Annotated in this window: 45 protein-coding genes and 1 other RNA gene (1 of these 46 running past the window's edge); 28 read left to right on the top strand and 18 right to left on the bottom strand. The window is 39.5% G+C overall.

Going from position 1 to position 47,601, the window contains the following annotated elements; genetic code table 11:
* Positions 1-259: 259 nt before the first annotated feature.
* The 3 genes from ODQ17_RS06360 to rimI all read left to right on the top strand — a co-directional run bounded on the left by ODQ17_RS06360 (position 260) and on the right by rimI (position 2,822).
* Positions 260-1,141: a metal-dependent hydrolase gene (locus ODQ17_RS06360; protein ID WP_322902475.1), complete on the top strand. Its 882-nt coding sequence runs from the start codon at positions 260-262 to the stop codon at positions 1,139-1,141.
* Positions 1,142-1,381: 240 nt separating this feature from the next.
* Positions 1,382-2,257 carry a metal-dependent hydrolase gene (locus ODQ17_RS06355; RefSeq protein ID WP_322902474.1) on the top strand — a complete coding sequence of 292 codons (876 nt, stop codon included), beginning with the start codon at positions 1,382-1,384 and terminating at the stop codon, positions 2,255-2,257.
* 109 nt (positions 2,258-2,366) lie between these two features.
* The gene (rimI, locus tag ODQ17_RS06350) at positions 2,367-2,822 is read left to right on the top strand and encodes a ribosomal protein S18-alanine N-acetyltransferase (RefSeq protein ID WP_013198774.1); all 456 of its coding nucleotides are present in this window, start codon (positions 2,367-2,369) and stop codon (positions 2,820-2,822) included.
* 41 nt (positions 2,823-2,863) lie between these two features.
* On the opposite strand, the gene ODQ17_RS06345 is transcribed toward rimI, so the two are convergent.
* Together ODQ17_RS06345 and aat are read right to left on the bottom strand one after the other, a co-directional pair.
* On the bottom strand, positions 2,864-3,679 hold the full coding sequence (locus ODQ17_RS06345; RefSeq protein WP_322902471.1) for an arginyltransferase: 816 nt from the start codon (positions 3,677-3,679) through the stop codon (positions 2,864-2,866).
* 18 nt (positions 3,680-3,697) lie between these two features.
* Entirely contained in the window at positions 3,698-4,429 is a 732-nt protein-coding gene (gene aat / locus ODQ17_RS06340; RefSeq protein WP_322902488.1) for a leucyl/phenylalanyl-tRNA--protein transferase, read from the bottom strand.
* Positions 4,430-4,537: 108 nt separating this feature from the next.
* On the opposite strand from aat, the gene ODQ17_RS06335 reads away from it, so the two are divergent.
* Positions 4,538-4,837 carry a putative quinol monooxygenase gene (locus ODQ17_RS06335; protein WP_322902469.1) on the top strand — a complete coding sequence of 100 codons (300 nt, stop codon included), beginning with the start codon at positions 4,538-4,540 and terminating at the stop codon, positions 4,835-4,837.
* A gap of 65 nt (positions 4,838-4,902) precedes the next feature.
* On the opposite strand, the gene trxB is transcribed toward ODQ17_RS06335, so the two are convergent.
* Positions 4,903-5,853, bottom strand: a complete 951-nt coding sequence (gene trxB / locus ODQ17_RS06330; protein ID WP_107881034.1) for a thioredoxin-disulfide reductase — start codon at positions 5,851-5,853, stop codon at positions 4,903-4,905.
* A 269-nt stretch (positions 5,854-6,122) separates the two neighbouring features.
* On the opposite strand from trxB, the gene ODQ17_RS06325 reads away from it, so the two are divergent.
* Together ODQ17_RS06325 and rhtC are read left to right on the top strand one after the other, a co-directional pair.
* On the top strand, positions 6,123-9,164 hold the full coding sequence (locus ODQ17_RS06325) for a DNA translocase FtsK (protein WP_322902468.1): 3,042 nt from the start codon (positions 6,123-6,125) through the stop codon (positions 9,162-9,164).
* Between the two features lie 156 nt (positions 9,165-9,320).
* Entirely contained in the window at positions 9,321-9,941 is a 621-nt protein-coding gene (rhtC, locus tag ODQ17_RS06320) for a threonine export protein RhtC (RefSeq protein ID WP_322902466.1), read from the top strand.
* A gap of 102 nt (positions 9,942-10,043) precedes the next feature.
* Here the strand turns inward: rhtC and ODQ17_RS06315 are convergent, their stop codons facing one another.
* The 7 genes from ODQ17_RS06315 to ODQ17_RS06285 form a co-directional block, all read right to left on the bottom strand.
* Positions 10,044-10,568, bottom strand: a complete 525-nt coding sequence (locus tag ODQ17_RS06315) for a hypothetical protein (protein WP_322902464.1) — start codon at positions 10,566-10,568, stop codon at positions 10,044-10,046.
* Positions 10,569-10,715: 147 nt separating this feature from the next.
* Entirely contained in the window at positions 10,716-11,003 is a 288-nt protein-coding gene (locus tag ODQ17_RS06310; protein ID WP_003653274.1) for a PA4642 family protein, read from the bottom strand.
* A gap of 84 nt (positions 11,004-11,087) precedes the next feature.
* Positions 11,088-11,360 (bottom strand): cell division topological specificity factor MinE, encoded by a 273-nt coding sequence (minE, locus tag ODQ17_RS06305; protein ID WP_003653273.1) that lies wholly within the window; start codon positions 11,358-11,360, stop codon positions 11,088-11,090.
* Positions 11,361-11,362: 2 nt separating this feature from the next.
* Positions 11,363-12,175 (bottom strand): septum site-determining protein MinD, encoded by an 813-nt coding sequence (minD, locus tag ODQ17_RS06300; protein WP_004794144.1) that lies wholly within the window; start codon positions 12,173-12,175, stop codon positions 11,363-11,365.
* A 66-nt stretch (positions 12,176-12,241) separates the two neighbouring features.
* Positions 12,242-12,970 carry a septum site-determining protein MinC gene (minC, locus tag ODQ17_RS06295; protein ID WP_004641649.1) on the bottom strand — a complete coding sequence of 243 codons (729 nt, stop codon included), beginning with the start codon at positions 12,968-12,970 and terminating at the stop codon, positions 12,242-12,244.
* Positions 12,971-13,091: 121 nt separating this feature from the next.
* Entirely contained in the window at positions 13,092-14,138 is a 1,047-nt protein-coding gene (locus ODQ17_RS06290; RefSeq protein WP_322902460.1) for a preprotein translocase subunit SecA, read from the bottom strand.
* Positions 14,139-14,154: 16 nt separating this feature from the next.
* Positions 14,155-15,081: an acyltransferase gene (locus ODQ17_RS06285; RefSeq protein WP_322902458.1), complete on the bottom strand. Its 927-nt coding sequence runs from the start codon at positions 15,079-15,081 to the stop codon at positions 14,155-14,157.
* 245 nt (positions 15,082-15,326) lie between these two features.
* On the opposite strand from ODQ17_RS06285, the gene ODQ17_RS06280 reads away from it, so the two are divergent.
* The 10 genes from ODQ17_RS06280 to ODQ17_RS06235 all read left to right on the top strand — a co-directional run bounded on the left by ODQ17_RS06280 (position 15,327) and on the right by ODQ17_RS06235 (position 25,329).
* A complete protein-coding gene (locus ODQ17_RS06280) occupies positions 15,327-15,980 on the top strand; it encodes an OmpA family protein (protein WP_111856009.1) in 654 nt (217 codons plus the stop codon).
* A gap of 193 nt (positions 15,981-16,173) precedes the next feature.
* On the top strand, positions 16,174-18,213 hold the full coding sequence (locus ODQ17_RS06275) for a UvrD-helicase domain-containing protein (protein ID WP_004794135.1): 2,040 nt from the start codon (positions 16,174-16,176) through the stop codon (positions 18,211-18,213).
* A gap of 24 nt (positions 18,214-18,237) precedes the next feature.
* Positions 18,238-18,690, top strand: a complete 453-nt coding sequence (gene dut / locus ODQ17_RS06270) for a dUTP diphosphatase (RefSeq protein WP_003653255.1) — start codon at positions 18,238-18,240, stop codon at positions 18,688-18,690.
* Positions 18,691-18,888: 198 nt separating this feature from the next.
* Positions 18,889-20,307: a phosphomannomutase/phosphoglucomutase gene (locus ODQ17_RS06265; RefSeq protein ID WP_013198765.1), complete on the top strand. Its 1,419-nt coding sequence runs from the start codon at positions 18,889-18,891 to the stop codon at positions 20,305-20,307.
* Between the two features lie 15 nt (positions 20,308-20,322).
* Positions 20,323-21,228 (top strand): acetylglutamate kinase, encoded by a 906-nt coding sequence (gene argB / locus ODQ17_RS06260; RefSeq protein WP_004794131.1) that lies wholly within the window; start codon positions 20,323-20,325, stop codon positions 21,226-21,228.
* A 122-nt stretch (positions 21,229-21,350) separates the two neighbouring features.
* A complete protein-coding gene (locus tag ODQ17_RS06255; protein WP_004794129.1) occupies positions 21,351-22,133 on the top strand; it encodes a GNAT family N-acetyltransferase in 783 nt (260 codons plus the stop codon).
* A 107-nt stretch (positions 22,134-22,240) separates the two neighbouring features.
* Positions 22,241-23,089 carry a class II glutamine amidotransferase gene (locus tag ODQ17_RS06250; protein WP_151821698.1) on the top strand — a complete coding sequence of 283 codons (849 nt, stop codon included), beginning with the start codon at positions 22,241-22,243 and terminating at the stop codon, positions 23,087-23,089.
* Positions 23,090-23,340: 251 nt separating this feature from the next.
* Positions 23,341-23,796 (top strand): bacteriohemerythrin, encoded by a 456-nt coding sequence (locus ODQ17_RS06245; protein WP_151767741.1) that lies wholly within the window; start codon positions 23,341-23,343, stop codon positions 23,794-23,796.
* Between the two features lie 151 nt (positions 23,797-23,947).
* Positions 23,948-25,015, top strand: coding sequence for a hypothetical protein (locus ODQ17_RS06240; RefSeq protein ID WP_199942625.1), 1,068 nt, complete (start codon positions 23,948-23,950; stop codon positions 25,013-25,015).
* Positions 25,015-25,329: an RnfH family protein gene (locus tag ODQ17_RS06235; protein WP_322902450.1), complete on the top strand. Its 315-nt coding sequence runs from the start codon at positions 25,015-25,017 to the stop codon at positions 25,327-25,329. Before ODQ17_RS06240 ends, ODQ17_RS06235 begins: the two co-directional genes overlap by 1 nt.
* A 64-nt stretch (positions 25,330-25,393) precedes the next feature.
* Here the strand turns inward: ODQ17_RS06235 and ODQ17_RS06230 are convergent, their stop codons facing one another.
* Positions 25,394-25,792, bottom strand: a complete 399-nt coding sequence (locus ODQ17_RS06230) for an outer membrane protein assembly factor BamE (protein ID WP_003653245.1) — start codon at positions 25,790-25,792, stop codon at positions 25,394-25,396.
* Positions 25,793-25,903: 111 nt separating this feature from the next.
* Here ODQ17_RS06230 and fur point away from each other — a divergent pair, with 111 nt between their 5' ends.
* On the top strand, positions 25,904-26,341 hold the full coding sequence (gene fur, locus ODQ17_RS06225) for a ferric iron uptake transcriptional regulator (RefSeq protein WP_002121758.1): 438 nt from the start codon (positions 25,904-25,906) through the stop codon (positions 26,339-26,341).
* A 69-nt stretch (positions 26,342-26,410) separates the two neighbouring features.
* Here the strand turns inward: fur and ODQ17_RS06220 are convergent, their stop codons facing one another.
* A complete protein-coding gene (locus ODQ17_RS06220) occupies positions 26,411-27,529 on the bottom strand; it encodes a PilT/PilU family type 4a pilus ATPase (protein ID WP_013198760.1) in 1,119 nt (372 codons plus the stop codon).
* 19 nt (positions 27,530-27,548) lie between these two features.
* Positions 27,549-28,586, bottom strand: coding sequence for a type IV pilus twitching motility protein PilT (locus ODQ17_RS06215; protein WP_003653239.1), 1,038 nt, complete (start codon positions 28,584-28,586; stop codon positions 27,549-27,551).
* Positions 28,587-28,712: 126 nt separating this feature from the next.
* On the opposite strand from ODQ17_RS06215, the gene ODQ17_RS06210 reads away from it, so the two are divergent.
* Both ODQ17_RS06210 and ODQ17_RS06205 read left to right on the top strand, forming a co-directional pair.
* Complete coding sequence (locus ODQ17_RS06210; RefSeq protein ID WP_322902448.1) at positions 28,713-29,405, top strand: YggS family pyridoxal phosphate-dependent enzyme; 693 nt, start codon at positions 28,713-28,715, stop codon at positions 29,403-29,405.
* 107 nt (positions 29,406-29,512) lie between these two features.
* The gene (locus ODQ17_RS06205; protein WP_322902447.1) at positions 29,513-30,355 is read left to right on the top strand and encodes an undecaprenyl-diphosphate phosphatase; all 843 of its coding nucleotides are present in this window, start codon (positions 29,513-29,515) and stop codon (positions 30,353-30,355) included.
* A gap of 122 nt (positions 30,356-30,477) precedes the next feature.
* Here ODQ17_RS06205 and ODQ17_RS06200 read toward each other — a convergent pair whose 3' ends face one another.
* Positions 30,478-34,074 (bottom strand): AAA family ATPase, encoded by a 3,597-nt coding sequence (locus ODQ17_RS06200; protein ID WP_322902446.1) that lies wholly within the window; start codon positions 34,072-34,074, stop codon positions 30,478-30,480.
* Positions 34,075-34,083: 9 nt separating this feature from the next.
* Positions 34,084-35,352, bottom strand: a complete 1,269-nt coding sequence (locus ODQ17_RS06195) for an exonuclease SbcCD subunit D (RefSeq protein WP_322902486.1) — start codon at positions 35,350-35,352, stop codon at positions 34,084-34,086.
* Between the two features lie 165 nt (positions 35,353-35,517).
* Between ODQ17_RS06195 and ODQ17_RS06190 the strand changes: the two genes are divergently transcribed.
* Positions 35,518-35,991 carry an OsmC family protein gene (locus ODQ17_RS06190; RefSeq protein WP_322902443.1) on the top strand — a complete coding sequence of 158 codons (474 nt, stop codon included), beginning with the start codon at positions 35,518-35,520 and terminating at the stop codon, positions 35,989-35,991.
* A gap of 74 nt (positions 35,992-36,065) precedes the next feature.
* On the opposite strand, the gene ODQ17_RS06185 is transcribed toward ODQ17_RS06190, so the two are convergent.
* Positions 36,066-36,443, bottom strand: coding sequence for a VOC family protein (locus ODQ17_RS06185; protein WP_322902442.1), 378 nt, complete (start codon positions 36,441-36,443; stop codon positions 36,066-36,068).
* A 380-nt stretch (positions 36,444-36,823) separates the two neighbouring features.
* On the opposite strand from ODQ17_RS06185, the gene ODQ17_RS06180 reads away from it, so the two are divergent.
* Positions 36,824-37,276 (top strand): ABZJ_00895 family protein, encoded by a 453-nt coding sequence (locus ODQ17_RS06180; protein ID WP_322902440.1) that lies wholly within the window; start codon positions 36,824-36,826, stop codon positions 37,274-37,276.
* Between the two features lie 83 nt (positions 37,277-37,359).
* On the top strand, positions 37,360-38,265 hold the full coding sequence (locus ODQ17_RS06175; RefSeq protein ID WP_322902438.1) for a TIGR01777 family oxidoreductase: 906 nt from the start codon (positions 37,360-37,362) through the stop codon (positions 38,263-38,265).
* Here ODQ17_RS06175 and ODQ17_RS06170 read toward each other — a convergent pair.
* The gene (locus tag ODQ17_RS06170) at positions 38,257-39,372 is read right to left on the bottom strand and encodes an NAD(P)/FAD-dependent oxidoreductase (protein WP_322902436.1); all 1,116 of its coding nucleotides are present in this window, start codon (positions 39,370-39,372) and stop codon (positions 38,257-38,259) included. The two genes, ODQ17_RS06175 and ODQ17_RS06170, sit on opposite strands and share 9 nt — an antisense overlap.
* Before the next feature lie 25 nt (positions 39,373-39,397).
* Positions 39,398-40,411: a porphobilinogen synthase gene (hemB, locus tag ODQ17_RS06165; RefSeq protein WP_039254387.1), complete on the bottom strand. Its 1,014-nt coding sequence runs from the start codon at positions 40,409-40,411 to the stop codon at positions 39,398-39,400.
* 142 nt (positions 40,412-40,553) lie between these two features.
* On the opposite strand from hemB, the gene ODQ17_RS06160 reads away from it, so the two are divergent.
* The 6 genes from ODQ17_RS06160 to ODQ17_RS06135 all read left to right on the top strand — a co-directional run.
* Positions 40,554-41,051 (top strand): thioesterase family protein, encoded by a 498-nt coding sequence (locus ODQ17_RS06160; RefSeq protein ID WP_004703260.1) that lies wholly within the window; start codon positions 40,554-40,556, stop codon positions 41,049-41,051.
* 267 nt (positions 41,052-41,318) lie between these two features.
* On the top strand, positions 41,319-42,470 hold the full coding sequence (locus ODQ17_RS06155; RefSeq protein ID WP_322902434.1) for an EmrA/EmrK family multidrug efflux transporter periplasmic adaptor subunit: 1,152 nt from the start codon (positions 41,319-41,321) through the stop codon (positions 42,468-42,470).
* A gap of 6 nt (positions 42,471-42,476) precedes the next feature.
* Positions 42,477-44,003, top strand: a complete 1,527-nt coding sequence (locus ODQ17_RS06150; RefSeq protein ID WP_322902433.1) for a DHA2 family efflux MFS transporter permease subunit — start codon at positions 42,477-42,479, stop codon at positions 44,001-44,003.
* A 304-nt stretch (positions 44,004-44,307) separates the two neighbouring features.
* Positions 44,308-46,293, top strand: coding sequence for a gamma-glutamyltransferase (gene ggt, locus ODQ17_RS06145; protein ID WP_322902431.1), 1,986 nt, complete (start codon positions 44,308-44,310; stop codon positions 46,291-46,293).
* A gap of 158 nt (positions 46,294-46,451) precedes the next feature.
* Positions 46,452-46,810: a transfer-messenger RNA gene (ssrA, locus tag ODQ17_RS06140) on the top strand.
* Positions 46,811-47,236: 426 nt separating this feature from the next.
* A protein-coding gene (locus tag ODQ17_RS06135) for a type I restriction-modification system subunit M (RefSeq protein ID WP_322902429.1) crosses the window boundary here: on the top strand, positions 47,237-47,601 show its 5' end (the start). 2,392 nt of this gene lie beyond the right edge of the window; 365 of the gene's 2,757 nt are visible here — the first part of the coding sequence; it begins with the start codon at positions 47,237-47,239; the stop codon falls past the right edge of the window.

The raw sequence follows: 47,601 nt of genomic DNA, 5'->3' as shown, positions 1-47,601 counted from the left end.
CCGTGAAGGTGGTCGTACTGTAGGTGCTGGTGTTGTTGCGAAAGTAACTGCATAATCACTTTCAGTGAAAAAAAGCGCTCTTTTTAGAGCGCTTTTTTTATATTTAATTGTCTAACAATCACTATAAAAGCTGGCCTTAACTGATATTTCAATGTCCTTATTTACCCTTAATCCTTTTTATGAAATTTGTATGATAAGAATCAAGAAAACGAACAATAAAGTTTGAGTAATTTGGATTACTTAATAAGGAGCTTTGGGTATGAATGCTAAAGTGAATATTACTAATCGCGCAGGGGCGAGCTTTCCTGTACGTCGTATGAACTTTGACTTTAATGATGTACCAGAATATTGGATGAATGGTTCTGCTGGACTCACACACTTTATGACAGCATTGTCGGCTTTGTTTCCGGCAGGTGAGAAATTCTTCATAGATAGTGTACGTGCTGTACGTTATCACCCATCTATTAAAGATGATGAAGCATTACAAAAAGAGATTAGTGCCTTCATTGGGCAAGAAGCAATGCATACTCAAGAGCATGTAAATTTTAATGCTTCTGCTCAAAAGTTTGGTCACGATGTAGAAACATTAGAGAAGTTTACCGACACAGCGATTCAAACAGCAATTAAAACTTTTGTAAAAATTGTTAAACCTTTCGGTATGACCAAAGAAATGGTTGACCTGACAGCTACAACAGCACTTGAACATTTTACGGCTACTATCGCTTCACAGTTATTAGTTAATAACCATATTCAAGAGCTTATGACAGATGAAACAATGTCAACCATGTGGTATTGGCATGCTATCGAAGAAAATGAGCATAAAGCTGTAGCTTTTGACGTGTACGAAGGTGTATTTGGTAAGGGTGTAAAAGCTTATGCCTTACGAACCAGTTCACTAGTATTTGCTATGACTTTAATCTTTTTGATTCAATCATCTTTTGTACTTCGTTTATTAAAACAAGACAATAAGTTGAATTTAAATGAACTATCAGTAATTTATAAATATGGATATAGCCCATCTAAAGGTATTATTAGTGGTATGGCTAAAGAAATGTTAGCTTACTTTAAACTTGGTTTTCATCCAAATGACTTAGATACAGTTGGTCTATTGAAAACATGGAAAGCAAAGTTAGGTTTGTAATTTAAATCTATGTTGATTTGAAAGGGCTCATGAGTAGCCCTTTTTTCTTTTTAAGTATTATTTGCTAACAATAAGTATAAGTAAATCTATGCACCTTTATGCGGTTATTAATGACCTCATCTGATATTTCTCTGTCCTCATCTGCACTTAATTGGTACATCGAAAGACGTATGATTATAAATATTAAGAAAATAAATAAAGTTATATGTGAATTAGCTATTCACTTAAAAGGAGTCTGAGATGAATGCTAAGGTAAATATTTCCAATCGTGCTGGTGCTACTTTCCCCGTGCGTCGTATGGACTTTGAATTTGCTCAGGTCCCACGCTATTGGGCGAATTATGATGCGGCATTAACACATTTTATGACAGCATTATCGGCCCTTTTCCCAGAGGGTGAGCAGTTCTTTGTAAATAGTACTCGTGCTGTTCGAAATGATCCAAAGCTTGCCGATCCAGATCTTCAAAAAGAAATCAGTGCTTTTATTGGTCAAGAAGCAATGCATTCGAAAGAGCATTTAGCATTTAATGCTTCAGCGCAGGCTTATGGTTATGATGTCCGTCATATGGAAAAGCAAACAGGAAAAGTCATTAAGATGGGTACGGCTGTTGTAACCAAGTTAATGAAACCTTTTGGCTACACCAAAGAAATGATTGATTTGACTGGAACATGTGCGCTAGAACATTTTACGTCTACGATTGCGGCTGAGCTTTTACAAAACCCTGAAATTCAGGCGATGTTCCAAGACAACACGATGTATCATTTATGGATGTGGCACGCAGTTGAAGAAAATGAACATAAAGCTGTGGCATTTGATGTGTACACAAGCATGTATGGGCAAGGTCCGAAAGCTTATTTTATGCGCTCAGCAGCTTTAATTATTGCAATGGCATTAATCTTTGCAACACAATCTTATTTTACTGCTAAGTTACTCAAGACTGATGATAAATTAACTTGGAAAGATACGAAGTACATGCTTAAGTTTATGTATGGTCGTAAAGGTTTTATGACACGTCAAATTCCAGAGTTACTTGATTTCTTAAGACCAAAATTTCATCCAAATGATTCTGATACTACAGCGCTGTTAGCAACTTGGCGTGAAAAACTAGGTCTCTAAAAAGGATGGTAAAAAAGGGCAATTTAATTGTCCTTTTTTTTTTACTCGTTTTTTCTTGTGAAGTTTTTATAATACGCATTACTTTAAAACTTTGATTGTGCTGAACCCCATGATTCGTATTATGCAAAACACTGATGTTGATATTGTTGTACAAATCGAAAAATCAGTGCAAACACACCCATGGTCAAGACAGCAATTTGTAGAATCTTTGAATTCTTATCAATGTACCGTTATTGAGTCACAAAATAGAGTCGTTGGGTTTTGTATTTTACAACCAGTATTGGATGAAGCAAATTTATTACTCATGGCAGTTGATCCTAAAATGCAAGGTCAGGGCTTAGGATATGAATTATTAAATGCATCAATTGATCAATTAAAAAATCAACCAGTACAAATATTTCTAGAAGTTCGGGAAAGTAATAAAGCCGCTATCGGTTTATATGAAAAAACAGGTTTTCACCAAATCGACCTTCGTCGCAATTATTATCCTACCCCAGAAGGGGGGCGGGAACATGCAGTCATTATGGTAAAAACCTGTACAGATGATTTTGCTTCTTTATTCTAAATTTTGATCTGATTGCTTTTCATAAGAAATTTAGATCAAAATTATTTAATAATTAAATTATTCCATTCAGAAGGTAATGTTGTCATAAGCGACGTACCTAACTGTTGAATTTCCTCGGGTGATAAGGATCTGTTTAAGCGGCGCCATTGCCCATCGAGTAAAAGTTCTAAAGGGGTGTATTGCGATTTATAATTCATTTTGGCTGAGTGCGGCACCCAATAGCCTAAATAAAGATATTCTAAACCAAGCGATTTAACGTATTCGATTTGGTTCAGAATAGAGTAAACACCCAGTGATCTACGATGTTCTTCAGGATCAAAAAAAGTATAGACCGCAGACAATCCATCATCCATTAGATCGCAAGTAGACACACTGATTAGACGGTTATCTTTCCAAAGCTCAAGAAAAAAGCTATCTGTACAACTATGTACTAAAAATTTTTCAAACTGATCTAAGCTTGGTGGGAACATATCACCATCAGCATGGCGTTCATTAATATAGCGTTCATATAAATCATAATGAATTTGAGCAGCTTGTTGAGTTGGCAAAACAGTCATGGTCAGATCTTGATTTCTTTTCCACGCTTTTTTTTGCATGCTGTTCATTTGGAAATCGGCAACTGGAACGCGACAAGATAAGCATTGTCTACATAAATGGCATTCAGGGCGATAAACGAAGTCACCGCTACGGCGAAATCCTAAACGAGAAAGTTCTGAAAGAGTGACCACATCAATCCGATGAATAGGGTCTAAAAACACCATGCGCGCCGATTTATTTTCTAGGTAGCTGCAATCATGAGGTGGAGTAATATAATACTGCAGATCATTTAAAAGGGACTTCGGGTGATATGATTTCATGATTGGTCCCTCCTGTTATCATTCCATTAATTTTGCATCTAATGCTATTGTTTTACTTGAAAATACACGTTCTTGATACTTTTTCCAATTGATAGAGGGGTGAATAATTACATCTTGTAACGATTTTAAGTATTCTTGACGAGAAAGTGTACAAGCCCCCAAGCTAATTAAGTGACTATTTACCAGTTGGCAGTCTACCCAAGGGAGCTGATTTTCTTGTCCAATCAGCATTAATGTATAAAAAGCCATTTTTGAAACATCTGTTTCATTACTAAACATTGACTCACCGAAGCATCCTTTGCCAATCGTAATGCCGTATAGACCTCCGACAAGTTCGTTTTGATCCCAGACTTCCACACTATATCCATAGCCAGCATTAAACATCTCACAATAGCCCTGAATAATATCTTCGCTAATCCAAGTTTCATCTGCATAACTTCTTGGTAAAGAACATGAGCGAATAACTTCTTCGAAGGCATGATTAACGGTAATTGTATAATCATGTTTTTTCATGTTTCTAAGGAGAGACTTGCTTGGCTTGTAATTTTGAGGATAAATCACACACCGAGGCTCAGGGCTCCACCAACAAATGGGTTCATCTTCATTGAACCACGGAAATAATCCGTGGGTGTATGCTTCATATAGAGTAGAAGGGGAGAGATCAGCTCCAATACAAATTAAACCATGACCATCCGGATCGGCTTCAATCGGGTCAGGAAAAATGAATTGAGAGAGTGGAAGTTTCTGCATAGAAAATAAAATGAAATGGAATGGTTCAAAATTAACGTAACTAAGCTTCATTGACAATTTTTATTGTTCAACTTTAGCATGCATGAACGAATAGAAAAGGTTTGCGTGATGCTAAAACTTATTGCAGAAGATTTTATTGATATTAAGAAAATTGATTTGGTTTTACCAATTTATCAAGGGCTTGTTGATAAAACGCGGTGTGAAGAGGGGTGTGTCGCGTATGATTTATATCATGATATAAAAAATTTAGGACATTTTGTTTTTATTGAGGAATGGGTAGACCAGGCAGCATTAGATCGACATGTTCAGTCTGAGCACTTTCAACGGTTAGTTCCTCAGATTGACCAATATCAGACGAGGTCAGGACGTTTTACACATTTAGACCATTTTGAAAATATAAAGAGATAAACATCATAAAACATAAAAAAAGACACCCAATCGTTTATTGGATGTCTTTTGTTGCATCGATTAAATTAAGCGAGATTATCTAGATATTTTTCAGCATCTAGAGCAGCCATACAGCCTGACCCAGCAGAAGTAATCGCTTGACGATAAATGCTGTCAGCGACGTCACCAGCAGCAAAAACACCAGCTACAGAAGTTGCTGTTGCATTACCAGAAGTACCGCTTTGTACTTGGATATAGCCATCACGTAAGTTTAATTGACCATCAAACATTCCAGTATTTGGTTTGTGGCCAATTGCAACGAATAGACCATGAACCTCTACGTCTTGCTTAGATTCATCTTGAGTTGATTTAAGGCGAACACTTGTTACACCAGTATTGTCACCCAATACTTCTTCAACTTCGTGATTCCAGATAATGCTGATTTTGCCTTCTTTTTCTTTGGCAAATAAATGATCTTGCAAAATCTTTTCAGAACGTAAGCTATCACGGCGGTGTACTAGCGTTACATGTGAAGCAATATTTGATAAATAAAGCGCTTCTTCAACAGCAGTGTTACCACCACCTACAACCATTACTTTTTGGTTTTTGTAGAAGAAACCATCACATGTTGCACATGCGCTTACGCCTTGACCCATAAAGTTTTGTTCAGACTCTAGGCCAAGATATTGAGCTGTAGCACCAGTTGCAATAATCAAAGCATCACATGTGTACTCTTCCATATCACCTTTTAGAACAAAAGGACGTACGTTTAAGTCCACTTCGTTAATATGGTCATAGACGAGTTCTGTACCAAAGCGTTCAGCATGTGCTTGCATACGATCCATTAATGCAGGACCTGTTAAACCTTCAGGATCGCCCGGCCAGTTGTCAACTTCGGTTGTTGTTGTAAGTTGCCCACCTAGTTGTAAACCTGCAATCAAAGTAGGTTTAAGGTTTGCACGTGCTGCATAGACAGCTGCACTATAGCCCGCAGGGCCAGAACCGAGAATAATTAACCGAGAATGACGAGCACTCATTGAGGGTATCCTTATTTATTTCGAGAATTTTGAAAATTATACGTGAATTTGCCGATCAATAGCGTTAAATCAATGTGGATAATATTGATCAGGTCAATCGAATTAAGTTATATAACAATATAGAAGTGCCTCATGTTAACAACAACTGTAAAGAATCATGCACCTTTTTTGTAAGAACAGGTGCATAATATAAAGTTCATTCGTTGAAGATCTAGAATGTAGTTCTTCACATCTCTAAACCAATAATTAAATGGGTTACAGGACAGTATATGACTGCGGTGTCGAGTGTTTATGCACAGCGCTTATTGATGACATTATTCTTGGTTTCTTTTGGCATTTATATGTTTCTGGCAACAGTAACATATACACCATTTGATCCGGGCTGGATGCATATTTCCAGTGATACTCAGCAAGTATCCAATGCAAGTGGTATTGCTGGCGCATGGATTGCAGATTTGCTGTTTGGTTTTTTAGGATGGGCAAGTTTGCTTATTCCAATTTTCCTTTTTATTGAAGCAATACAGGTGTGGTGGCCACGTAGTTTTTTAAACCGCCCATTTCGTTATGCTGCACAATTCTTTTTAATTTTGGTTGTGTCTAGCCTGCTTTATTTACATTGGAATGTGCCGGCAGATACTTTAGATAATGCGGCTGGGGGAATTATTGGTTACGAGTTAGGTCAAAGCCTATCTCAATTGCTAACAATTTATGGCGCGACTTTATTCTTACTCGTTTTCGGAGTGGTTTTGTTTACTCTTGCATTTGGGGTGCAATGGAGCAAAACATGGGTTACGCTCAAAGCGACACCAAGCTATTTACAAGATTTATTTTATAAAAACGTATCACCAAACGAATCGGATTATGACTTAACAACTCAGCCTGCTAACAAAGCAGCGGCAGTTAAAGTTGCACAAAACACTGAGGCCAATGCTTCAGATGAAAAAGAAGTGCCAGTTCAATCTGAAACTACTCAATCACAACCTACAGCAACACGACATGATGCGGTTGCTGAAAGGTTATTTGCAGATGTCTTAGCGAAAGAGCAGAGCCGACCTGAACCTGTAGCAGTTGAGCCAGTTGCAAATACTCAAAACTTTGAACATACGCTTGAGCAAGCCCATAAGCTTGAAAAAGATAGCCAACGTTTAGTGGCTACGGGTGAAGTGTGGCGTGCTTTACAACGTGATGATGCGAGTCATAAGCAAGAAATTGATGCACTTTTAAGAGCAGCTGATGATTCAACAGAACAAGCTCCTGCTCATGATCAATTCCAGCAAACTATTTCACAAGTTCATCAAACTCAATCTACAGCTAAACAAGACTTACATGGTCTTGACTGGAATGATGATGAAATTTTTGATGAGTTGCTTGCTGCGGTTCCAAACAGTAAAACTGCAACAGATGTGCATACACCATTTGTTCAAGATCAACATGTAGAAGCAGAACCAACTTCACAATCTGTGAATATTGCGAATGAAACATCTTCACCTTTATCAAATGTAAATCAATCACCTAAAAATTTAGCAAACGAACAAGTCTTTGAAGATTTTGATGATTTATTAATAGATGAAGATATTGCGCCCGCTGAACCTGTCAGAGCAAGTAGTTATGCGCAATCTTCAGCATTTGTAAAAGCTCCTATTCAAACGACTATTCAGGCCGATAAACTTTCAAAAGAAGAGTTTATTGAGGCATGGCAGGAAACTGCTGGGAAACCTCAAGAAAATCTTGATATTGATGAAGATGATTTCGATTTAGATGCGCCATTAACAGATGCAGCTGGTCGACCAATGTCTCGTGCAATGCAGGTTGCCAAGAAGCGTTTGGATTTACCAACTTTGCCAGGTCTTGATCTACTTGATAAGGTTGATCCGAATAAGAAAGTTAACTTCACTGAAGAGCAGCTTTCGCGTTTATCTGAATTACTTGAAATTAAGTTACAAGAATTTAATGTTAAGGCTCAAGTGGTTGAAGCTCAACCAGGACCGGTAGTTACCCGTTTTGAGTTGGATTTGGCACCAGGTGTTAAAGCATCTAAGGTAACCAATATTTCACGTGACTTAGCCCGTTCAATGTCGATGGCCTCTGTTCGTGTAGTGGAAGTAATTCCTGGTAAACCATATATTGGTATTGAAGTACCAAACAGTGCCCGTGAAATGGTGCGTTTGATTGAACTATTGGAAACGCCAACATATCGCGATCCAAGCGCATTAATCAGTATGGCGATGGGTAAAGATATTTCGGGTAATCCCGTATTAACTGATTTAGCCAAAGCCCCACACATGCTAGTTGCGGGTACAACGGGTTCTGGTAAATCGGTTGCGGTAAACTCGATGATTTTATCGATGTTGCTTAAATATACACCTGACCAGCTGCGTTTGATTTTAATCGATCCAAAACAGCTTGAACTTGCAAACTATAATGATATTCCGCATTTATTAACTCCAGTCGTTACTGACATGAAAGATGCAGTAAGCGCGTTGAACTGGTGTGTGAATGAAATGGAACGTCGTTATAAGCTGATGTCGTTCTTAAAGATTCGTAAATTAAGTGACTACAACCGTAAAGTTGAAGAAGCAATTGCGAATGGGGAAGATCTAATTGACCCAACTTGGAAACCAAGTGATTCGGCGACACAAGAACGCGCACCTCGTTTAACACCATTACCATCTATTGTGATTGTTGCGGATGAGTTTGCCGACATGATTATGCAGGTGGGTAAAAAAGCAGAAGAAATGATTACGCGTTTAGCGCAAAAATCTCGTGCTGCTGGTATTCACCTATTGCTTGCAACTCAACGTCCCTCTGTTGATGTCATTACTGGTTTGATTAAAGCCAATATTCCAACGCGTGTCGCATTGCGTGTAAACAGTAAAATTGACTCGCGTACTATCTTGGACGCAGGTGGTGCAGAAGATTTGCTCGGTCATGGTGACATGCTGTTCTTAGGGCCTGGTAAAATCGAACCTGAGCGTGTGCATGGTGCATTCATTAGCGATGATGAAGTCAACCGCATTTGTGATGCTTGGCGTGAACGTGGTGAGCCGGATTATGTCGACGAAATCTTGACTCCATTTGACGAAGAACCGACTTCACGTGGTTTTGAAGAGGGTGAGGGTGGTTCTGACCGTGATGCACTTTATGATCAATGTGTGTCATTTGTTTTAGAGACTCGTAAAGCTTCTACATCGTCACTACAGCGTAAATTTAGCCTTGGTTATAACCGTGCTGCTCGTATCATTGATCAAATGGAAGAGAATGGTATTGTGAGCGCAATGGGACCTAACGGTAAGCGAGATATTTTAGTTTAAGAACTTACCCCTAAAAAAAGCCTCTCTGGAGGCTTTTTTTATAATTTGAATAAACTGAATCTATTTATAAAATGACTTAAAGATTTTAACGTATAGTAAAAAATGCTAATGTATTTTTCCTAAATAAATAACAACGAATTAAATCTGGAGGAAAACATGTTAGTTGCGTTAATTACGTTAGCTTTTATCCATTTTTGTGCACTTATTACTCCAGGACCTGATTTTTTTCTTGTATCTCAAACAGCGATTAGTCGATCACGTAAAGACGCTATGTTAGTGGTGGGTGGTATCACAGCAGGGGTTATGTTCTGGGCTTGTTTGGCACTGATGGGATTAAATCTTATTTTTGAAAAAATGGCTTGGTTAAAGCAAGGTTTACTCATCGCCGGTGGCTTATATTTATGTTGGTTAGGCTATCAGATGTTGCGTTCGGCATTTTCAAAAAATCAGCAAGAAGATAATGTTGCTGTAGAGCTACCAAAAGCACCTTACCTATTTTTTATTAAAGGCCTGATAACCAATCTATCAAATCCTAAAGCTGTTATTTATTTTGGTAGTGTTTTCTCTTTATTTTTAGCCAACCCTCAACTTGATCAGGTTCACTGGCTGCTCTTTATTATTGTCACAGTCGAAACAATTTTATGGTTCTGCTTTGTGACATTTATTTTTTCATTGCCAAGTTTTAGATCAGCTTATCGTAATTTTTCAAGATGGATTGATGGTATTTCCGGTGGCATTTTTACCGTATTTGGTATTTTCCTCATTGGAAATCGATAAATTGAGATAAGAAAAAAGCCTCTTGAAGAGGCTTTTTAAATTACTAAATTTTAATATTTTTAAAAAATTAATAAGTTAAATTTTAGATCACTTAGGTAGGATTCATATAATAAAACTGATAAGAATCAGCAGCCACATGATAGAACCTATAATAATTAAAATGATTTGAGGTGTATTGAATTTTTCTTGCTCAATCGTTGTTTCTATTTGTTTTTGTGTATAGTTCAACGCTTTAAAGGCTGGGATTAAAAATATAATGCTGCAGAGAGAGATAAGCCAGTAAGGATCAGGTAGGCGAACCAGTAAAGATGTAATGAGATATCCTAGATACATCCAACCTGAAGAGAAGTCATGAGGATATTCTTGTTCTTTTGAATAGGTTTTTATTCGATTAAATAGTGAATATAAAAATAATATAGAAAAAATTGCACGAGCAGCGGGCATAATATTTAACTTATCTTTGATTAGAAAAAATCGCCATGCTTTAAACATCCACCAAATTTGGTATAGACTAAAAGAAATAAAGGATAGAAAGATAAACTTATTAAGGCTAATAACTTTTAAATTTTCTATATGGTTTGATTGGATAGATTGTGTTTGATTTAAATTAATAGGTTCTGGATTCATGAATTTATATTTAGAATGAAATAATGCTGATGACTTTAAGATTATTTTTTATAAAAGTAAATAATTTAGATATTTGAATGAACCACATAATCTATCTACTAAATTTTACTAAGATAGATTATGCAGTCTTATTCAAATAAAAAAAGCTTAAGCAAACTTTGCTAGAACTTCTAAAAATGGTGCCGATTGACGCGGAAATTTGGCAATCACATCATGGATGCGTTGGCCTTCAGGGTCTTTGGCATTAATATCGCGTCCGTCCGCAATAAATTGAGTCAAAAGACGTTCATAGTCTGTTGGACGCATATGTTTGAATGCATGGTAGAGCACATGAAAATCTGCGTTCACACCCGCTGGCGGAAGTTGGTTGAGGTAGGCAAAAACACGCTCATCGGACCATTCTTCATTGAAAGTTGCTGGCTGTGATAATGCCATGACAATCTCCTCAGTTTTAAAAAAGGCAAAATAACTTGCGTTATTTTGCCTTGATTCTGTTTTATTGAATAGTCAGAAATAGAATTATCGTTCTTCAGGTAAATTGATATTCATTTCTAACATTTCGATATTAGCTTCAGAGCGAACTTGCATTTGAATATGCTGTTCGCCTACACCGCTGACATAACGACTAACCACTTGCATGATTTCTTTCTTCATCTGATCAATTTTGTCTTGGCTTAAACGGCGGCCTAAACCTTGTTCAGAAGCAACAATAACTTTTAAACGATCTTTTGCAGTTTGAGCACTTGATGGCTTTTCGTCACTGCTAAATAATTTACTCCAGAATCCTGCCATATCTACGCTCCAAATAGTCGTGCTAACCAGCCTTTAGGTTGAGCTGTGATGTGTCTATAAGGACGGTCTTCACCAAGAAAGCGAGCAACCAAATCATCATAACCCTGACCAGCTTTAGTTTCTGAATACAGAATTACTGGCTTACCTTCGTTTGATGCTTGTAATACACTTGGACATTCTGGGATAACACCTAATGTCGGTACGCGTAAAATATCTTTAGAAATATCATCAATGGTCAGCATTTCCTGACGGTCTGCGCGTTCAGGGTTGAAGCGTGTAATACATAAATGTTTACGTATACGTCCTTCGTTTTGTTCAACCTTTTTGGTTTTGCTATCTAACATACCAATAATACGGTCAGAGTCACGTACTGAAGAGATTTCAGGGTTTGTTACAATGATTGCTTCATCTGCATGATACATGGCTAAAATTGCACCACGTTCAATACCAGCAGGTGAGTCACAAATGATGTAATCAAATTCTTGAGATAGCTCATCAATAACACGAGCAACACCATCGTCGCTCAACGCATCTTTATCACGTGTTTGTGAAGCTGGTAAAATATAAAGGTTTTCGATATCTTTATCGCGAATAAGGGCTTGCTGCAGACGTGCTTCGTTGTTAATAACATTGACAAAATCATAAACAACACGACGCTCACAACCCATAATTAAATCAAGGTTACGTAAGCCTACATCAAAATCAATCACAACAGTTTTATGACCACGAAGGGCTAAACCTGTTGCAAAAGATGCGCTCGTTGTAGTTTTACCTACACCACCTTTGCCTGATGTTACGACAACAATTTTGGCCACCGAATCCACTCCTATTATGGTCATTCACCCTTAAAAGGGCTGTTTTTTGGTGATTTGCTTAATAAACTAAAGTTCAATCGCTTCAAATTCAAGCTCTTGCTTTTCATTTAAATAAATATGTACTGGTTTTTTTACCACATGTTTAGGGATATCATCTGCGACACAATACGTTCCGGCAATGGAAACGAGCTCAGCCTCTAAAGATTGGCAAAAAATGCGTGCAGCTGCGTGCCCGCCCGCACCAGCAATGACTCTACCACGAACTGTGCCATAAATATGTATATTTCCTGATGCAATCACTTCAGAACCACTATTCATGCCAGCTTTTAAAATAATATCGCCGTTATCTTGTACGAGGGATTGGCCTGTACGTAAAATTTCATCATGATAAGAGGTAATATGAGCAACCGCTATCTTGTTTAGTGGTTTTTTTGTTTCTGCTGAAGACGATGCAGGAGCGGTAGCAGGTTTTTCTACAATAGCGACTTGTTCTGTTGTGGCTTTAATACGCTGTAATGGTTGATCTGCCGGTAAAACAGGGAATTGAATAGCGCGAGCTTCATCTCCCAAAATACCATCGATTACCGCCATAGGCTGTAGACCCAAGCTCACCAGAAGTTGAATTAATGCAATTAACTCTTGCTCAACCGTACTATCAATAATTACTAAAGTTCCTTGATAGGAACCTTCATTTAATATATTTGATAATTGCTGGCGGATCACATCATGATCATTGGTATCGAAGGTTATCCTGCTAAAGTTAACCATTCTGCCGGTAATCCGGATATCAGCCATAAGTCTTCCTTCAAGGCGTTAAAACGAGCTGTAATATCGTTAAGTTTATTGTAAATAGAGCAAATGCTAGAACAAATCGTGCCAATTCTCTAGCGTGTTTAATAAAAAATTAAGTAAATGCTTATTCTTTGATTCGATCATACTCCGCAAGCGTTTGTTGCCATTGTTTGACCTTGACCTGTTTTCGTACAGACTCCAGTGTCTCGAACACGACAGATTCAACCAATTGCTCAAGCTGACGATTATTAATATTTATTTCACTCACTTTTTGAGAAATTAATTGATAAGTAGAATTCGGACTGTTTGGTGATCCCTCAATTAAAGGTTCAATTAAACCTGCACTAATATTTTCACCTAATCTTTGGCCAATACTCTGAATTTGCTGTTCAATACGACCACCGACTAAAGGAATTAAGCGTAATAATTGGGTTAGCTCAGGCGTATCTACTATGGCCTGATCTACAATTTTCCCAACGCCTTTTGTAATTGCCGGTTTTTGTTCTTTTAAAGCAGTCGCTAAAGACTCTTGTAATAATACTGTTAGGGTAGCAGTAAATTGCTCACGATGATGATTAACCAAGTCGTGAATAATCTGTTTATGGCTAGAACTGGTTTGAAGTTCATATCTAATGCCATCAATCACAGTAATAACAACACGATCGGAAAGTTCTTCCATGACAACGCGATAGTAAAATAATCCAGTCTTTCGCCAGCTTTCCGGAATAACTCGATAGCCCATTTCGTGTAAACGATAAGCAATAATCCCAGCTCGGAACAAACGTAGAAAACGAAGCTGAGGAATAATGGCTAAAATTTCATACCAGTGAATAAAAGGGAAAAAGAACCAACGTTTATGGTGTTTATTGATGATCGCAATGCTCCAGCGCACGAGCAGCTCAACAATTAAAAAGCCAATAAACCAAGCTTCTGATGTGATCACCCACGGGTGTAATGAATTACGGTAAAAGCTCAATATCTGGGGCAAATGAATGTGTTCAAAGAACCATGCCCCAATACTGCTCATTAAAAAGAAATTAGTCGCAAGACAGAACAGGTTAAAAATAATAATAAACACCATAAAGATGTCATAGATCAAAAACAGCTTAAAGGAAAGGCTGTTTGGATCTACATGATGATATTTCGTTTTTTTCCCAGCGCTGTTTTGCATAATAACGGATGCTTTCTTAAATATTTGTAGAGGTATATTGAGATTTCATTTGCTCAATAAGTTGATCTTTTTCGGTCCAGATTTCATGCACCCATTGTTGGAAACGTTCACGGTAAACCGCATCATCTTCATAGTTTCCACCAAGAACCCAGTCTGGAATTTCAATTTTACGCAAATTTACTGCAATTCTTGAAACATCACCGAGCCAGAAATCGCTATATCCTGGAACACCATTTGGATAGACAATTGTCATATCAACTAAGGCATCAATTTTGTCACCCAAAATATTCAAGGCAAGTGCCAAGCCACCTGCTTTGGGTTTAAGCAAATGCTTATATGGCGATTTTTGCTGGTCATGTTTTTCTTGAGTAAAACGAGTACCTTCTAAATAATTCAATAATGTGAAGGGCTGGCTTAAAAGCTGCTCGCAGGCTTTACGTGCTTCCATCATGTCACGATCTTTGAGCTCAGGATTCTTTGCAACCTGTTCTTTGGTGTGACGTTTCATCATCGGGAAGCCAAGAATTTTAAAAGCTTGTCCAACGAAAGGAATAAAGATGAGTTCCCATTTGGTAAAAAAGCGGGTGAGTGGCATACGGGTTAAACCAAAATATTGATTCACCGTTGTATCAACCCAACTTTGGTGGTTACACGTCATGAGATAACGACCTTGCATATTTAGGTTAAGTCCCTCATCAATCGTGATATCCCATTTTAGATTTGGTAAAACATGGTCAATTAACCAATTGTTTACCCCTAACCAGCTGTTTGTAATTTGAATATTGGTTTCATCTATTTTAGATGATTTTTTTAAAAGCTTGGTCAGACCTAGTGCAAGAACAGGTGGACCATGAAAAAACGTACTTCCTGTAATGACTGTACCTACAGTGAGTCCACGTGTAATTTTTTTTAGCGCAGATTGCTTATTGGGTGCAGTTGACATATGAATGACCCCGAATGTCTAAAATCCATAGAAAAGTTGTTCAACTATAACTGTCATAATATGAAATACAACGATATCTTAGACAACAATGAAGAAATTGTGATGAGGTAGCATCTTAAAGTGCATCAAAATATTACAAAAACATAACTAAACTGTTTATTATTAACAAAATATCAATGTTTTATACTTCCTTTTTGTTTCATTATTCACTCAACAACAAAACACTCAAAGTGAGGAGGCATGCAATGCGTGCATTAGTTATTTCAACAGTGGTAGGGGCAGCAGTAGTACTTTCTGGTTGTCAAACAACAGGTAACAACCTTGGTGGCGTTGAATACGATAAAGCCGCATTAGGTACATTAATCGGTGCAGCAGCTGGTTACGGTATTTCTAAATCAAGTGCAAACTCTAGCCGTCAAAACAACCGTGCTGCAGCAATTGGTGCAGTTCTTGGTGGCGCTAGTGGTTTATACCTTGACCAAAAAGAGAAAAAATTACGTCAACAAATGGCGGGTACTGGTGTAGACGTTAACCGTAATCCAGATGGTTCTGTTCAATTAGTTATGCCTGGTAGCATTACTTTTGATACAAACAAATCAAACATCAAGCCAAACTTCTACTCAACTTTAAACAAAGTTGCTCAAACTTTGGCTGAAGATAACAAGAGTGCAATTCTTGTAACAGGTTATACTGATAACACTGGTAATGATTCAATTAACATTCCATTATCACAAGCACGCGCTCAATCAGTACGTAGTTATTTAGCTAGCCAAGGCGTATCTGCTAGCCGTATCGACGCGCAAGGTTTTGGTTCATCTAACCCAATCGCAGATAACTCAACTGCAACTGGCCGTGAACAAAACCGTCGTGTAGAAATCAGCATTTATGCTAAACAATAAGATTTAGTTTATTGTTTCAAAAACCACCTTCGGGTGGTTTTTTTATGGGTGCAGTACAAGAAATAATCACGACATTCTGCGGCGCATAAATTGCATTATTAGACATCATTTATACATATCCATAGATTTACTATTGGGATTCTAAAACAGAGATGACTATAATCATGCTCGAAAAATTAAGAGGTAATACACGATGTCATCTGCCAGTCAATTGAACAACAAGCAAGAAGAAGCCATGAAATATACTCAGGGCCCTTTATTGGTGCTTGCTGGCGCTGGTTCAGGTAAAACATCGGTAATTACGCGTAAAATTGCCTATTTGGTGCAGCATTGCCGTATTCCAGCGCATCGTATAACCGCGATGACCTTCACAAACAAAGCTGCCCGTGAAATGAAAGAGCGTGTGACCAAGCTTTTGTCACGTGAAGAATCAAAAGGTTTATCTGTCTCGACTTTCCATACTTTTGGTTTAAACCTTTTACGTTTAGAACTTAAAAATTTACCTTTAAAAGCTAATTTTTCGATTTTAGATGCAGACGACTGTAAACGTATTTTGATGGATTTGATGCATCGTGACAATTTGTCAGGTGCAGAGAGTAAAGAATTAATTGCTAAAGCAATGAAGAAAATTTCAGATTGGAAAAATGATCTGATCGTGCCAGAGCAAGCACATTCAACTTGTGAAACACCTGAAGATGTACAGTTTGCTCATCTTTATCAACTTTATGAACGTAATTTACGTGCTTACAATGCAGTCGATTTTGATGACCTCATTGTTATGCCAACACGTTTACTGCAAGAAAATGCAGAAGTACGAGATAAATGGCAAAACCGTGTTCGCTATTTATTGGTCGATGAATATCAAGATACCAACACCGCACAATATATTTTAGTGAAACTGTTGGTTGGTGTAATGGGGCAGTTCACCGCGGTAGGTGATGACGACCAATCGATTTACGCATGGCGTGGAGCCAAGCCTGAAAATATGGCTTTGCTTAAGCAGGATTTCCCAAATTTACAAATTATTAAACTTGAGCAGAACTATCGTTCAACGAGCCGTATTTTAAAAGCAGCGAACTGTGTTATTCAAAATAACCCGCATATTTTTGATAAGAAATTGTGGAGTGATAAAGGGCATGGTGAAGTCATCAGAATTATTACCTGTCGTAATGATGACGATGAAGCAGAGCGCGTGGTCAAAGACCTACTTACTCATAAGCTCATGAACGGTAAAAACTGGAAAGATTATGCCGTTTTATATCGTGGTAACTTTCAGGCGCGTGTATTAGAAACACAGCTTCGCCAAATGCAAATTCCGTATAAACTCTCTGGCGGTACATCGTTCTTCGCTCGTGCAGAAATTAAAGACGTGATGAGTTATTTGCGTCTTATTATTAACCCAGAAGATGACAGTGCTTTCTTACGTATTATTAATACGCCTAAACGCGCGATTGGCCCAGTTACTCTTGAGAAGTTAGGTTTATTCTCACAAGAAAATAATTTGTCTTTACTTGGTGCTTCTGCTGACCAACGTTTAAGTATGGTGCTTCCTAAAAAGGCAGAAACTCAGCTTCATGAGTTTGCTGACTTTATCGCGACATTTACGCGTGAATTGTTGGAAGACGATGAACCTGTGCCTAAAGTTCGTCAAATGATGAACGAAGCGGGTTATATGGATTACGTTCGTGAACAGTCTGCAACACCTGCACAAGAGAAAAGTAAGCTCGATAACATTGAGAATTTATTTACCAGTATTCAAAACCTCATTAACCGTGCAGAAGACGTTGATGAAAAGAATATTGAAAGTGTCATTCGAAAACTGGTTCTGCTTGACCTTTTAGAACAGCAGCAGGAAGAAGAAGATACAGACAAAGTTAACTTACTGACTCTACATGCTGCAAAAGGTTTGGAATTCCCATATGTGTACATTATGGGACTCGAAGAAGAACTATTGCCGCATAAAAACTCGATTGCAGCAGAAACCATTGAGGAAGAACGCCGTCTCATGTACGTGGGAATTACCCGTGCACGCCAAGGTTTAACGTTAACACTGGCAGAACAGCGTAAAAATGGTGGACAGATGAAACAGATGACGCCTAGCCGTTTCCTTGATGAGCTTCCGCAAGATGAGCTTGAGTGGTTAGGGCGTAAAAAGAAAATTGCGGCTAATGTTGATCCTAAAGAACAGGCTCAACAATATCTGGCAAATTTAAAAGCTTTATTAAAGCGTTAATTTTTTTAATTTTTAGGAAATCCCATGAAAGTTCAAGTGAAATTGCTCGATCCGCGTTTAGGTAAAGAATGGCCTTTACCTTCATATGCAACAGCAGGTTCAGCGGGTTTAGATTTACGTGCCTGCGTCGATGAAGCAATTGATATTGAACCAGGACAAACTGTTTTAGTTAAAACAGGTATGGCAATTTATATTCATGATGTAAATTTTGCTGGTTTAATTTTACCGCGTTCAGGTTTAGGTCATAAACACGGTATCGTGCTTGGCAACTTAGTTGGTTTGATCGATTCAGATTACCAAGGTGAATTGATGGTTTCAGTTTGGAATCGTGGTCAAACAACATTCCGTTTAGAACCAGGTGAGCGCTTGGCACAATATGTTTTAGTGCCAGTCGTACAAGCTGAATTTGAGCAAGTAGAAGAATTTGAAGAAACTTTACGTGGTGCTGGTGGCTTTGGTCACACAGGTAAACAATAAGTTTTTTAAAATGTTAACGAAAATCAAACGCCTGTTGAACAGGCGTTTCTTTTTATATCTTGAATGTTACAATGGATTATATTACAACACGCTTTACTCATATTCTTTTAACTTTTTTAGCAAACAAACCTTTCAAAAATTTTGAATAATCTATGTTTTTGCGATAGATCGGATTGATCTTTAAATAGAAGATACGCTATGAATGTAAGACACTCATTTCCAAAAAGTATTTTTCGTGCTTACGATATTAGAGGCAAACTTTCTTACTTAACCGCGGACGTTGTTCGTTCGATTGCCTACGGATTGGCACAACAATACAAACAAGCAGAACAAACTCAATTAGTGATTGGCTATGATGCCCGTCTCACAAGTCCAGCCTATGCACAATTAATTGAAGAGATTTTAATAGAACAAGGTTTAAACGTTACCAACATTGGCTGTTGTTCATCACCAATGATGTATTACATTGCGAGAGATTTTGGTGGCAATGGCATTATGGTGACTGCAAGCCATAATCCAAAATCGGATAATGGTATTAAGTGGATTTTAAAAGGTGAACCTCCATCTCCAGAAATGATTCAGCAGGTGGGTGACGAAGCTCAAAATTATGTACCAGCTCATTCCATTTCTGTACTTGAGTTAACATTACCTCAATTTAAAGCTGAATTTTGCCAGAAATACCAGCAAGCCATTTTTAAAGATATTCAATTAAAACGTCCTTTAAAAGTTATTTTAGATGGTTTACATGGCTCTGCTGGGCACTGCTCAAAATTAATATTGGAAAAAATGGGCTGTGAAGTCATTGCTTTACGAACCCATCCGAATGGAGAGTTTCCAGATCATGCACCAGACCCTTCGCATGCAGCTCATTTAACTCATTTGCGTAAAGCAGTGGTTGAGCAGCAGGCAGATATTGGCATTGCTCTGGATGGTGATGGAGACCGTGTCGTTTTAGTCGATGAAAAAGCCCAGATATTGACAGCAGACCGTTTATTATCACTTTTTGCGCAAATGTGTTTAGAACAACACCCTGAGCAAGAAATTGTTTTTGACGTGAAATGTTCACGCATGGTTCAAAAAACGGTTGAACAACTTGGCGGAAAAGCAAAAATGATCCGCACGGGAAGTAGCTTCTTAAGAGCTTATTTATCTCAGTCAAATGGACGCGCCATTTTTGGTGGAGAATATGCGGGCCACTACGTTTTTAATGATGGGCGTGGTTTCGGATACGACGATGGTCTATATGCTGCATTACGTGTAATGGAATATTTTACACAATCGAGTGCGACAACAATTTCTGAATTGTTTGCTCCTTATCCAGAAAGATGTTGTACAGAAGATACCTATATTGGTACGTATCAGTCTGATCCAAAGTATGTATTACAAGATATTGAAATTTTAAGTCATCGTTTAGGTGCCCGCATCAGTAAAATCGATGGCGTACGTCTTGATTTTGATGATGGTTTTGGCATTATTCGAGCATCAAATACTGGTGAATATTTTACAGTAAGATTTGATGCAGATAATCCTTTACGATTAAAGGAAATCCAGCAAAAATTTGTAGATATGTTGCAAGAGCACTATCCGCAAATTGCACAAGAACTTTCAGAGGCCTAAGTAAGGAGAGGCGTAATGCCCCAACATCAGCATATCGGTGTCGACAAAGCAAAAATCTTGATTGAAGCTTTGCCGTATATTCAACGTTTTACTGGTAAAACGCTGGTGGTGAAATACGGTGGCAACGCGATGACTGATCCGGAGCTCGAAAGTTCATTTGCTCGCGATATCGTTTTACTTAAAACTGTCGGGTTAAATCCGATTGTTGTTCACGGTGGTGGACCACAAGTAGACTCATTTTTAAAGCAGTTAGGCCGCGAGTCTGACCGTATTGACGGTATGCGTGTAACTGATGCTGCAACCATGGAAGTGGTTGAAATGGTATTAGGTGGTAGCGTAAATAAATCAATTGTTAACCTGATTAATAAACATGGTGGCCGTGCAATTGGTTTAACAGGTAAAGATGGTAATTTACTTCGTGCCCGTAAATTACTTATGGAAAAGCAAGAAGAAGACGGTTCTATCAAACATATCGACTTGGGTATGGTTGGTGAAGTAACAGGCGTTAAAACCGATGTATTGGAAATGTTCACTCAAAGTGACTTTATTCCAGTGATTGCGCCATTAGGTGTGGATGAAGAAGGCAATACTTATAATATTAATGCTGATTTAGTTGCAGGTAAGGTTGCAGAAGCACTAGGCGCTGAAAAGTTGATTTTGCTTACCAATATTACTGGTGTGCTTGATGAAAATAAAAATTTGTTAACTGGTCTTACTACGCAAGAAGTTGATCGCCTCATTGAAACAGGCGTGATCTATGGCGGTATGATTCCTAAAGTAGGTTGTGCACTTGATGCTGTCAAAGGTGGTGTTGTGAGCGCACATATTGTTGATGGTCGCGTACCACATGCAACATTGCTTGAAATCTTCACTGATCATGGAGTGGGTACACTCATTTCTAATCGCACTAAAACAGCTTAAGAAATCCATTATTCTCAATAAAAAGATCACCCTAGGTGGTCTTTTTTTATACCATTTTAATTTGGTCATTTTTTTGTCATGAGCTTTGACTAGTGTAAGGGGTGTCACTAGGAGCGTTCATTATGCTGGAAAAATTTAATCAATATCGCCAAACCTGGACTTTACCTTTAAATCGTCATAAAGCAATAAATCAGACACAATTTCGTTTTGAATGGGTTGATAATTTAAAAGAATTACAAGATGTACAGCGGTTTCGTGCACAACAATTTAGCCAACAATTTGGAATTCATTTTGAAGATAACTTAGACCAAGACATTTATGATTTTGGTTGTGAGCATGCAGTCTTACGTGAAAAATGGACTGGAGAGATTGTTGCATATACCCGTTTAAAACTATTTCAAGGTCATGAGATTGCGCAAAGCTACAGCGCACATGAGTTTGATATTGTTCCTCAGTTATCACATCTTCCTAATGTATTAGAAATAGGGCGTACCTGTGTCCATCCTCGCTTTCGTAATGGTAAAGCATTATCGACACTGTGGTTGAATCTTGCACCGAAAGTGCTATGGTCAATGCGCGCTAAATATTTAATGGGCTGTGTCAGTATTCATCTACAAGATAATTTGGCTAGAGCGTACTACACGCATCGCCAGATTCAGCAATTATCTGAAAGTAAAACCATTGATATCCGTTCGAAGAAAATCTACGAACCTGAATATCCTGAGTTTAGCTTTCCACAAGATGAGCGTATGCCGAAACTGTTCCAAATGTATTTGAGCATGCAATCAAAACTATCGAAACAGGCTTTTTTTGATGAAGAGTTTAACTGTCTAGATTATTTTGTATTTCTGGAAGTGAATAAAGTGGCGACTTCATTTGTCATGAATAAAATGGGTCAGCGTTAATCATATGTTCTATTTTCTAATAGCCAGCACATATTGAGATTTGCAAGCAATTTTACTCTCATGCACAATAGAGCAGATGGGGTAATTAGAAGTAGTTTAAAAGCGATATGTGCCAGCTATTAGGAATGAATTGTGCAACACCAACGGATATTACTTTTTCTTTCCGTGGTTTTTCACAGCGTGCAGGAATTACCTCAGACCATAGTGATGGATTTGGTATTGCATTTTTCGAAGATAAAGCTTGCCGTTTATTTGTCGATAACCAGTCGGCAGTTGAATCTCCAATTGCCGATCTTATCCGTAATTATCCTATTAAATCACGTAATGTGATCGCTCATATTCGTAAAGCGACTCAAGGTAAAATCACTTTAGAAAATTCTCATCCCTTTATTCGAGAGTTGTGGGGGCGTCATTGGATTTTCGCCCATAATGGTGATTTACATGACTTTGATCCGCCACTGAGTGGACGTTTTACGCCGGTGGGCAATACAGACAGTGAACGCGCATTTTGTTATTTGCTAGATCAACTCGTTGAAGCTTTTGGCTATGAAGAACCAAGCCTTGAACAGATATTTGAAGTATTAGAAAAAATTTCGCCACAAATTGCTGAGTATGGCACATTTAATTATTGCTTATCGAATGGCAAGGCATTATTTAGTTATGCGATTACTAAATTACATTGGTTGGTTCGAGAATATCCATTTAATCAGGCTCATTTAATCGATTTAGATGTTGAAGTTGATTTTAGTCAGGTAACAACCCCTGAAGATCGTGTGGCAGTAATAACAACTGAACCTTTAACACATAATGAAAATTGGACAGCTTATCAACCCGGTGAAATGATTTTATTTCAACATGGTGAGCCAATTAAAAAAGCAATTACTTATGTAGAGAGATTAAAGCGTGAGCAGGAAAATCCTGAACTTAAGCGTATTACTCGTGCAGATCAATATTAATATAAAGTATATTTAAAATATATAAATAGAAATATCTTTATATATTAAACGTTTAATAATAAAGTATTTTGTTTAAAAAATACTTTATTATTTTAGTTGGTTAAAATTTTAAAAAATAAATAAAAACAATAATTTATGTTTAATATGTTTTTTATATGATAAACCCGACAAAATAGCTTTGTTTTTATTTATATTCTTTAAATATATCATGAGGTTTATGCAACAGTCATTGAACATCATTGGGGAGATGTATGAAAATGAAATGGGCTTCAGAATATAATACGGGTATTGATGTTATTGATGAGCAACATAAACGAATACTTGATTATATTAATGAAATTGATGATGTAAAAGATGATGCAGATAGACGTCGAATTAAAGATGTTTTAGATAATATTATTGATTACACGCAATCACATTTTACTTTCGAAGAAAGTTTGCAAGAGGAAGCCGATTATAAATATCGTGTACCACATAAACGTGTACATGACTTGTTTATTAAAAAAATAGAGTTATATCGTGAGCGTTTTGAAATGGGACATACTGTTGAAAAAGAGCTACAAGAAATTTTAGCAAAATGGTTAATTAACCATATTCAACATGATGATGCCGATTATGTGGGGGCTGTAAAAGAAAATATGATGGGAATTATTAGAGAAAAAGAAAAGAAGAAAGGGAAAAACTGGTTTGCTCGGTTTTTCGCATAACTTAAATAACAAAACTTATAATTTTAGTTAGCGCAGCAAACTATCGTTTCGGTAGTTTGCTTTTTTTATTGAGCAAGCTTTGATTTTCAGGCATGAGACGGGCAAAATATCTATAGTCTTTTTCAAGGAATGCATAATGCAGGACATACCTATGTCACGATGGTTATCGCCCCTGATGGCGTTTTGCTTGTCTTTCATCATTATGGCGACATTAGCACCCGCTATGGGGATCCAGATTGATCGTCAAATCGATTTCTGGTTATTGTGGTTGGGCACAATGCTACTATTGGCTCTGCCAGTTTGTTATTTAGAAATTGCCTTAGCAAAACGGTCGAAGACTACTGCTTTAAATGCTTTATCAAGTTTAACTCGTGAAGCAGATAGTTCACCAAAATGGCGTTTGGCTGGTTGGCTTGCAGTTATTTTTATTCCATTTTTAGCCGGGAATGTACTGAGTACTGCTGGCAATTTACTGACAGTACAGCTCAATAACAGTATTTCTGGGCAAATTGTTTTTGCTAGTCTTGCAGTTGCGGCTTTAATTTTATCTTTTATTCCGCGTCAGATTTTAATTGTGTTAATGACAGTCGGTGTAATCGCTTCTCTTGTTTTAGCTAATACAATGGGAACGACTTTACAACCTTGGCATTGGACAAACGTTGAGTTTAAAGAGTGGGGTAATGCAACTGTACTTGCTCTTGTTGCGAGTGGTTTAGGCTTAGGACTTTACTGGCAAAATAGCTTGTCTGTAATTCATTCTCAAGAAGGCGCTACCCGAACTGTACTTCCAATCTGGTTAGCTCAGTTAATTGCTGTCGTTGCGTTTGGTTTCTTTTCTCTTCAAGCACAGCTTCCTGTTTTTACCTGGATTTTTACGGCAGTAATGACAACAGCGCTGTTTATTCAACTTGCTAAAGAACAGCTTGCTCAACGTCAACTGATGTACGTTTTACAATGGGTGATTATTGTTGTAGCAATTGCAGTTTGGGCTGTGCCTGAACTTCACGGCATCTTTACGCTGATTTTGATGCTTTGGGGATTACTCATATGCTTGATCTATGCAATTTTTGCTGGTTGGATTATGAAAATTAGCCACTTGCGTAAATCAATGAATTTTAGCAATGAGTTGTTCTATAACTTGTGGCGTATTGCAGTGCGTATTGTTTTACCGCTTTCAATTGTAATTGCCATGATTGCGGTAGTTGGACAAATTATCTGATGGAAAAAGCTCAGCAAGTGTGGGTTGCTTTTGCAGCCCCAGAGCAACAGTTTTTAGTTGCTGTTCCATTTGAAGCTGGAATGACAGCATTACAAGCAATTGAAGCGAGTGGGTTGCAGACACAGATAAGTTTGCCGGAGCCATTACAACTTGGCATATTTGGTGCAAAAGTTGAGGCACATGTGATTTTACAAGCGGGTGATCGGGTAGAGGTCTATCGGCCTTTAACGATTAATCCTAAGGATATACGCCGTAAACGCGCCGAGAAAAATCCTGTGGGGCGATATATTAAAAGTAATCGCTTAAAGCAATAAGCCCCATAAATAAAACCCCTCGAAGTATTTCACTTGAGGGGTTTATTTTTATTAGAAAAAACGATTATAGTGGTGGGGCAGTTAAAATTGCTTCTTTAGAAGCAGGTAAACCTGGTTGCGACTCTGGAATAGTTTCTAAACCTTCAATTTTAGTTACTGTGCCAGTGCCATCAAAGTAAATTTTTAAATGCTGACCATGTGCTGCGGGGATTTTTGCCTTTTTAGCATAAGTTCCCGGGATATAGTTGTAAATGTAGTCCCAACGCTGAGGATTGAGTGGATCAGTCACAGTTGGACTACCAAGCAAAAAACGCACTTGCTGGAAATTCATGCCGACTTGTACTTGAGAGGCCTGAGCTTTGGTCAAAGGAGTCCCTTGAGGAATATCAACCTTATATACACCAAAGATTGAACAACCAGCAAGGAGTGAAGTGACTAATAACGTCAGCACGAGTTTTTGCATTTTGCTACACTATCCCAATAAATTATGATGCATTTGATCAAAGGATAGATCATACTTCATCTAAATTCTATTGCCTATTCCAACTTGAGATTTGTTGAGAGACCTTTTTTCATGCCTATTTCCAATCAAGATTTGCGCAAAGCTGGACTTAAAGTTACCCTTCCACGAATTAAGATTTTGGAATTATTAGAAAATTCAAAGCAACATCATCTTAGTGCTGAAGATATTTACAAGACTTTGTTAGAACAAGGGGAAGATGTCGGTCTTGCGACAGTTTACCGTGTGTTAACACAATTTGAAGCTGCAGGTATCATTCAGCGTCATCATTTCGAAAATAATCATTCTGTTTTCGAAATTATGCAAGAAGATCATCACGATCATTTGGTTTGCCATAATTGCAACAAAGTTATTGAATTTACTAATGATGTTATCGAGAAGGAACAGCATGCTGTAGCAGAGCAACATGGGTTTACCTTAACGGGTCACTCATTAAACCTCTACGGTTACTGTAACGAACCTGAATGTCAGGAAGTTCTGCGCAAGAAATAATCGTTTTCACACAAAGAAAACAAATAAAAAAGGAAGGTTACGTTTAACCTTCCTTTTTTTATGAAGAAATTACTGTCGGTCGAAGGTTAAATGCTGATTTGTGCCTGCAATTTGATCAGGTCCTTCTTCAGCAAGCTTAATCGTCAAACGTAAATCATTTGGTGAATCGGCATGTTTTAATGCATCTTTGTAGGTAATTTGGCCTGCTTTATAGAGATCAAACAATGCTTGGTCGAAGGTTTGCATACCGAGTTCACGTGAACGCTTCATTAAATCTTTAATTTCATGAATTTCACCTTTACGAATGTAATCTGAAATTAATGGTGAGTTAATTAAAATTTCAATTGCGGCGCGGCGAGAATTGCCATCAGGCGTTGGAATAAGTTGCTGAGCAATCATGGCCTTTAAGTTAAGAGATAAGTCCATGTAGAGCTGACTGTGGCGGTCACTTTCAAAGAAGTGAATAATACGGTCGAGTGCTTGGTTAGCGTTGTTGGCGTGCATTGTGGCTAATACAAGGTGACCTGTTTCAGCAAAGCCAATCGCGTAGTCCATAACTTCACGAGATCGAATCTCACCAATCAAGATGACATCTGGTGCTTGTCGCAAAGTATTTTTTAAGGCAATTTCAAATGAGTCCGTATCGATTCCGACTTCACGTTGGGTAATGATGCAGCCCGCATGTTCGTGAATAAACTCGATTGGGTCTTCAATGGTAATGATATGACCTTTAGTGTTGTGGTTACGATAGCTAATCATTGAAGCTAAAGACGTCGATTTACCCGTACCCGTCGCACCAACAAAAATAATGATGCCGCGTTTGGTCATTGATAAATCTTTAAGAACGGGCGGTAACTGCAAGTCATCAATTGAAGGAATTTTAGTTTCAATTCGACGTAGTACCATGCCGGGCATGTCACGCTGTTGAAAAGCGCTCACACGAAAGCGGGCAGTTTTATCACGGTTCATAATGGCAAAGTTACATTCACGAGTGTCTGCAAATTCTTTGCGCTGTTTTTCGCTCATGATGGAATGTAAGAGTTGACCAATAACCTCACCTGAAAGACTATTCTTTGAAATTGGAACAATTTGTCCGTTAATCTTCATCGATGGCGCAACGCCATCTGTAATAAAAAGATCGGATGATTTTTTTTCAACCATGAGGTTGAGTAAGTCATTAAAATCCATATTTATTCTCTAATTATTTTTATAGGAATGATTCAGGCTGTTTTGCAGCAGTACGAGCTGTTTGTGGACTAATCACACCACGAGAAACTAGACCTTTTAAGCTTTGGTCGAGTGTCGTCATGCCATGATTTGCACCAGTCTGAATTGATGAATACATTTGGGCGACTTTGTTTTCACGAATTAGGTTACGAATGGCAGGAATACCAATCATGATTTCATGAGCTGCGACACGGCCACCGCCATTCTTTTTCAACAGTGTCTGTGAAATAACAGCCTGTAAAGATTCAGAGAGCATGGCACGAACCATGTCTTTTTCTTCGGCAGGGAATACGTCAATCACACGGTCAATGGTTTTTGCAGCAGAAGTCGTATGGAGTGTACCAAACACCAAGTGACCCGTTTCGGCAGCAGTAAGTGCTAAACGGATGGTTTCAAGGTCACGCATCTCACCGACCAAAATAATATCGGGGTCTTCACGCAGTGCTGAACGAAGTGCTTCGTTAAAGCCATGTGTATCACGATGTACTTCACGCTGGTTAATCAAACATTTTTTCGATTGGTGTACAAATTCGATAGGGTCTTCAACCGTTAAAATATGGTCATAACGATTTTCGTTAATATAGTCCATCATCGCTGCAAGCGTCGTAGATTTACCCGAACCTGTTGGGCCAGTGACCAGTACAATCCCACGTGGATAGTCGCAAATATCTTTAAAGATTTGACCTAAGCCTAAATCTTCCATAGTAAGTACTTTAGATGGAATGGTACGAAATACTGCACCAGCACCGCGGTTTTGGTTAAACGCGTTAACACGGAAACGAGCAACATTTGGCACTTCAAAAGAAAAGTCGGTTTCAAGCTTTTCTTCGTAGTCTCGGCGTTGTTTATCATTCATGATGTCATAGACCAGACGGTGAACATCTTTATGATCTAGAGCTGGTAAGTTAATGCGACGCACTTCACCATCAACGCGAATCATCGGTGGCATGCCAGCAGACAAGTGTAAATCGGACGCGCCATTTTTCACAGAGAAGGCGAGTAGCTCTGTAATATCCATAATTTCCCCAAGTAAATCAAAATATGTCATTATTTTGTAGAATAATATACGGCTTTCACCGAGGCTTACCAACACCTCGCTTTAGGTGAAAAGCAAAAAAGTTTTTTGAAAATGAGAACCTTGTCAATGAATTACCTGCAAGATGCGCGGCAGCACGTATTACAGCAAATCAGAGTTGCTTGTGAACATGCTCAGCGTGCGCCTGAAACTGTGCAACTTTTAGCCGTATCAAAAACACATCCGAGTGAAAGTTTGCGTGAAATGTATGCAGCAGGGCAAAGAGCATTTGGTGAAAACTATTTACAAGAAGCTTTAGACAAAATCGAAGCTTTACACGATTTAGAAATTGAATGGCATTTTATTGGTCATGTTCAGCGTAACAAGACTAAACATTTGGCAGAAAAGTTTGATTGGGTACATGGTGTAGATCGTTTAATTATTGCTGAGCGATTATCCAATCAAAGACTTCAAGATCAATCTGACTTGAATATTTGTTTGCAAGTGAATATTGATGGGCAAGATAGTAAAGATGGTTGTGCACCAGATGAGGTTGCCGAGTTAGTTACTCAAATTAGCCAATTAGCAAAAATTAAACTACGTGGTTTGATGGTGATTCCAGCGCCAGATAACACAGCCGCTTTTGTAGATGCTAAAGCCTTGTTTAATGCTGTGAAAGAAAAACATGCCCACCCAGAACACTGGGACACATTAAGCATGGGAATGTCAGGTGATTTAGACGCTGCGATTGCAGCAGGCTCAACCATGGTACGTGTAGGAACGGCTTTATTTGGAAAGCGCGATACAGTAGAGAAAAAATGACTTTTACAATTTAGATAAACGTTTTGTCGGGTAACTGTAATTTGTTAATTTAAATTTAATTTTCCTAGCTTATAACCCAGATATTTTAATATTTGAGTGTGTAATGTATGGATTTATTGCATGTTTTCATTCTGGCAATCATTCAGGGATTCGCTGAATTATTGCCAGTTTCTAGTTCCGCACACGTTATTTTAGCTGAAAAGTTAATGGGGTATGATCCATCTGCACCTGATATGACCTTCTTACTTGTGATGTTACATACAGGTACGATGTTTGCAGTGATCGTTTATTTTTGGAAGTCTTGGAAAAAAACCTATTTTTCTTCATGGGAAAGTTTTAAGAAACAAGCCTTCTATATTATTTTGGCAACGCTTATTACAGGCGTGCTTGGTTTAGCGCTTCAATCTTTGATTAAACATGTGTTCTTCGGCGGCGCGAGCAGTTTCGAAATTGAGCATTTGTTTAGTAACTCAAAACTCATGGCAGCTGCGCTGATTTCGGCAGGTGTTGTGATTATTTTATCTTCACGTTTAGATCGCGGACAACAAGGTGAAATTAGTTTGCGTAGTGCTTCTGTTATTGGAGCGGTGCAGGCTTTATGTTTACCTTTCCGTGGCTTTTCACGTTCTGGTGCAACCATCTCTACAGGTTTATTTTTAGGTGTATCTCGTCAAAAGGCTGAAGAATTCAGTTTTGCGTTGGCTGTGGTACTAACACCAGCAGTAATTTTAAAAGAGTTATATCGTTTAATTCACGCTCAAGGCTTACAAACCGTGGCACATGGACAAATATTCCATTCGATGGTTCCAAGCTTATTGGGCATGTGCTTTAGCTTCGGTGCTGGTCTTTTGGCATTAAAATGGTTGTCTTCATGGTTAGAACATGGACGCTGGCATTTGTTCGGTATGTACTGTATTGGTTTTGCAGTTGTCGTACTCTGCGTGAATTAATTTTTTGATGTTTTAAAAATAAAAAATTAGTACAAGACCATACAAGAAACAAAGGGGCGTAAATAATACGCCTCTTTGTTATATAAGATTCAATCAAGTTTAAGATATGAAATCCTAATAAATTAACCCACGACTTCAATCGTACTTGCACCAGCACCAAGTGGTTTCACTTGAATTTGTACAGGAATACGCTCATGCATTTCTTGAATGTGTGAAATGAGAATGACCTGACGTCCCTGATTTTGCAATTGATCTAAAGCATTCATAACCATATGCAAAGACGAAGCATCTAAAGTACCAAAGCCTTCATCAATAAATAGAGATTCAATTTTCATTGAACCCGAGGCCATATTGGCAATGGCTAAAGACAAGGCAAGGGCGGTTAAGAATGACTCACCGCCAGATAAAGATGCAACAGAGCGAGTTTCTCCATCCATGTCGTGATCAATAATCGCAAGACTTAACGATTGCTCTAGGCGTTTAAGTGTATAGCGCTGAGACAGCATCGCTAGTTGCTGGTTAGCATGTTCAACTAAAATATCTAGGTGATATTGCTGGGCATAGTCACGGAACTCTTTACCTTTAGCATCGCCAATTAAACCTGAAATTTTGCTCCAGCGATGTTCTTCTTGCTGGATATTTTGAATTTGCTCTGCATATTGCTGCTGCTTCGCAAGGTTTTGCTGATGTACTTCAAGCTTAAGTTTCAGTCGATCACGTACTTCAAGTTGTGCTTTAAGCTCTGCAATATTGTCTTGAATGAGGCTAACAAGCTTTTCATGTTCAATATCTGGCTGAGTTTGTAAATGCTCGCTCAATTGCTCTTGCATGGTCTTAAGGGCTGATGAGGCTTCACTTAATAAACGCTCGGCATGATTAAGGCGGTTACGAATGTCTTGCTCTTGGGCGGAATTGATGTGTATGAGCGCTGTAAGCTCAGATGCTTGAAAATCAGTGTGAGCTTTTAACCAGTTTTGAATTTGTTCATTAATCTGCTGTTGGTGCTCCGCAGTGTGTTGATGTTGATGCTTGAGTTGATCAAGCGCCTGTTTTTGCTGCTCAAAGTGCTGTCTAGTTTGTTCGAAACGTTGTTTAACTTCGTGATACGCAGTTTGTTGTTGCTGACGTTTAGCGTCGTGTTCAATTAACCATTCGTGCGGTTTAATATCAGAGCGGCCAGTCATTTGTTGAATGAGCGACACCGCTTTTTCATTATTTTGTTGGCCTTTAAGCGTAATATCTTTGAGGTTTTGATCGACCTCATCAATTTGCTTGGTCATTTGTTCAAGGTTGGCAGCCAGCATTTTCAGTTCTTGTTGCTGCTGTTCAAAACGCTGTGAAAGCTGTTCTTGTTGCTCAAGTTGCTTGGCGCGTGCATCAAGAATAGTCCAAGTCTGCTTAGCCGTTTGGCTACTCGACTGCTGCCATGCATGCTGTTCGGTTTCAGATAAACATTCAACAATATGTTGAACTTGTTGTTGCCATTGCTGTGCCGTATTGAGCAAGCTTTCATTACGCTGAATAGTTTGAACAAGCTGATTATGTTGTTTAATCGCTTGGGCTAAACGCACGTTTTCTGAGTCAAATAAATTTATGGCAGTTTGCGTGGTTTGTCTGAGTTCGTTCAGCTTTAGCAAGATTTGTTCAGGAGACTGATTAAGCTCAATGTGTAACTGATTGAGGCTAAACTGCTGCTCAAGTTCTTGCTGCAAGCTTGATTGTTTGGCTTTAAGTTGAGTTAAGTATTTCTGAACTTGCTCAAGCTCAGCAAGACACTGGGTAAGCGCATGTTGTTGGTTTTGCCATGCATTAAATTTAGTTTGTTCTAGTGCTACTGCCTGTTGCTCTTGTTGTTGCTGTAAATCGAACAAGGCCTTGGAAACTGCACTGTCATCAATACGATAAGGGTGATGTGTGCTTCCACACACTAAGCAAGCTTCGCCGTCTTTAAGATTGGCCCGTAACTGCTCAATATTTTCGGTGTGTAATAAACGCTGCTGTTGCAAGATGTGTTGTAACTTTTCACGTTCAGTTTTTGCTGTTTGGTAGTCTTGTTCAGCTAACTGGCAAACGGTTTTAAGCTGCTGCTCTTGGGCTGAGGCTTGAGTTTGTTTTTCGGTGAATTGCTGAAGTTCAGCATATAGCTCATGATAGGTTTTTATTTTCTGTTGAATCAGATCTAACTGAGTGATTTGAGCAAGCTTCTGATCTTTGTCTTTACGCTGTTGTTCAAGTTTTAACTCAATCTGTTCAACTGTGCCGAGTGAAGCTGTGAGTTGTTCTAGTTCACTTTTAGCTTCCGCTAGCTTTTGGCGGGCAAGGGTAGGGTTACCGAGCTGTTGTTCAATTGTTTGGTAATTTTGAATAAATTGTCCTAGCTGATGCAGATGCGCTGAAAGGCCTTTGTCCAATACAGCATATTGCTGAGTTTGGGTAAGTTGCTGTTGAAGATGAATTTGGTTCTGCTCAAGCTGTGCAATGTGCTGTTGCACAGTGTTTTGCTGCTGGTGCAGTGGACTGAGTTTTTGCTCAAGTACATGTCTTTTTTCTTTGCACTTTTTATATTCATCGGCAATAAAAGCACGTTCCTGAATGGACTGTCGAACTTGATTTAAAGCTTGTTGATGCTGTTGCTCAAAATCGAGGGTCTGTTTGAGTTCTTGTTCTGCAAGTTGATATTGTTTTTGTCCCGTTTCAAAAACTTGCACCAACTCATTAAACTTGGTTTGAGCTTGCTGAATTTGCGGCTCAAGTTGTTGTAGCGTGTGTAAATTTTGAGCTTGCTGAAAAACTTGTGGGCGTATTTCAGAGAAAACTTCGAGTCGTTTTAATTGCTCACGCTCACCAGCCAATTGTTGATGATGATTTTGTTGAGTTTGAAACTGTTGTTGTTTAGCTTGAACTTCTTGCTCAAGTTTTGCTTTACGCTCAAACCATTGTTGCTGTTTGCCTAAGACATTTTTTTGCTGTTCTAACTGTTGATGATTTTGTTCAGCTTGCTGATATTGTGCAGTAAAAGCTGCAATCTCTTCATCAGACAAAATTTCAATGTGGCCTAAGAACTCTTCAAGCTGTTTACGCTGCTTTGCAATATCTGCTGTTTTACGAAAAGCCAGCTCACCGATTTTGGCGAAAATACTGGAGTTAGTTAGGTATTCGAGTAACTCACCGCGTTCGCTGTCTCGTGCTTTTAAAAATGCAGTTACTTCTGACTGGGCAAGCAAAACAGCACGCGTAAACTGTTCAAATGAAAGCTGGGTAATTTGTTTAACTTTTTCATCAACCGCTTTAGCTTTGTCGGCAAGTACCACGCCATCGGTCAGGCATTTTAAATACCGTTGTACGCTTTGTAATTTACCATTTGGGTTTTCACGCGCACGTTTAATTTCCCAGCGTGCCAAATAGCGTTTTTGATCTTGTGCGATAAAGCAAAGTTCAGCAAAACCATGTCCTGTACCACGGCGTAAGACTGTCAAAGGTGAGTTGGTGAGTAACTCTGAACCATCAACATCTTTTAATTTGCCATCGCTGTCTTTAAGGCGAGGAACCCGATTAAACAAAGCCAGACACATGGCATCTAAAATGGTCGACTTACCAGCCCCCGTTTTTCCCACAATCGCAATGAGACCTGCATGGGCGAGAGGCGCGCTTTCAAAATCAATAAAGTGTTCATCAGAAAGAGATGCCAGATTTTTTATACGAATGGATAAAATTTTCATGACATATCCTTAAGGGGTTGCATCATTTTCAAGATTTTTTTGTGCTTCTTGTACTAGACTCAGAAAATCTTTTAAAACCGCATCGTCGGCGCTGTAACCTTGTTTTTCCCAAATATTCTGAAAGAGTTTTTCTGGGGTTGGCGGTTCAAGAGCGATTTGCTGAGTGGTATTTGAATCGGTAGTGTCTTTATTCACATATTGACGTGAAATACGCACTAAACGGTAGCGGTCAGGTGGTAGGGCCGCTTCAAACTGCTGACGTAAATTCGGCTGTGGCGGCGTTAAACTATAATATTCAATATCGACATATTCACGGTGGTCAATATTCTCAATCACGCCGTTTGGCAATGCTTTGAGTTGTTGCAGTACCTCGTTTAGCTCACCACGAATACGGTGCAACTGTATACAACGTGGAATTTCTACAGCTTCAAATTGCAAACGGTTGTCTGTCTCTTGAGCTGGGTCAATTTTGACCTCAACCACTTGGTGCTTATAGTTAATTTCACTAAAAGAAAGCGGAATTGGCGAGCCACTATAACGAATGTGCGGCTGGCCCACTTTTTGTGGTTTATGTAAGTGCCCTAAAGCCACGTAATCGACAGCATCTTCAAATAAAGTCGTTGAAAGCGCTTCTTCATTACCAATAATAATTGGGCGTTCAGAGTCAGATGTTTCTCCACCTTGCATGTGGGCATGCGACATCAAAATCAGGGCTTGGTCTGGTGTTTTACGACGTTTTGCTTCGGCAATCAGTTGCTGGTGCAAATAGGCAATCGCATTTTTGCTGTTGGTGGTATGTTCATTAAAGCCCGTAATTTCGGCCGAGCGTAAAAAAGGTAGGGCAAGGCACCACGCCACAATATCTTGATTTTGATTATAAATAGGTAAAAGTAGTCGATCGAGATCTAGAGTTTTATCTTCATTCCAGCGAACCACGCCCACAGTTTTTGCATTGTATTTTTCTAAAAGTGGCTCGACCTGTTCAATCCGATAGCCTGAGTCGTGGTTACCCGCAATCATGAGTGTTTGCATGTGTGGGGCAAGGCGATGTGCATCTGCTAAAAATTGGTAGAGTTGTTTTTGTGCTTGAGAGCCTGGGTTGATGACATCAAAAATATCGCCGGCAATGAGCAGAGCATGCGGTTGTTTTTCTTGAATTTGAATGAGTAACCAGCTTAAAAATTGTTGGTGTTCGTAGTGGCGTGAATGATTATAAAAAAACTGCCCCAAATGCCAGTCAGAAGTATGTAGAAAATGTACGGACATAGAAACAGACATCAAGCCAAAAATAAACACAGATACGTTAGCATAAATTGGCAGGAGATTTTATCAAGACATTTTAAAGTGCTCGTTATTTAAGCCTAAGATGAAACTTAAATTAAATTTTTCACTTTAAACTTTGCTTTGTTACTATCGACTTAAACCATGAACTTTGAGAACAAAATGACCATTCATGAATACGAAGTGAAAATACAGTGGGAAGGCAATACAGGAACTGGCACTTCTTCTTATCGTTCATATAAAAGAGACTTTAGTATTCAACATCCGCAAAAAGCCACGATTCAAGGTTCATCAGACCCGGCCTATTTAGGTGATGTGACCAGATGGAACCCAGAAGATTTATTGGTCGCATCAGCTTCAGCTTGTCATAAGCTTTGGTATTTGCACCTATGTGCAGTCAATCATATTCACGTTGTGAGTTATGTTGATCATGCGCTTGGATTTATGGAAGATGCAGATCCAGTTAAACGCGGCCACTTTACCCAAATTATTTTAAGACCAGAGATTGTTTTGGAAAAAGGTGCTGACCAAGAGCTTGCAGCAAAATTACATGAAGAAGCGCATCATGAATGTATGATTGCCAATTCGGTGAATTTTCCAATTACATGTGAAACAAGTTTTAGTTTTGCTGAATAATCAATATGAAATAGCCACCGATAACAAGGCGGTGGCTATACAGTAAAAAATAAAAGAGTCGTTGAATAAAATCTTTAAGCTGCATTTTCATCGACTTGGAAAATACCAAAAACGTTGTGGTCTAAATCGACAAAGTAACCATGCCAAGCACGACCGGGAATGGCGAATTTATCCATCGCGACAATACCGCCTTGCGCTAAAATTTTTGCAGCTACTTCATCGAAGTGTTCGACCTGAACCGAGCAGGTAAATGCATTGGTGCCATATTCCATTGGCGGCGTTTGGGCTGGGCGTTTTAATAGACCACCCATAATTGAAGGCGTTTCAATACGATAATATTCAATCGGTAAGTTTTCATCGAGTTTAAATTGCCAGCCGAACACAGTTTGATAAAACTGGGCATCGCGGGCAGGGTTTGAAGACTGGATTTCAAAATAGGCAATATTATTCATATTATTTAAAACATATTTTTATGGTGTAAAAAGTATACGCATAGCCTTTATAGCCACGAAAGGACTATTGTGTATGCTGAGCGTAAAATAAATGAAAGTGCTAGAAAATAAAAACCGACGATTCGAGTGATGAGAGAATCGTCGGTCAAAAACTTCATCAAGGGTTTCGGCTGCTAACAAAACCTAATCCGAAGGAAGGAAAGAGTCGTAATGAAAGGTCACCGAAACAATTTTGCGGATGCCGTGCAAAGGAAGTATTCGGTTGCTGCGACCTTATTACCCTATATAACGTCAAGAGATTCGAATTGGTTGACAGAAAAATGAAAAAAAATCGAAAAAAATTTATAATTATTTTTTGAACCCATAAATTAGGCAAAAATATGACCAAATTACGTTCTTACTTTCTCTGGTTTTTTGGTTTATGCATCGTACTTACCTTAATTGTAGGTGTGATTGCAGCACTATTACCAGCGAGTGTAGGCGGTATTTTAACAGCCGTTCCATATTTAGGCGCAATGATTTTTGTCTTATTTAAATTTTTAAAGAAAGAACGCCGTGCACCTACTGTACAAGAAAAAAAGAAATTTACTTTAGGTTTTACCCTGATTTTTTGGGGCTATAACTTATGTGGTGTTTTATTTGGTCTGTTTTTATTTGCCAGAAAAGACCCTGAGATTTTGCAGAACTTTATGCTTTACCTCAAACAACCTCAGTTCTTGAGCATTATGGTGATTATGCTTTTAATGTTAGCTATTCCGCTTTATTTAATTACCTACTGGTTTTATGGCAAACAGGCACAGCGAATGGCAGACAAAATGTTTAATGTGCAATAGATCACTACATAAACAGCTACGATTAAATATAAATGAGTCTTATATAATGAAATAAAACTTGTGTCCTCGGCTTAGGAGGAAATATGAATAAGAATGTATTAATCACGGGTGCTAGTGGTTTTATCGGAACGCATTTAATTAAGTTCCTCCTGCAAAAAAATTATAACGTGATTGCTGTGACACGGCAGGCTGGCAAGAAATCTGACCATCCTGCCTTACAGTGGGTGCAAAAATTCGAAGATATTGCAACACGTCAAATTGACTATGTGGTGAATTTGGCAGGTGCAAATATTGGCGAAAAACGCTGGACCGAGTCACGTAAAAAACAACTCATTGAAAGCCGAGTAAACACGACCCGAAAATTGTATGCGTGGCTCAAGCAATCTGAAATTTTTCCAGAAGTGATGGTGTCTGGTTCGGCGATTGGTTATTACGGGATTGATGATCAAGAAAAGTGGGCAGAGGTGTGCACCGAACAAAGCTCGCCACAGCCTATTTTTATGTCTCAGCTTTGCCAAGAATGGGAGCACGCAGCTTTAGCAGATACTCAGCAAAATACTAAAATTATTCGCTTAGGTGTGGTGTTTGGTCAGGGCGGCGGTATCTTGCCTAAAATGTTGCTTCCGATTCGACTCAATTTAGTCGGTCAAATTGGTCACGGTCGTCAGCCTGTGGTTTGGGTACACATTGAAGACGTGTTAAACGCAATCGAGTTTATATTTAAACATCCTCAATCTGCTCAAATTCATAATGTCGTGGCGCCAGAAAATGTGACTCAAAAGGTATTTGTTGAGCAAGCTGCTGCGGTACTCAATAAGAAACCAATGTTGTCAGCACCAAGCACGGTTTTTCGCTGTTTGTTAGGGGAACAGTCGCAATTGATCTTAAATGGTCAATACGTTAAACCCGCTGCCTTGCAAGCAGAAGGATTTGAGTTTGCTTATCCTCAATTGAAAATGGCTTTAGAGAATGTTCTCGCCTCAGGCTAAGATTTTATTTTGCAAACGCTCTGGAGAATATGCTTTGGCATCAACTAATGTTGGTTGACCCAGCATAAGCTGACGGAGCAATTGTGCAGAGCCCGCGCCCATACACAAACCATTTCTAAAATGACCAAAGTTTGCCCAGAGGTTATCCATTTCAGGCATTTTGCCAATGTACGGAACGCCATTTGGTGAACTTGGTCTGAGGCCTGCCCAGCGCTGTACAATCGGGAAATCGGCCAGTTCAGGCACCATTTCTAAACATGCTTCTAAAATATTGTGCTGGGTGGTTTCGTCGGTAGAGGTGTCGAAACCACGATGTGCCATGCTTGAACCACATACGATATGACCATCCATACGAGGAATCAAATACATCACTCGATTCATGCACATGGTCGGTAACCAGTGAGCAGGGGTTTTAAACAACAACATTTGACCTTGAACAGGTTCGACTGGAATGTCGAGTTGTAATTGTGAGTTCCAGTAATGGCTCCAAGCGCCCGAAGTTATTACAAAATGATCTGCTGTGTGTTTGCGACCATCTTCAGTTTGTAGGGCTTGTATAACATCGCCATGTTGAATTAGTTTTTTGACAGCAGAGTGCTCAAAAAACTCAACATTTGGATGTTGTTTTAAATAACTAATCAGCGACTGTAATACGCGCGGGTTGCGGATATTCGACAGTTCAGGGAAATAAATCGCTTCTTGAAACTGATCGGAAATATGTGGATTAACTTGCTCTAGTGCATCTCGCTGTAAATATTCACAGCGTTGCATGGGTTCTTGATGCTGCTCGGCGTAGGAAAGTCCAACGTCAAAATCTTCTTCATCAAAAATGAGCATGCCTGTGTCATGAATTTCAAAATCAATCCCTGTAATAGGGTAGAGCTTTTGGTTCCATGCTTGATAAGAGGCTTTGCCAAATTGAGCAAGTTGGTTCACTGCATGCACATAGCGCCACGGATACATCGGAGAGAGAATACCTCCGCCAGCCCAAGAGGCTGCTTGTCCCGCTTGTTGTTGATCAAAAATGCTGACTTTACAGCCTTGTTCAACCAACTCCAGCGCAGACATTAATCCACTTATGCCCGCGCCAATAATTGCAATATGCATGCAGTGTTATCCTTTCTCTGCGAACTTAGTTCATTTCCTTGAGTTTTTCAGCAGCGGTTTCTGCAAAGTAAGTCCAGATTCCGTCTGCACCAGCGCGGCGACAGCACATGAGTGATTCTAAAATCACTGAATCTGATAACCAGCCATTTTGAATTGCGCCCGCTAACATGGCGTATTCGCCACTCACTTGATAAATGAATGTCGGAACACCAAAGGTATCTTTTACTTCACGTACTACATCCAGATATGGCATGCCCGGTTTTACAATCACCATGTCTGCGCCTTCTTGAATATCAAGCGCGATTTCATGTAACGCTTCGGCACGGTTGGCAAAGTCCATCTGGTAGTTATACTTATTACCACCTTTTAGGTTGGATGCAGAGCCAACAGCATCACGGAATGGACCATAGAAGCTAGATGCATATTTTGCAGAGTAGGCCATGATGTTGGTATAGATATGGCCATTGGCTTCTAAAGCCTGACGAATTGCGCCAATACGGCCATCCATCATGTCACTTGGTGCAATCACTTCGGCACCAGCTTCTGCGTGACTCAATGCTTGTTTAATCAAGCATTCTACTGTCTCGTCATTGAGCACATAGCCAGTGTCATCAATAATGCCGTCTTGACCATGCGTGGTGTATGGGTCGAGGGCACCATCAGTAATTAGTACCATTTCTGGTAATTCTTTTTTAAGCAAACGGCAAGTGGTTTGTACTAAACCATCTTCACGCCATGCAGCTTCTGCGGTGAGGCTTTTGTCTTCTTGAGGGGTAACTGGAAAAAGAGCCAGTTTTGATACACCCAATTCCAGAAGTCTTTCAGCTTTTTTCAGTAACAAATCTGCCGACAAACGCTGAATGTTTGGCATACTTGGAATATCTTGGGTCTGATTTTGTCCCGGTAATACAAATACTGGATAAATCAAGTGATTGGTAGTGAGCTGTGTTTCGCTGACCATCGCACGCAACTGGTCATTTTTACGGATACGGCGCATGCGAGTGGCTGGAAATGCAGGACGATTGAACGTATAAGTCATAACAATCTCGATGTTCGGTATTACACTAGGATAGGTTGGCGGATATTCCATTACTGTCAACCGACTGCTGTATTGTAGCCCCATAATGCTGGATTTGTACAAAATTATAGGTGTTTATCATGCTTTTAAATTTAGGCAATGTATGAGTGATGAAAAGAAAAATTGGACTGGGAACATCCATTTAGGTGCAAAAACTGACCTGACTGTGGTGCTCAACCAATTATGTAAGGCGTTTAATAGCTCTCCTTTTTTTAAGCATAGTGGAATGATTATGCGTGTGGTAGATGGCCACATTGAAGGCTATATCGAGATGCAACCCAACCTGATTGGTAATCTGGCATTTCAGATTTTGCATGGCGGCGTTGCTGCAACTTTGCTCGATAGTATTGGTGGAATTGTGGCAATGGAACACCTCTATCGCCGTTCGACTCCTGAAACTTTAACCGAAACCATTAAGCAAGTATCACGCTTGGCAACTGTCGATATGCGGGTAGATTATTTGGCTCCAGGACGCGGTAAGTATTTTATTGCACGTGCGGAAGTGTTACGTTTAGGTCGTAAGGGCTGCACTATGCGCATGACGATGGTCAATGATGAAGATAAAGCCATCGCAGCAGGGATTGCTTCATATGCCTATTAAGCAATGAATTGAACCATTTAAAAGCGCCATGTGCGCTTTTTTTAGTGCTTAAAAAGCTGGAATTTTCATAAAAACTTTGAGATAAACATTAATTTAATTAGAACGAACGCATGAGTTATATTTTTTTATTCTCATATTGTGAGGTTTTAGCGTTAAAATTGACTGCTTTGACAATGCGATATGTCTTGTTTATAGAAAAATAAAAACTCTATAACAAGGTGTAGTGCGAGATTGATGGCAAAGCCAACTCATCTTTAGGAACATACCATGACTGATGCACAAAGCAATGTACAAGAAACAGTGCCAACAACATCTGCCTCGGATGACAACAACCAAAACAAGCGCAAAAAATTTCTTGGTTTTTTTGCGCTGATTTTATTGATCGCCGCTATTTTGTATGCAATTTGGGCATTATTTTTAAATCACTCTGTAAGTACAGATAATGCCTATGTCGGTGCAGAAACCGCGCAAATTACCTCAATGGTGAGTGGTCAGGTCGCTCAGGTTTTGGTAAATGATACTCAAACAGTTCATCGGGGTGATGTGCTGGTTCGTATTGATGAACGTGATGCCAAAATTGCATTGGCTCAAGCTGAGGCAGAACTTGCTAAAGCAAAACGCCAATACAAACAGACTGCGGCAAACAGTAGCTCTTTAAACTCCCAAGTTGTGGTTCGTGCCGACGAAATTAACAGTGCCAAAGCACAAGTTGCACAAGCACAGGCCGACTACGACAAAGCTGCTTTAGAACTCAACCGCCGTGCACAACTTGCCGCGTCTGGTGCAGTGTCTAAAGAAGAACTCACTAAGGCACAAAGTGCAGTTGAAACAGCCAAAGCAGGGCTAGAGCTTGCTAAAGCTGGTTTAGCACAAGCGTCTTCAAGCCGTAAAGCTGCCGAAAGCACCTTAGCTGCAAACGAAGCCTTAATTCAGGGCGTAAGCGAAGTTTCAACACCTGATGTACAAGTTGCACAGGCGCATGTTGAACAAGCTCAGCTTGATTTAGAACGTACCGTGATTCGTGCGCCAGTTGATGGTGTGGTGACACGTCGTAACATTCAAGTTGGCCAACGTGTTGCACCGGGCACCAGCATGATGATGATTGTGCCGCTGAATGATTTATACGTAGATGCAAACTTTAAAGAAAGTCAGTTGAAAAAAGTCCGTCCGGGTCAAATCGTTACGCTTACTTCAGATTTATATGGCGACGATGTTGAATATCACGGCAAAGTGATGGGCTTCTCTGGTGGTACAGGCTCTGCCTTTGCCTTAATTCCGGCTCAAAACGCAACAGGTAACTGGATTAAAGTGGTTCAACGCTTACCAGTTCGTATTGCACTTGACCCGAAAGAACTTGCTGAACACCCACTGCGTGTTGGCTTGTCGATGGAAGCAAAAGTCGACTTATCTGCGAAGTAAACGCTTATGAAAACGCAAACACCTTTTGCCGAACTAAGCGGTGGCCGTTTATTACTGGCAGCGTTTGTTATTGCCTTGTCGAACTTTATGGTCGTGCTCGATACGACCATTGCCAACGTATCTGTACCGCACATTACCGGTAACCTTGCCGTTTCAAGTACACAAGGCACATGGGTTGTTACGTCCTATGCTGTTGCAGAAGCGATTTGTGTACCTTTAACGGGCTGGCTTGCTGGGCGCTTTGGTACTGTTCGGGTTTTTATTTTTGGCCTGATTGGTTTTACCATTTTTTCGTTTTTGTGCGGTCTAGCAAACTCGTTAGGCATGCTGGTGTTTTTCCGTATTGGACAAGGTCTATGCGGTGGCCCGCTCATGCCACTCAGCCAAACTTTGCTCATGCGTATTTTTCCTCAAGAAAAGCATGCACAAGCAATGGGCCTATGGGCAATGACGACCGTCGTTGGGCCAATTTTAGGACCAATTTTGGGTGGTCTAATTAGTGATAATCTGTCTTGGCACTGGATTTTCTTTATTAACATACCAGTCGGCATTATTTGTGTTTTAGCAGCTATACGAGTGCTTAAACCAGCCGAAACAGAAACGATTTCTTTAAGAATCGATACTGTTGGTTTAGGTCTGTTAATTTTGTGGATTGGTGCACTACAGCTCATGCTCGATTTGGGGCATGAACGAGACTGGTTTAATAGCACCAGCATCGTGGTATTAGGCTTAACTGCCGCCATAGGCTTTGTGGTGTTCCTCATATGGGAGCTGACCGACAAACATCCCGTCGTGGATGTCAAAGTCTTTAGGCATAGGGGCTTTGCAATTTCGGTACTGGCCTTGTCGCTCGGCTTTGGCGCGTTCTTTGGCAGTATTGTACTGATTCCACAGTGGCTGCAAATGAACCTTTCCTACACCGCCACGTGGGCAGGCTATTTAACTGCAACTATGGGCTTTGGTAGTTTGACCATGTCACCGATTGTGGCAAAGCTTTCAACTAAACATGACCCACGAGCACTGGCGAGTTTCGGTTTGATTTTGTTGGGTGGCGTGACCTTAATGCGTGCATTCTGGACCACAGACGCCGACTTTATGGCACTGGCTTGGCCGCAAATCCTGCAAGGTTTTGCTGTACCGTTCTTCTTTATTCCACTGTCGAATATTGCGCTTGGTTCAGTACTCCAGCAAGAGATTGCATCTGCTGCGGGCCTCATGAACTTCTTAAGAACCATGGCAGGGGCGATTGGTGCTTCAATTGCAGTGACCGTGTGGGACGACCACGCCAAAGTTGCACGTAGTGAAATGGTGTCAAACCTAAATACTGCCGAAGTTCAAAATAACCTTGCGCAAAATGGTTTTTCGGCTGATTCGACCTTAGGAATCATTTCAAACCTCGTCGATAAAGAAGCGATTACCATGTCGGCAAACCATGTATTTTTGCTGTTTGCGATGGTGTTTGTCTTTGCGGGGCTGGTCATTTGGCTGTGTCCGAAACCCAAAGGGGATGTCAGCGGAATGCCATCTCACTAAACATAAAAAAGCATCTCTTCGGAGGTGCTTTTTTTAGATCTATTAAAAAATAGAGCGAGTCTATAAATGGTAGATTTTGCCTGTATTTCACTAAATAAAGCATGCCAGAATCGGGCAGATCAAATATAAAAGCGTGTAATATCAAGCAAGGAGGCTTAATACAGGGCACAGGAAAAACGCCCTTAAACATTCAATATTATAAAACCTTATTTTTATCAAAGATTAAAAAAACTTAATACCTGAAAACAAAGAAGCTTGCATGGCAATTGCATGGATAGGCAAGCGCATATATTGGAGTTATCACGTGAATAAAAGATATTCATTTTTGTTCAGTAGTTTATTAGCAGTCGGTTTATTACAAGGATGTGGAGATGACTCCTCGTCAGATCAGCCCAAGGATGATTCAAATACAACCCCACCCAATTTAATTGTAGATAACGACCCGACCAGTTGTAGCAAACTGGCACAAGACGGATCAAGCGTGGTGGTCGGTTCAAACCAAAATGGTGACCCAGCAGCGCCTGAAGGTGCATCGGGTTATAGACTCGGTAACACGGTTAAATACGCAGATAAATATATGGTGGTGGCAAACACGCCACTTGCGGTAAAAGCGGGCTGTGATGTTTTAAGAGCAGGCGGTAGTGCAGTCGATGCTGCCGTTGCGGTACAAGCGGTGTTAGGTTTAGTCGAGCCACAATCGAGTACCATTGCTGGTAGTGGTTTTATGATGTATTACGATGCCAAAACCAAAAAAGTCACTGCTTACGATGGCCGTGAAACCGCACCAGCCGCAGCCAACGAATATTATTTAATTCGCCAAGATATATATGACCCAAATTCACCAGCACCTGTACCAAGTGCCCGCCGTAGCGGTCGCTCGATTGGTGTGCCGGGTGTGATGCGTTTGCTTGAACAAGCACAACAAGAACATGGCAAACTCAAGTGGAACCAGCTTTTTGGTGAAGCGATTGGTTTGGCTGACAATGGTTTCCGCATTCCGGGCCGTTTAGCAGATGCAATTGCTAGCAATGCAAACAGCTTAGCGCTCGATGCAAATGCAATGGCAACCTATTTCTACCCAGATGGTTCACCTCGTAAAGTTGGTGAGACCATGACCAATAAAGCCTATGCAAAAACCTTAGAAGCACTTGCTACGCAAGGCGCAAATGCGCTGCACACTGGTCCGATTGCCCAAGCGATTGTGGCAAAAGCAGGCCAAACACTAGGGGACGACCCAGCACGAACTCCAATTACTCCAAGCTTAATGACCTTGCAGGATTTGTCGAACTATCAGGTGAAAAAACGCGACCCGATTTGTACGACGTATCGTGACCGTTACTATGTATGTACCATGCCACCTCCATCTTCGGGAGGGATTGCGGTTGCGCAAACGTTGGGTATTTTAGAAAACTTTGATATGTCGCTTTATCCACCTAAAAACCCTGAAAATGAAGGCGGTGTGCCCGATGTGATGGGCGTGCATTTAGTGTCTGAAGCTGAGCGTTTGGCCTACGCCGACCGCGACAAATATGTCGCAGATACTGACTTTGTTGCTTTACCAGCGCAGGGTATTGCAAGCTTTATTGATAAAAACTACCTGAAACAACGTGCAGCATTGATTAACCCGAACCAAAGTATGGGCGTTGCACCAGCGGGCAATTTCAACCCAGCTTCGGGTGTCGACACCACTGTTGAACACGGAACAACTCAGTTCACGATTGTAGATGCCTATGGCAATGTGGTTTCAATGACATCGACTGTTGAATCGAGCATGGGTTCATTCCATATGGTGGATGGTTTCTTGCTGTCAAACCAGTTAACTGACTTTAGTGCGAACCCGCTGGACAGCACGGGAGCACTGGTTGCTAACCGTGTGGAAGGTGGCAAACGCCCAAGAAGTACCATGGCGCCAACTTTAGTGTTTAAAGGCACCACGCCAGATGAGTTTTATATGGCAACAGGTTCACCAGGTGGCGGTACCATCATTCAATATGTGGTTAAAACTTTGGTGGGTGCGCTGGACTGGAACTTAAACGCTCAGCAGGCGACTTCGCTTGTTAACTTTGGTGCGACCAATAGCAAAAACACCAATGTGGATAGCTCGAATGTGCAGCTTTCTTTGCTTGATTTGATTGAAGGTCTAAAAGCAAAAGGGCATGGCATATCGAACTCGGCGCAAACCAGTGGTATTTCAACGATTATGAAAGTAAATATTAATAATCAAAGTAAATACGCAGGTGGGGTAGACCCACGCCGTGAAGGTATTGTGTTAGGTAATGGTGCTTTATAGACCAAACTTTAAAAAAGCTGTCATTTTGGCAGCTTTTTTATGTGACCCTTGAAAAAAACAAAAGACACTCAATTATGTAAATATGTTCATCAGTAGCAGACTGTTGATAAAATGCACAGTATTTTATTTTAGTTATGCTATGATGTTCAGACATTCATGGGGATGTTATTGGCTTCGACGCTGGTGATGAAACTCATAGATGCATGCCGAGAGCGCATTTTCTCTCGTAAATCAAATTTGCATATTTTAGTCGCAAACGACGAAACTTACGCTCTAGCTGCCTAAGGGCAGTTTGTCCGCTTCCTAGAATACTTGTGGTTTAGGAACCCGACCGTAGCGCACGCACACAAGTCCGTATAGAGTCAAGCCTCGGGGCTTTATACCAAACTTAGAGGATCGCAACTTGTACCCTGTTCGTCGGGTCACTTGGTGTTAAAACAATAGACGATATCTAAGCATGTAGTATTCTCGAGCGTAATGCTGGCGGACGCGGGTTCAACTCCCGCCATCTCCACCAAAATTCGTGAAAAGCCCTGAAACGAAAGTTTCGGGGTTTTTTCTTTTTAATAGATTAGTAGGATATTCACAGCTCAAATTAATCTTTATAAATTTAAATATAAATCTTTTTTTAGAGTTATCCTAATTGCAAAGAAGCAGAAAGCTAGTGTTTTGAAATATATGTAAAAATTGTACTAATTAATCTTGTTATGCCGAATGCAAAGGCATTTCTATTATTATAATTGTTAAAAATAATAGAAATGGTATATCTGTCTTGATTCCTTCAAATTTCTACAAATTTTAGGTTGAGAAGCTCAATCAAATTAGTAAAAATACTAAGGACCAAGCACCTACTCAAAATCGAAATCCAATCCTAATAAAAGTACTCATGTCTATTCTAGAGCTATAGAGTCTTTTATCAGCTGTAACTAACTGTAGAGAATCTATGAACAAGCAACAACTCGCCTCAAAAATTTGGGATTCCGCAAACAAAATGCGCTCTAAAATTGAGGCAAATGAATATAAAGATTACATCTTAGGGTTCATGTTCTACAAATTTCTATCAGACAAAGAGCAAGCTTTTTTAGAAGCTAACGACTTTAGTCAGGCTGATATTGAAGCACTCACAGAAGAAGATCCTGAAACTGTTGAATTTATTAAAAATGGTATTGGTTATTTCATTGCTTATGACAACTTATTTTCAACATGGTTAAAAAAAGGTAATGACTTTAACGTTGGCAATGTCCGTGATGCGCTTTCTGCCTTTTCACGTTTAATCAGCCCATCACATAAAAAAGTATTTGATGGTAT

It is taken from the genome of Acinetobacter sp. IRS14, assembly GCF_034650275.1.
Classification (GTDB): domain Bacteria; phylum Pseudomonadota; class Gammaproteobacteria; order Pseudomonadales; family Moraxellaceae; genus Acinetobacter; species Acinetobacter oleivorans.
The sequence above is the reverse complement of the archived record's forward strand: the minus strand, read 5'-3'. Positions and strand labels throughout refer to the sequence as shown.

What these genes read in the sequence shown, in the direction of transcription:
- ODQ17_RS06335 (WP_322902469.1), top strand. Translation starts at nt 4,538, where the DNA reads ATGCTAAAACTTATTGCAGAAGATTTTATTGATATTAAGAAAATTGAT.
- ODQ17_RS06185 (WP_322902442.1), bottom strand. Translation starts at nt 36,443, where the DNA reads ATGAATAATATTGCCTATTTTGAAATCCAGTCTTCAAACCCTGCCCGC.
- hemB (WP_039254387.1), bottom strand. Translation starts at nt 40,411, where the DNA reads ATGACTTATACGTTCAATCGTCCTGCATTTCCAGCCACTCGCATGCGC.
- ODQ17_RS06175 (WP_322902438.1), top strand. Translation starts at nt 37,360, where the DNA reads ATGAATAAGAATGTATTAATCACGGGTGCTAGTGGTTTTATCGGAACG.
- minC (WP_004641649.1), bottom strand. Translation starts at nt 12,970, where the DNA reads ATGGCTGATATCCGGATTACCGGCAGAATGGTTAACTTTAGCAGGATA.
- trxB (WP_107881034.1), bottom strand. Translation starts at nt 5,853, where the DNA reads ATGAGTGCTCGTCATTCTCGGTTAATTATTCTCGGTTCTGGCCCTGCG.
- ODQ17_RS06310 (WP_003653274.1), bottom strand. Translation starts at nt 11,003, where the DNA reads ATGGCATTATCACAGCCAGCAACTTTCAATGAAGAATGGTCCGATGAG.
- ODQ17_RS06180 (WP_322902440.1), top strand. Translation starts at nt 36,824, where the DNA reads ATGACCAAATTACGTTCTTACTTTCTCTGGTTTTTTGGTTTATGCATC.
- aat (WP_322902488.1), bottom strand. Translation starts at nt 4,429, where the DNA reads ATGCAGAAACTTCCACTCTCTCAATTCATTTTTCCTGACCCGATTGAA.
- ODQ17_RS06345 (WP_322902471.1), bottom strand. Translation starts at nt 3,679, where the DNA reads ATGAAATCATATCACCCGAAGTCCCTTTTAAATGATCTGCAGTATTAT.
- ODQ17_RS06280 (WP_111856009.1), top strand. Translation starts at nt 15,327, where the DNA reads ATGCGTGCATTAGTTATTTCAACAGTGGTAGGGGCAGCAGTAGTACTT.
- ODQ17_RS06220 (WP_013198760.1), bottom strand. Translation starts at nt 27,529, where the DNA reads ATGGATTTTAATGACTTACTCAACCTCATGGTTGAAAAAAAATCATCC.
- ODQ17_RS06215 (WP_003653239.1), bottom strand. Translation starts at nt 28,586, where the DNA reads ATGGATATTACAGAGCTACTCGCCTTCTCTGTGAAAAATGGCGCGTCC.
- ODQ17_RS06325 (WP_322902468.1), top strand. Translation starts at nt 6,123, where the DNA reads ATGACTGCGGTGTCGAGTGTTTATGCACAGCGCTTATTGATGACATTA.
- ODQ17_RS06285 (WP_322902458.1), bottom strand. Translation starts at nt 15,081, where the DNA reads ATGTCAACTGCACCCAATAAGCAATCTGCGCTAAAAAAAATTACACGT.
- ODQ17_RS06155 (WP_322902434.1), top strand. Translation starts at nt 41,319, where the DNA reads ATGACTGATGCACAAAGCAATGTACAAGAAACAGTGCCAACAACATCT.
- ODQ17_RS06210 (WP_322902448.1), top strand. Translation starts at nt 28,713, where the DNA reads ATGAATTACCTGCAAGATGCGCGGCAGCACGTATTACAGCAAATCAGA.
- ODQ17_RS06235 (WP_322902450.1), top strand. Translation starts at nt 25,015, where the DNA reads ATGGAAAAAGCTCAGCAAGTGTGGGTTGCTTTTGCAGCCCCAGAGCAA.
- ODQ17_RS06150 (WP_322902433.1), top strand. Translation starts at nt 42,477, where the DNA reads ATGAAAACGCAAACACCTTTTGCCGAACTAAGCGGTGGCCGTTTATTA.
- ODQ17_RS06265 (WP_013198765.1), top strand. Translation starts at nt 18,889, where the DNA reads ATGAATGTAAGACACTCATTTCCAAAAAGTATTTTTCGTGCTTACGAT.
- fur (WP_002121758.1), top strand. Translation starts at nt 25,904, where the DNA reads ATGCCTATTTCCAATCAAGATTTGCGCAAAGCTGGACTTAAAGTTACC.
- ODQ17_RS06245 (WP_151767741.1), top strand. Translation starts at nt 23,341, where the DNA reads ATGAAAATGAAATGGGCTTCAGAATATAATACGGGTATTGATGTTATT.
- rhtC (WP_322902466.1), top strand. Translation starts at nt 9,321, where the DNA reads ATGTTAGTTGCGTTAATTACGTTAGCTTTTATCCATTTTTGTGCACTT.
- minE (WP_003653273.1), bottom strand. Translation starts at nt 11,360, where the DNA reads ATGGCAGGATTCTGGAGTAAATTATTTAGCAGTGACGAAAAGCCATCA.
- ODQ17_RS06250 (WP_151821698.1), top strand. Translation starts at nt 22,241, where the DNA reads ATGTGCCAGCTATTAGGAATGAATTGTGCAACACCAACGGATATTACT.
- ODQ17_RS06315 (WP_322902464.1), bottom strand. Translation starts at nt 10,568, where the DNA reads ATGAATCCAGAACCTATTAATTTAAATCAAACACAATCTATCCAATCA.
- ODQ17_RS06190 (WP_322902443.1), top strand. Translation starts at nt 35,518, where the DNA reads ATGACCATTCATGAATACGAAGTGAAAATACAGTGGGAAGGCAATACA.
- ODQ17_RS06205 (WP_322902447.1), top strand. Translation starts at nt 29,513, where the DNA reads ATGGATTTATTGCATGTTTTCATTCTGGCAATCATTCAGGGATTCGCT.
- ODQ17_RS06160 (WP_004703260.1), top strand. Translation starts at nt 40,554, where the DNA reads ATGAGTGATGAAAAGAAAAATTGGACTGGGAACATCCATTTAGGTGCA.
- ODQ17_RS06230 (WP_003653245.1), bottom strand. Translation starts at nt 25,792, where the DNA reads ATGCAAAAACTCGTGCTGACGTTATTAGTCACTTCACTCCTTGCTGGT.
- argB (WP_004794131.1), top strand. Translation starts at nt 20,323, where the DNA reads ATGCCCCAACATCAGCATATCGGTGTCGACAAAGCAAAAATCTTGATT.
- ODQ17_RS06355 (WP_322902474.1), top strand. Translation starts at nt 1,382, where the DNA reads ATGAATGCTAAGGTAAATATTTCCAATCGTGCTGGTGCTACTTTCCCC.
- ODQ17_RS06195 (WP_322902486.1), bottom strand. Translation starts at nt 35,352, where the DNA reads ATGTCTGTTTCTATGTCCGTACATTTTCTACATACTTCTGACTGGCAT.
- ODQ17_RS06170 (WP_322902436.1), bottom strand. Translation starts at nt 39,372, where the DNA reads ATGCATATTGCAATTATTGGCGCGGGCATAAGTGGATTAATGTCTGCG.
- ODQ17_RS06275 (WP_004794135.1), top strand. Translation starts at nt 16,174, where the DNA reads ATGTCATCTGCCAGTCAATTGAACAACAAGCAAGAAGAAGCCATGAAA.
- ODQ17_RS06255 (WP_004794129.1), top strand. Translation starts at nt 21,351, where the DNA reads ATGCTGGAAAAATTTAATCAATATCGCCAAACCTGGACTTTACCTTTA.
- ODQ17_RS06290 (WP_322902460.1), bottom strand. Translation starts at nt 14,138, where the DNA reads ATGCAAAACAGCGCTGGGAAAAAAACGAAATATCATCATGTAGATCCA.
- dut (WP_003653255.1), top strand. Translation starts at nt 18,238, where the DNA reads ATGAAAGTTCAAGTGAAATTGCTCGATCCGCGTTTAGGTAAAGAATGG.
- ODQ17_RS06240 (WP_199942625.1), top strand. Translation starts at nt 23,948, where the DNA reads ATGTCACGATGGTTATCGCCCCTGATGGCGTTTTGCTTGTCTTTCATC.
- rimI (WP_013198774.1), top strand. Translation starts at nt 2,367, where the DNA reads ATGATTCGTATTATGCAAAACACTGATGTTGATATTGTTGTACAAATC.
- ODQ17_RS06200 (WP_322902446.1), bottom strand. Translation starts at nt 34,074, where the DNA reads ATGAAAATTTTATCCATTCGTATAAAAAATCTGGCATCTCTTTCTGAT.
- ODQ17_RS06360 (WP_322902475.1), top strand. Translation starts at nt 260, where the DNA reads ATGAATGCTAAAGTGAATATTACTAATCGCGCAGGGGCGAGCTTTCCT.